This window comes from Promicromonospora citrea (assembly GCF_013004695.1).
Taxonomy (GTDB): domain Bacteria; phylum Actinomycetota; class Actinomycetes; order Actinomycetales; family Cellulomonadaceae; genus Promicromonospora; species Promicromonospora citrea.
The window spans coordinates 1-42,540 of sequence record NZ_JABEMG010000027.1 but is presented as its reverse complement, the minus strand read 5'-3'; the positions used below and the strand labels follow the sequence as shown (position 1 = coordinate 42,540).

Genomic DNA, 42,540 nt, shown 5'->3' with positions numbered 1-42,540 from the left:
AGCACCGCTGCGCGCTCGACGGCGCTCGCGACCACGGTGCCGCCCGCGCGGCGCCGCGCCGCCGCCGTCGCCAGGACGGCCGCGTGCAGCGACGCAGTGTGGCCGGGGGTGAACCGGACCTCCTCGGTCCGTGCGCCGAGCACCGCGGCGACGGCCTCGCGCGCGCCGTCGAGCAGGCGTGCGGCCCTGCGGCCCTCCGCGTGCAGGCGCCGGGGGTCGGCCCAGCCGTCGGCGAGCGCCTGCTCGAACGCCTGCCGGGCGAGCGGGTGCCACGGGGCGCGTCCGCCGTTGTCGAGGTGCACCCGCACGGGGGTGGCGGGGGTGGCGTCGCTCACACAGTCCTCCTGCTGCCGGTCGTCCCCCTGATCCTCGCACCCGCGCGAGGGGTGCTCGTCCGGCGCCGGGATGGCGCCCGAGGAGGATCGATCTGACACTCCCTGCGCTGGTGTGCTGAACAGGAGGGACGGGTGTCCCGGATGCGGAGAGCGTCACGTCCGCGGGGGAGTGTTCCGGGCATCATCACGCCTCAGGGCGCGCTAGGCTGCATGTCATCGAGGACGAAGGTTCTGCGTGGAGCTCGGGGGGAATCCGGTGCGACGCGCCGAACGAGACGTGAAAGGCCTCCCTTGCACTCGAAGTCGCCTACCCGCACCCGGCGGGCCATCCTGCGCGCGTCTGCTCTCGCCGTCGCCGTCGCAGTCGTGGCCACGGGCTGCGCCAGTGATTCCGTCCAGCGCGGATACCTGCCCGGCTACAGCGACGGGGAGGTGACAAACCAGACCGCGCGGATCACCGACCTGTGGGTCGGCTCGTGGATCGCCGCCCTCGCCGTGGGGCTCGTGACGTGGGGCCTGATGCTGTGGTGCATCGCCGCCTACCGCAAGCGCAAGGACGACCACCAGCTCCCGGTGCAGACGCGGTACCACCTGCCGCTCGAGCTCATGTACACGGCCGTCCCGCTGATCATGGTCCTCGTCCTGTTCTGGTACACCGACCGGGACATGACGGAGATCAACCGCGTGGACGGCACGGCGACCGAGCACATCCAGGTGATCGGCAAGCAGTGGAGCTGGGACTTCAACTACCTCGACGCCGGCGTCTACGACTTCGGCGAGCACGAGGCGGACCCGGGCAGCGTCACGGCGGAGGACGAGCTCGACGGCGCCGCGGGCACCTCGACGTCGTTCCCGACGCTGTACCTGCCGGTCAACGAGACGGTGGAGTTCACGCTCGACTCGCGTGACGTCATCCACTCGTTCTGGATCCCCGCGTTCCTGTACAAGCAGGACATGATCCCGCAGCGCACCAACACGTTCCAGGTGACGCCGACCCGCGAGGGCACGTACGCCGGCAAGTGCGCGGAGCTCTGCGGTGAGTTCCACTCGGGCATGCTCTTCAACGTCAAGGTGGTCTCGGCCGAGGAGTACGAGGCCCACATGGACGAGCTCAGGGCCAAGGGGCAGACCGGCGAGCTGGGCATGGACCTCGCTCGCGAGCCCGGCGTGATCAAGCCTTTGGACGAGGAACAGGAGGCTGGGCACTGATGGCCGCAGCGACCACCACCGAGCTGGTCCCGGGTCTGGCGCCCGGGCGACAGTCGCTCGGCCGGACCGTGGTCAAGTGGATCACCACCACTGACCACAAGACGATCGGGTACCTGTACCTGATCACGTCGTTCATCTTCTTCTGCATCGGCGGCCTCATGGCGCTGCTGATCCGCGCCGAGCTCTTCGAGCCGGGCATCCAGCTGGTGCAGAGCAAGGAGCAGTACAACCAGCTCTTCACGATGCACGGCACCGTGATGCTGCTGCTCTTCGCGACGCCGCTGTTCGCGGGCTTCGCGAACGTGATCATGCCGCTGCAGATCGGCGCGCCCGACGTCGCCTTCCCGCGCCTGAACATGTTCGCCTACTGGCTGTTCCTGTTCGGTGGTCTCATCACCACTGCGGGCTTCCTCACGCCGCAGGGCGCCGCGTCGTTCGGCTGGTTCGCGTACGCGCCGTTGTCGACGACGACCTACAGTCCAGGCCTCGGCGGGGACCTGTGGGTGTTCGGCCTCGCGCTGGCCGGTTTCGGAACCATCCTCGGTGCCGTCAACTTCATCACGACGATCATCACGATGCGCGCGCCGGGCATGACGATGTTCCGCATGCCGATCTTCACGTGGAACACGCTCATCACGAGCCTCCTCGTGCTGATGGCGTTCCCGCCGCTGGCCGCCGCGCTGTTCGCGCTGGGTGCCGACCGGCGCCTCGACGCGCAGATCTTCAACCCGGAGACGGGCGGCGCCATCCTCTGGCAGCACCTGTTCTGGTTCTTCGGCCACCCCGAGGTGTACATCATCGCGCTGCCGTTCTTCGGCATCGTCTCGGAGATCCTGCCGGTGTTCAGCCGCAAGCCGATCTTCGGCTACACGGGCCTGGTCTACGCGACCGTCGCCATCGCCGCCCTGTCGGTGACGGTGTGGGCGCACCACATGTACGTGACCGGCGCCGTCATGCTGCCGTTCTTCGCCTTCATGACGATGCTGATCGCCGTGCCGACCGGTGTGAAGTTCTTCAACTGGATCGGCACCATGTGGCGCGGCAAGCTCACCTTCGAGACGCCGATGCTCTGGTCCATCGGCTTCCTCGTGACCTTCCTCTTCGGTGGTCTGACGGGCATCATCCTGTCCAGCCCCGCCCTGGACTTCCAGCTGTCCGACTCGTACTTCGTGGTGGCGCACTTCCACTACGTGGTGTTCGGCACCGTGGTGTTCGCGATGTTCGCCGGCTTCTACTTCTGGTGGCCCAAGTTCACCGGCAAGATGCTGAGCGAGCGTCTGGGCAAGTGGCACTTCTGGCTGCTGTTCGTGGGCTTCCACACGACGTTCCTCATCCAGCACTGGCTGGGTGTCGAGGGCATGCCGCGCCGCTACGCGGACTACATGCCGCAGGAGGGCTTCACCTGGGAGAACCAGGTCTCGACGGTCGGTGCGTTCATCCTCGCGGCCTCGACGCTGCCGTTCCTCTGGAACGTCTATACGACCGCCCGCAAGGCGCCGAAGGTCACCGTGGACGACCCGTGGGGCTACGGCCGCTCGCTCGAGTGGGCCACGTCCTGCCCGCCGCCGCGGCACAACTTCGCGTCGCTGCCGCGCATCCGCTCCGAGTCGCCCGCGTTCGACCTGCACCACCCCGAGGTCGTCGCCATGGAGCGCCCGGACTACGACGGTGACCGGGGCGTGCTCGAGAACATCTACGGTGAGGCCGACCGCCGGGGCCAGGAGAAGCAGGCGCAGGAGCGCGCTGCGGGCGGTACCGGTCAGTCCGGCGAGAGCAGCACCACGATCATCGACGACCCGGACGAGGGGACCAGCAAGTGAAGATCGAGTACCGGCTGTTCCTCTGGGGTACCCCCCTCTTCGTCGCCGCGGGCATCGTCTACGGGTTCATGACGGACTGGTCGGAGCCGGTCGGCTTCCTCGGCATGCCGCTGGTCGGCGGGCTCGTGGCGATGATCGGTGCGTACCTGGCCCTCACGGCCCGCCGCATCGACGCCCGTCCGGAGGACGACCCGAACGGCAACATCGAGGACGCCGCGGGCGACCAGGGCGTGTACGCGCCCTGGAGCTGGTGGCCGCTCGCCATCGCCGGCTCCGCCGCCATCTGCTTCCTCGGCCTGGCCGTGGGCTGGTGGGTGTTCTACATCGGCTTCTGCGTGGCCGTCGTCGCGCTCGTCGGCTGGGTGTTCGAGTTCTCGCGAGGCATCCACTCGCACTGACGCCCGCGCCCCTGCGTCCGACACGCCCCGCCGCACACCTCGTGCGGCGGGGCGTGTCGCGTCTGGCCGGGTGCGGGCCGGGGAGTTCACCCGCTGTTTCACCCGATATGCGCCAACTGATTCCGTTTGTCTGTGATGGGATCGGATGTTCGCCGCACGGTTCCCGGGCGCAGGGTGTGCGCCGGCCGGCGACGGGCAGAAAGGTTCCCCAGTGCGTAACACCACGACCCTCGCCCTGGCGACGGCCGGCGTCCTCGCGATCGGGCTCGCCGGTTGCTCCACGGGAGGCGAGGGGGACGCCGCACCCGCCGCGGAGACGTCGGCCGCAGCCTCCCCGGCCCCGGTCGAGCTGACCCAGGCCTCGTTCGTGAGCGACCTGACCGCGGCGCAGAACGAGGCGCGGACGGTGCACCTGAGCATGACCCACTCCGGCCCGGCCGCCGAGGAGTCCGGCCTGACGGAGGAGGGCCTCGAGGCGGACATCGACATGACCGACCCCGAGAACCCCGCCATGGCCATGCAGATGGAGATGGACGGCGAGCTCGCCGACATCGTCTTCGCCGGCGGCGACCTCTACATGAACCTGGGCGAGGTGACCACGGGCAAGTACCTCAGCCTCGCGGAGGCCGCAGAGAGCGACAACCCGATGGCGGAGATGTTCGCCGGGATCGGCGACATGCTGGACGGCACCCTGCAGGACATGGATCCCGCGGCGCAGCTCGACGGTATGGAGGACGCCATCACGTCCTTCGAGAAGACCGGCACCGAGACCGTCGACGGCGTCGAGACGGACGTCTACACGATCCTCGTCGACCCGACCAAGGTCACCGGCCCGCAGGTCGAGGACCTGCCCCAGGACGTGCTGGAGCAGATGGGCGAGATGGAGGTCGTCTACAAGATCGACGGCGACAACCTGCCCCGGGCGGTCGAGATGACGATGAACATCGAGGGCAAGGAGCTGGTCACCAGCGGCTCCTTCACCGACTGGGGTCAGGTGACCGAGATCGCCGCGCCGTCCGGTGACGAGCTGATCACCTTCGACGAGATGGTCGCGTCGATGGGCTGACCCGCACCGGCTCCGGCCGGGCCGTACGGGCCCGGCCGGACCAGCGGTTCAGCGGCTCGCGGCGACCCAGCGGTCCAGCGTCGCCTGCGCGGCGCCCGAGTCCACCGCCTGCGCGGCGAGGTCGAACCCGGCGCGCAGGCGGTCGACCAGCGGGCCTGCGCCCGTGCCGGGCAGGGTGCCGTCCGCGACGAGGCCCGCCGCCGCGTTGAGCAGCACCGTCTCGCGCACGGGCCCCGGCTCGCCCGCCAGGAGGGCGCGGGCGACTCCCGCGTTGTACGCCGCGTCGTGCCCGCGCAGGTCCTCGACCTTGATGCGGGTCAGGCCCAGGTCCGTCGCCGGGTCGATCCGGTGCTCGGTCACCGCGCCGTCGGCCACCTCCCACACCGTCGCGCCCGCCGTGGCGGCGAGCTCGTCCAGGCCCTCGTCGCCGCGGAACACCAGCGCCGACTTGCCCCGCTCGGCGAACACGCCGGCCATGAGCGGCGCCATCCGCGCGTCCGCGCAGCCGACGGCCGCCGCGCGCGGCTGCGCCGGGTTGGTGAGGGGCCCGAGGAAGTTGAACGCCGTCGGGACGCCGAGCTCCCTGCGCGTCACGCCCGCGTGCCGCATGGAGGGGTGGAACACCGCGGCGAAGCAGAACGTGATGCCCGCCTCGAGGGCGATCTGCGCGACTCGCTCGGGGGTGTGGTCCAGCCGGATCCCGAGCTGCTCGAGCACGTCCGCGCTCCCCGACGACGACGAGGCCGCCCTGTTGCCGTGCTTCACCACGCGCAGGCCCGCCCCGGCGATGACGACGGACGCCATCGTGGAGATGTTGACGGTGTGCGCGCGGTCGCCGCCCGTGCCGACGATGTCGACCGACGCGCCGGGCACCTCGATGCGGGTCGCGTGCCGCACCATGGAGTCGGTCAGCCCGGCGAGCTCGTCGACGGTCTCGCCCTTGGCGCGGAGCGCGACGAGGAACCCGCCGAGCTGGACGGGGGAGATCTCGCCCGTCATCACGCGGTCCATCGCCCAGGCGGCCTCGGCGCGGCTCAGGTCGGAGCCGGTCATCAGCCCGGCCAGCAGGCCGGACCAGGTGGGTGCCTCGGGGTTCACGCGCGACCTGCTCCTGCCTGGCCGGTGGGCTGCGTGAGCAGGCGGGCGACGGCCGCCTGGACCTCGAACGGGTCCAGCGGGCGCGACACCACGCCGTCGGCGAGGGACCACGTGGCGAGCCACGCGTCCTGCGGGCGCCCGGTGAGCACGAGCACCGGCGGGCACTCGTAGATCTCGTTCTTGAGCTGGCGGCACAGCCCCATGCCGCCCGCCTTGTCGGCCTCGCCGTCGAGGACGAGCAGGTCCCACGTCTCGTCGTCCGCGCGCCGGACCACCTCGGTGGGGGTCGCCACCTCGGTCCACCGGATCTCGGGCGCGCCGGCGCCCAGGCGGGGGCCCACGGCGAGGCGCACCTGCTCGCGCACCGTGCGGTCGTCGCTGTACAGGAGGACGCGCGGGCTCGACGTCACCACATCGTCCGTCGCAGCGCTGGTCACATCCGTCGTCATGCCGGTCATGCGTCGATCGTGGCACAGACCCCGGCCGGACGGCAGTTCTGTCCAGCCCCTTTTCATGGCACTCTGTCGAAACCCGTCAGCAAGAGACGCCGCAGGTGGCACGTTGCATGGACTTTGTGAGATTCGACGCGAGCATCCGTGACGGTTCGGCGTTCGGGACCCTCGAACGTCGGCCATAATGGCTCTCGTGTCGACCGCAACGGCTGCAGCCACCCCCACGCACCAGCACGTGACAGTCAATCGTCCGAACCCGGTCTCGGTCGGGACGATCGTCTGGCTCGCGAGCGAGCTCATGTTCTTCGCAGCGCTCTTCGCGATGTACTTCACGGTCCGGCAGACGATGCCGGCCGAGGAGTGGGCACTCCAGGCGGACAAGCTGAACATCGGCTTCTCGACGGTCAACACGATCGTCCTGGTGCTCTCCTCGTTCACGTGCCAGTGGGCGGTCTTCAAGGCCGAGGAGTTCAAGCCGTCGCGGTCCGGCAGCCTCTTCCAGTTCTGGAAGTGGGGCATGCACGAGTGGCTGACGCTGACCTACCTCATGGGCGCGTTCTTCATCGGCGGCCAGATCTTCGAGTACACCGAGCTGGTCCACCAGGGTCTGACCATCTCGTCCAGCGCCTACGGCTCGGTCTTCTACATGACGACCGGCTTCCACGGCCTGCACGTCACGGGCGGCCTCATCGCCTTCCTGTTCGTGCTCGGCCGGTCGTTCGCCGCCAAGCGCTTCGGCCACCACGAGGCCACCACCACGATCGTCACGTCCTACTACTGGCACTTCGTCGACGTGGTGTGGATCGCGCTGTTCGGGGTGATCTACCTGCTGCACTGACCCTGCTGCACGTTCCTGCAGAAGCTCAACCACTCACCAGCGAGACGAGGATATTTTCGTGAAGGCACTCGCCGCCCGCAGGCACCACCGGCTGGCGCCGGTCGTGCTCCTGCTGCTGGCGCTGCTGACCACGGGCGGCGTCTACGCCGCCCTGGCTCCGAGCACGGCCAATGCCGAGACCGTCAGCACCGCGGACATCGAGACCGGTAAGAAGCTGTTCCAGGCCAACTGCGCGACGTGCCACGGCGCGAACGCCGAGGGCACCGACGGCGTGCCGTCCCTGGTGGGCGTCGGCGCCGCCTCCGTCGACTTCCAGGTGTCGACCGGCCGCATGCCGATGCAGATGAACGGCCCGCAGGCGCGTGCCAAGCCGCGCCAGTTCGACGACGCCGACACGGCGGCCCTCGCCGCGTACGTCGCGTCGCTCGGCGCCGGCCCGGCGATCCCGACCGACGACCAGGTCGACGCCGCGCAGGGTGACGCGGCCAACGGCATGGCCCTGTTCCGCACCAACTGCGCCATGTGCCACAACGCCGTCGGCGCGGGTGGCGCGCTGTCGGAGGGCAAGTTCGCCCCGGCGCTGTGGGACACGTCGGAGCGGAACATCTACCAGGCGATGCTCACCGGCCCGCAGTCGATGCCGGTGTTCAACGACGCGAACATCACGCCGGACGAGAAGCGCGACATCGTCGCGTTCCTCGTCGAGCAGCGCGAGGGTTCGGCGGGCGGCAACGCGCTCGGCTCCCTCGGCCCGGTGTCCGAGGGCCTGTGGGCCTTCGCAATCGGCCTCGGCCTGCTCATCGGCGCCGCAGTGTGGATCGGAGCGAAGTCCTCGTGAGCGAGAACCAGAACCCCCAGCCCGACGCCTCGCACGAGGTGACGGTCGCCCCGGAGGCAGGCAACGCCGTCGTGCCCGCCGACCGGTTCACCGACCCGGGCGTCCCCGAGCACAAGCCCCGCCTGACCGACACCGACCCCCGGGCCGCCAAGCGTGCCGAGCGGACGGTCACGCTCCTGTTCGTCCTGTCGATCCTCGGCACGGTCGGCTCGATCGTCGCCTACGTCCTCGTGCCGCCGGACGGCACGACGGGCGGTGTGCGCCTGTCGACGCTGCTGATCGGCCTCGGCCTCGCGGTGTCGCTGCTCGGCATCGGCGTCGCGGGCATCCACTGGGCCAAGACCCTCATGGGCGACCGGGAGTTCGTCCAGGAGCGGCACACGCTGGCCACGCAGGGCGAGGCCCGCGAGACCGCGATCCGCGACATGAACGAGGGCCTCGTCGACTCGGGCGTCGTCGGCCGCCGCGGCGTGCTCAAGGGCGCGTTCTTCGGCGCGCTCGCGCTCTTCCCGCTCGCCATCGCGGTGCCGCTCATCGGCTCCGTCGGCGGCGACTGGAACGTCTCCTCGTTCAAGCACACGATGTGGAAGCGCGGCACCCGCCTCGCGATCGACCCGTCGGGTCGTCCCATCAAGGCCTCCGACGTCACGGTCGGCTCGGTGTTCCACGTGATCCCCGAGACCACCGAGGAGTTCCGCGAGTCCCACGAGTGGGTCACGGAGAAGTCCAAGGCCGTCGTGCTGATGGTGCGCCTCAACCCGGAGGACCTGCGGACCGACCAGTCGCCCGAGGGCGAGACCTGGTCGCACGAGGGCATCGTCGCCTACTCCAAGATCTGCACGCACGTGGGGTGCCCCGTGGCCCTCTACGAGCAGCAGACCCACCACCTCCTGTGCCCGTGCCACCAGTCGACGTTCGACATCGCCGACAGCGCAAAGGTCGTCTTCGGCCCGGCGAACCGCCGGCTGCCGCAGCTGCCGATCACGGTCGACGACGAGGGCTACCTCGTGGCGCAGGACGACTTCGCCGAGCCCATCGGCCCGAGCTTCTGGGAGCGCCTGAAGTGAGCACCGCGACCCACGACACCCAGCGCGAGGCCCCGGCCAAGCCGACGACGACGGTCGGCAAGGCGGCGGACTACCTCGACCAGCGCACGTCCATCGGCGTGGCCGTCAAGGAGTTCGCGCGCAAGGTCTTCCCGGACCACTGGTCCTTCATGCTCGGCGAGATCGCCCTGTTCTCGTTCGTCGTGCTCATCATCTCGGGCTTCTTCCTGACGATGTTCTTCGAGCCGTCGATGGCGCTCACGCGCTACGAGGGCGAGCACCCGGCGAGCATGCACGGCGAGCTGATGTCGGTGGCGTTCGCCTCGACCCTCGACATGTCGTTCGAGGTGCGCGGCGGCCTGCTCATGCGGCAGATCCACCACTGGTCGGCGCTCATCTTCATGGCCTCGATCGTCGTGCACATGATGCGCGTGTTCTTCACCGGCGCGTTCCGCAAGCCGCGTGAGATCAACTGGATCGTCGGCCTGCTGCTCATGATCCTCGGCCTGGCTGCCGGCTTCACCGGCTACTCGCTGCCGGACGACGTGCTCTCGGGCAACGGCCTGCGCATCACCGACGGCGTGGTCAAGTCGATCCCGCTCCTCGGTTCGTTCCTGTCGTACCTGATCTTCGGTGGCGAGTTCCCGGGCCACCACATCGTGCCCCGCCTGTTCACGCTGCACATCTTCGTCGTGCCGGGCATCCTGCTGGCGCTCATCGCGCTGCACCTGTTCCTCATGGTGCTGCAGAAGCACACCCAGTACCCGGGCGGCGGCCGCACCGACACCAACGTCGTCGGCTACCCGGCGCTGCCGGTGTACGTCGCCAAGATGACCGGCAACTTCTTCCTGGTCTTCGGCGTGCTGGCGCTCATGGGCGCCACGATGGCGATCAACAACGTCTGGAACTACGGCCCGTACGACCCGTCGCCGGTCTCCGCCGGTGCCCAGCCGGACTGGTACATGCTGTTCCTCGAGGGTTCGCTGCGCCTCATGCCGGGGCAGGGCACCGAGTGGGTGATCTTCGGGTACACCTTGTCGTGGAACATCCTGATCCCGGCCGTGGTCGTGCCGGGCCTGCTGTTCACGTTCCTGTTCGTCTACCCGTTCATCGAGGCCAAGGTCACGAAGGACGACCGCGAGCACCACGTGCTGGACCGCCCGCGCAACCGGCCGGCCCGCACCGGTCTCGGCGTCGCGTTCCTGACGGCGTTCATCGTGCTGGCCCTGGCCGGCTCGAACGACCTCATCGCGACCCACTTCGGGCTCTCGATCAACGCGATCACGTGGGTGTTCCGCATCCTGCTGTTCGTCGGCCCGGTCTTCGCCTACTCGGTCACGCGCCGCATCTGCCTCGGGCTGCAGCGCAAGGACCGTGAGCTGGTGCTGCACGGGCACGAGTCGGGCCGCATCGTGCGGTTCGCGAACGGCGAGTACATCGAGGTGCACACCCCGCTCGACGAGCAGGAGCGGTGGCTGCGGGTCAACTACGACTCCCCGGCCCCGCTGGAGATCGCACCCAAGACCGACGCCCGCGGCGTGAAGCGCAAGGGCTACGCGTCCGACAAGCGGTGGCAGCGGCTGTCGCGGTTCTTCTACGAGGACCGTGTCGAGCCGGTGACCCCCGCGGAGGTCGCGGCCGCGCACTCGCACGGCGAGCACGACCAGCTGGGCGAGTCGGACGAGCGCCCGGCCGTCGAGGCGGGCGCAGGCACCACCTCGCGGGAGCACTGAGCGACCTGCGAGTCCAAGCGATGGCCTGTGTCTCCCGGTCCGCGTCTGCGGCCGGGGACACGGGCCATTGCCGTCCCGCCGGGCACCGCAGCGGCGCACGGCCAGGACGGCGGCATGACCCGCGTGCCGTCCGGCGCGCGGACCGATCCTGGAGGTACCTCAGCAATGGCTGTCTACACGCTCCCTGACCTGACCTACGACTACGCCGCCCTCGAGCCCCACATCTCGGGCAAGATCATGGAGCTGCACCACTCCAAGCACCACGCGACCTACGTCAAGGGCGCGAACACTGCCCTGGAGCAGCTCGAGGAGGCCCGCGAGACGGGCAACCTGGCGAACGTGAACAAGATCGAGAAGGACCTCGCGTTCAACCTCGGTGGTCACATCAACCACTCGATCTTCTGGACGAACATGGCGCCCGAGGCCGGCGGCGAGCCGACCGGCGACATCGCCGCTGCGATCGACGAGCACTTCGGCTCGTTCGAGAAGTTCAAGGCGCACTTCACCGCCGTCGCCGCCGGTGTGCAGGGCTCGGGCTGGGCCGTCCTGGCCTGGGACTCGGTCGGCCAGAAGCTGGTCGTCGTTCAGCTCTTCGACCAGCAGGGCAACATCCCGTTCGCGCTGACCCCCGTCCTCATGCTGGACTGCTGGGAGCACGCCTACTACATCGACTACCTGAACGTCCGCCCGGACTACATCAAGGCCTGGTGGAACCTGGTGGCGTGGGACAACGTCTCCGAGCGCCTCAACCGCGCGAAGACGCAGACCTCCGGTCTGGTCGTCCCCACGGCGTGACCCGCTGACCAGATCCGGCGCACGCCGGGGCACCCGCCCCGGCCGGTGCGCCGGATCTGGCGCGTCAGGGGTGGAAGCGGCTCGCTCCCGGGTGTGTACTGGAGGTGTCCGCGGCGAGGCTGCCGCGGGCGCCTGCGTGCGAGGGGTGACGACGTGGCACACCAGCAACACTCGAACCAGCAGCCGAGCGACGGGCCGACGACGAGGGTCGGCAAGGCGGCGGACTACCTCGACCAGCGCACGTCCATCGGCGTGGCCGTCAAGGAGTTCGCGCGCAAGGTCTTCCCGGACCACTGGTCCTTCATGCTCGGCGAGATCGCCCTGTTCTCGTTCGTCGTGCTCATCGCCTCGGGCTTCTTCCTGACGATGTTCTTCGAGCCGTCGATGGCGCTCGTGCGCTTCGAGGGCGAGCACCCCGCGTCGATGCAGGGGCAGCTCATGTCGGCCGCCTTCCGGTCGACGGTGGAGATGTCGTTCGAGGTGCGCGGCGGCCTGCTCATGCGGCAGATCCACCACTGGGCTGCTCTGATCTTCGTCGCGTCGATCATCCTGCACATGTTCCGGATCTTCTTCACCGGCGCGTTCCGCAAGCCGCGCGAGATCAACTGGCTGGTCGGCGCGATCATGCTGGTGCTGGCCCTCGCCGCGGGCTTCTCCGGCTACTCGCTGCCGGACGACGTGCTCTCGGGCAACGGCCTGCGCATCATCGACGGCGTCGTGAAGTCGATCCCGCTGATCGGCTCGTACCTGTCGTTCCTCGTGTTCGGCGGCGAGTTCCCGGGCGAGCACATCATCCCGCGCCTGTTCACCATCCACATCTTCGTGATCCCGGGGCTCCTGATCGCGCTCATCGCGCTGCACCTGTTCCTCATGGTGCTGCAGAAGCACACCCAGTACCCGGGCGGCGGCCGCACCGACCGGAACGTCGTGGGGTACCCGGCCCTGCCGGTCTACGTGGCGAAGATGACGGGCAACTTCTTCATCATCGCCGGGGTGCTCACGCTCATGGGCGCCACGATGGCGATCAACAACGTCTGGAACTACGGCCCGTACGACCCGTCGCCGGTCTCGGCGGGCACACAGCCCGACTGGTACATCCTGTTCGTCGACGGCGCGCTGCGCCTGACGCCCGGCCCCGGCTGGGAGTGGGTGATCGGCGGGTACACGCTGAGCATGAACCTGCTCATCCCGGCCGTCATCGTGCCGGGGATCCTGTTCACCGTGCTGTTCGCGTGGCCGTTCGTCGAGGCGCGCGTGACGGGTGACCGCGGCGAGCACCACGTGCTGGACCGGCCACGCAACCGGCCCGTGCGGACGGCGGCGGGCGTCGCGATCTTCACGGCCTTCCTGGTGTGCGCGCTCGCGGCGACGAACGACCTCATCGCGACGCACTTCTCGTTGTCGATCTTCGCGATCACGTGGGTGCTGCGCGTGCTGCTCTTCGTCGGCCCCCTCGTGGCCTTCTGGGTCACCAAACGCGTGTGCCTCGGTCTGCAGCGCAAGGACCGTGAGCTGGTGCTGCACGGGCACGAGTCGGGCCGCATCGTGCGGTTCGCGAACGGCGAGTACATCGAGGTGCACACCCCCCTCGACGAGCAGGAGCGGTGGCTCCGCGTGGGCTACGACTCGCCGGCGCCGCTGGAGATCGCCCCGGAGACGGACGCTCGCGGCGTGAAGCGCAAGGGCTACGTGGCCGAGAAGCGGTGGCAGAGGCTGTCGCGGTTCTTCTACGAGGACCGGGTCGAGCCGGTGACCCCCGCGGAGCTCGAGGCCGCGCACGCGCACCACGGCAGGCACACCGCGCCCGAGCGGCCGCCGGTCGAGGTGGGTGCCGAGCAGGACCGCGCCGTCACGGGTGGCCGAGGGTGATCGACGAGGCGGTTGACGGCTGACGTGACTACCTCGCCAGGTGACTACTTCGCCAGGTGACTACCTCGGCGGTGGGGTCAGTCGTCCAGGCCGAGGGCGAAGGCCTGCTCGAGGTCGGCCTTGGAGTAGGCGCGGAACGCGATGAGGGTCTCGGTGTTCTGCACGCCGGGCACCTTGTTCACGTTGTCGGAGACCACCCCGGCGAGCTGCTCGTGCTCGGGCACGCGCACGATCGCCACGAGGTCGGTCTTGCCGGTCACGGAGAACACCTCGCTCACTCCGTCGATGTTCGCGACCTCCTGCGCGACCTCGGGGATGCGGGACGTCTCGGCGTCGATGAGGACGATCGCGGTCAGCATGCCGTCATCGTATCCACCTGCGACTCGTGCGCGTGCCCCACGGCGTCCATCTCCGCCCGCACGCGGTCCGAAGCCCACGCGAGGTCGGCGTGGGCGCCCGCCGCGCGCACGGGGCACGCCCACGTGCCGTCCACGTGGACGAGCCGCACGCCGGGGGAGCCGAGCCACGCGAGCAGAAGGTCGGTCTCCTCCGGGTGCGCGGCCGGTGCCGGCGCGACAGGCGGATCGACGTGCTCCGCCGTCGTGCGCAGCGCCGCGACGAGGGGGAGGGGGTCGGCACCGGGCGCCGAGACGTCGGTCGCCGCGAGGCGGCCGTGCTTGACCACCACGATCTCCCAGCCGCCGGGCCTGCCCGGGGCGTCACCGATCCCGGACGGGCGTGCCGCCACGAGCTCGGCGCAGCGGGCGAGGGGGTCGAGGCGCTGGGCGCGGTGCGCGCCCGCGACGAACGCGCGCAGCCGCCGCGTCACCTCACCCGCCTCCTCGTACCGCTCCTGGTGGGCGAGCGCGGCGATCCGGTCCGACAGCGCGCGCACCACGGGGGCCGGGTCGCCCGTGAGGGCCTGGCGTGCGGCGTCGGCCACCGCGGCGTACGACGCGTCCGGCGCCTCGGTGGCGACGCACGGTGCCGAGCACCGGCCCATCCCGGCCAGCGCGCACGGGCTGCCCGCGACCCGGGAGACGAGCGGCAGACGCGCGGTGCACTGGCGCAGGTTCAGCGCGTCGTGCAGGGCGTGCACGGCCTCCTGCGCGGCACGCCGGGAGCCGAACGGGCCGATGTGCGCCGCGCCCTCCACCACGGCGCCCACGACGGACAGGCGAGGGTACGCCTCGTCCGTCAGCCGCACCCACGCGTGCCGCTCGGGGTACTTCGAGCGCCGGTTGTAGCGCGGCGCGTGCTCGGTGATGAGGCGCAGCTCGCGCACCTGCGCCTCGAGCGGCGTCGCGCACGCGACGGGCGTGACCCGCTCGGCGATGCGCACCATCTCCGTGATCCGCTTCCGCTTCTCGGCCGCGGTGAAGTACGAGCGCACGCGCTTGCGGATGTTGACCGACGTGCCGACGTACAGCACCTCGTCGCCCGGCCCGCGGAACAGGTAGACACCGGGGGCGTCCGGCAGGTCGTCCGCGAGGTGGCGCTTGCGGCGCACCTCCGGCGGCACGGGGTCGGCCGCGGTCGCCAGGTCCTCGAGGTGGGTGACGCCCATCGGCGCGAGGCGGTCGAACAGGCCGTGCAGCACGTCGACCGTGGCGCGCGCGTCGGACAGCGCACGGTGGTCGGGCGAGACCGTCGCGTGGAACAGGCGCGCCAGGCTGGACAGCTTGTGGTTCGGCGCCTCGTCCCGCGTGACGAGGCGCCGGGCGAGCGGCACGGTGTCCACCACCTGGAACCCCGGCCACGGGTAGTCCAGCCGGGCGCACATCGCCTTGAGGAAGCCGACGTCGAAGGGCGCGTTGTGCGCCACCAGGACGCTGCCGCGCGCGAACTCGAGGAAGCTGGGCAGCACGAGCGCGATGTCCGGCGCCGTGGCCACCATGGCGTTGGTGATGCCCGTCAGCCGGGCCACGAACGCGGGGACCGGCTGACCGGGGTTGACGAGCGACTGGAACTCGCCCAGCACCTCGCCGCCGCGCACCTTGACCGCACCGATCTCGGTGATGCCGCCCTCGGCCGCGCTGGTCCCCGTCGTCTCCAGGTCCACCACCACGAAGGTGACGTCCCGCAGCGGCGTGCCCAGCTCCTCGAAGGTGGCCTGGTAGGCGGACCGGTGGCCGGGCGGGTGCCCGGACCGGTCCGTGGACGGAGAGGCGGCGGTCGTGCTCACGGGGCAGAGGCTAGCCCGGGACACTGACACGCGTGTTCGAGCCGCGCCGCGGCCGGGCCGCCCGGGCCGGGACCGGTCAGGTCCAGCGCTCGCCCGTGAGCTGCTCGTAGATCTCGACGTAGCGGGCCCGGGTCTCCCGCACGACGTCGTCGGGGATCTCGGGGCCCGGGTACGTGCGGTCCCAGCCGGTCAGCGTCGCCGACCAGTCGCGCACGAACTGCTTGTCGTACGACCACTGCGCGCGGCCGGGCTCGTACTCGCTCGCCTTCCAGAACCGTGAGGAGTCGGGGGTGAGCACCTCGTCGGCCAGCGTGAGCACGCCGTCGGCGTCCGTGCCGAACTCGACCTTGGTGTCGGCGATGAGCACGCCGCGCTCGCGGGCGATCTCGGCGCCGCGCCCGTAGATCGCGAGCGTGAGGTCCTTCAGCCGGGCCGTGGTCTCCTCGCCGAGGTCGCGGGCGATCTCCTCGACGGAGATGTACTCGTCGTGCCCCTCCTCCGCCTTGGTCGACGGTGTGAAGACGGGCTCCGGCAGCCGGGAGGCCTCCACGAGGCCGGGCGGGAAGGCGACGCCCGAGACGGTGCCCGTCGCCCGGTAGCTCTCCAGGCCGCCACCCGTGAGGTAGCCGCGTGCGATGCACTCGACCGGGACGATGTCCAGGCGCTTGCAGCGGATCGCTCGGCCTGCCCACTCCGCGGGCACGTCCTCGCTGATCACGTGGTTGGGCACGAGGTCGGCGAACTGGCGGAACCACCACAGCGAGAGCTGCGTGAGGATCGCGCCCTTGTCCGGGACGGGTGTCGGCAGCACCACGTCGTACACCGACACGCGGTCGGAGGCCACCAGGATCACATCGTCGCCGTCCGCGTAGACCTCGCGAACCTTGCCCTTCCGGATCAGTTCCACGGGGGCAAGGCTAACCTCCGCGCGGCGTCCGGGGCCCGCCCGTCCGGCGCCCTGCTACGCGGCGGGCGGCGGCACGAGCGCCTCGCCCAGGCGCTCCGTGGTGAGGTACGGGTTGAGCAAGGGGTGGCGGCTGCCGACGGCGACGTCCCGCCAGAGCCGCTGGACGGGGCTGCCCGCCCGGAACCCGCTGGTCCCGTTGAGGTCCAGGACGAGCTCGAGGGCGGCGCGGCAGTCCCGGGCGGCGTCCGCGAGGGCCAGCCGCAGGCGGTGACCGCCGGCGCCGGCGAGGGCGTCCGCGTCGTCCGTTCCGGCCGCGGCGGAGTCCGTGCGGTCCGCGACGGCGAGCATGCTCGTCTCGGCACCGTGCACGAGGTGGCTCGCCTCGGCGAGCCAGTGCCGCGCCCCGGGCGACTCACCCATCCGCGTGTAGGCGGTCAGGTACGGCTTGCGGGCGGAGGCGAACATCTCGGTGGTCGCGTCGAGGGCGCCCTGCGCCGCGCCCACGACGGGCGCCAGGACGGCGACGACGTACAGCAGCTGGTCGGCGGGGCCGAACGGGGCCGCCCGGCCCGTGCGCCCGTCGGGCACGACGAGGTCCCGCGCGACCAGCGTGTGGCTGCCGGTGCCGCGCATCCCCGCGACGTCCCAGGTCCGCTCGACGGTCAGGGCGTCGACCGGGACGACGACGAAGGTCAGCGCGCCGTCGACGAGCACGCCGAGGGAGGCCCAGACGGCGTCCTCGCACCCGGAGACGTTCGGCCAGCTCCCCGTGACGCGCACGCCACCGGGCACCCGCTCGCCGCGTCCGCCCGGGAAACCGGACCCGCAGAACAGCGTGTCCGGGTCGGCGAACACCTCCGCCGCCGCGGCCTCGGGCAGAACGGTCGCGGCGATGTTCTTGGCGGTCAGGCACGTACCGGCCACCCAGGCCGACGTCGGGCACGCGCGCCCGACCTCGGTCAGCCGGCGGGCGACCGTCGTCGTGTCCGCGCCCGCGCCGCCGTGGGCGCGGGGCGTGCGCAGGGCGAGCGCGCCGAGGGCGCGCAGGGCGGTCAGGGTGTCGTGGGTCGGCCGCCCGGCCTGCTCCGTCGTGGCGGCCTGGTCCCGCAGCACGTCGAGCAGCTCGGCGCGCGTCGCTCGGTCGGTGGTGGTGGTCGAGCCGAGGGCGGGGTCGGCGGTGTCGTTGCTCACGGCACCAGCCCAGCAGCCCGCGGGCGCGCGGACCATGTGCGAGACGCCCCGGTCCATACGCGACCGTGCCCTCGCGCCGGCCGGGTGAGCAGGCGGGCGGGGTTAGCTGTTGCTGGCCAGGACATTGTTGACGGGAACCTCGTGGGCGGGTGCCGGCGGGCGGACGAGTCCCGTCATGTGGCGTGCGCCTGTGTCAGGCGACTAGCTCTTCCGGCTGGGCCAGGCGAGGGTATTGGAGCGGATGCGGCGGACGGTCGCATCCAGCCATGAGCGTTCGTGATTGAGCTGGTCGCGGTAGTAGTGGGTTTCAATCATGTGTAGTTCGGGGACGCTTCCAGCCTCGTCAAGCGCGCTTGCAAGGCGCTCTTCCTCCTGATGGATGCGGTTGACGCGACTTTGCAGTGCGGCTGCCGCTTCGGTCGGGGTGAGGATTCCGAGGTAGGCCAGTGCGGTCATGAATGCGGTGCGGTTGCCGAGAGCGCCATCTCGGAGCTCATGCTCGACTCGCTCGGCTAGAGCTTGTCGGCCTGCCGAGGTGAGCTGGAACGTCTGTCGATCTGTGTCTCTCGGCTCCGAGTGCAGCCAGCCGGCCTCTACGAGTGTGTTGAGCAGTGTGTAGACGGTCGAGTTGCGCACGCTGATGTAGGCATAGCGCGAGCGCAGCTCGCTGAACAGGGCGTAGGCGTGCCCGGGCTGCTCGGCGACCAGCCCCAGGATCGGCAGCACGAGCGGGTTGGCGAGCGCGTTGGTCGGCATGGGTCCATGCTAGCGAGCATGGCCGTATACGGCTACGATGATGATGCCCGTATACGACTACTTGGGAGCTCGTTATGCTATTTGGAATCTGGCCCGGTGTGATCGCGGCGGATCTGGTGGAGCTGACTCCGCTTGTGACGCCACCAGAGGATGTGGAGCGTACGCGCGCCGCCCTTGACCGGTTGCAGGGCGATGCGGAGCAGTTCTACATCCGCTGCTATCGGCACTATCGGGGATCTGGAGAGCCCGAGCCCGGCGTGGTCGCAGCCCCGGCCGATCCCGCGAACTACACCGGACGCGGACGGCTGATGGACCTCACTGCGTGCTATCGCGCCACCGAGCCGGCCCTTGCCGGCTACGCAGAGTTCGTGCGCCAGGCGGTTCGAGATGTTGCCGCATGGGGCGGCGGGAAAGTCCAGGTCGGCGAAGAACTCAATGTGCTGTACCCACAGGATGGCGGCTTCCCCGGCTGCTTCGAAGCGGTCGCGGCGGGAGTTGAGGCCGGACTCGAGGAACGCGACCAGCTGGGCGCGAATGTCGGAATCGGCGTGAACGGCGCGGGAGTCGCCGACCCAGCGTTCTGGACCACGATGGTCGACGCTCTGGGCCCGGACTCGACCGCGCGACTCGACTTCATCGGCCTCGACATGTTCCCCGACGTCTTCCGCCCCCTCCCGGAAGACAAAGTGGGCGCAGGAGCCCAGTTCCTCGTCCACACGCTGCGCCACGTCACCCGCGACGCCGGAATCTCCGAAGCAACGCCGATCCACGTGACCGAGACCGGCTGGCCCACCGGCCACACCCGCGACGAGGCAAAGCAGGCGCGCATCCTGCAAGCCGTCGCAGAGGCTGTGGCCGTGACCGGCGAGGTGAGCGTGTACGAGCTGTTCTCACTCCGCGACGGGATCAGCGACGGCAACTGGCAGAACGGATTCGGACTCCTCTACGACGACTACGCGCCCAAACCGTCGTACGACGCGGTTCGACGACTCATCGACGCGTCGTGACGAGCTTCTCCACGTCTGACGACAGAGGAGGGAAGGCCGCACCCTGACTGCGACGACCCACCGAAACGCCCCTCTCACCCCGGAAGGCCGCAAGCGACTCATCGAACGCTGCCGCACCCGTCCAATAGCGCACGTGGCCGCCGAGATGGGCATCTCTCGTGCGACTGCATCGAAGTGGGTGAACCGCTATCGGAAGTTCGGCGAACTCGGGCTGCTTGATCGCTCGTCTGCTCCGGTTCGGCAGCCGACCGCGACACTCGGCGAGACGGTGGCGCGGATCGAGTCGATGCGGCGCGAGCACAAGTGGTCGGCATCTCGCATCGCCTTCGAGCTCGGTGAGGGCGGAACCACGGTCAGCCGGCGCACGATCACCCGCTACCTGGCTCAGTTCGGGTTGAGCCGCCGGCGGTTCATCGACCCGAACGGCAAGGTGAACCGGGAGATCAAGACGATCACCGCCAAGCATCCCGGGCACATGATCCACCTGGACGTGAAGAAGGTCGGGCGCATCCCCGACGGCGGTGGCTGGCGCGCCCACGGCAAAGACAGCCACGAGGCCAGAGCCGCAACCCGTGCGAAGACACGCGGAGCGCGAGCCGGATACGCGTATCTGCATTCCGCGATCGACGGGCACACGCGCTTGGCATATACCGAGTCGCTCGACAACGAGAAAGGCCCCACCGCCGTCGCCTTCTTGAACCGCGCCCGCGATTGGTTCGCCAACCACGGGATTGTGAAGATCGAGCGGATCATCACCGACAACGGCTCCTGTTACCGCTCCAACGCCTTCGCCGCCGCCCTGAATGGTGCCGAACATCAGCGCACGAAGCCATATACGCCCAAGCACAACGGGAAGGTCGAGCGCTACAACCGCATCCTCGCCGAAGAGTTCCTCTACGCGAGAACCTGGACATCAGAGCAGCAACGCGAAAATGCGCTCGAGACCTGGAACCTGCACTACAACTACCACCGGCCCCACGGCGCGCACGACGGCAAACCGCCCGGATCCGCCACCCCGAAACGCGTCAACAACGTCCTGGCCTCATACAGTTAGCATCCGAGGTATGGACCTGGTCGGCGAGGTGATCCGTTCCGTCCGCGTGGGCAGGCCCGGGGCGCGGCTGGTGCGGCAGACCGGTCCCCGCGGCGTCCGGTTTCCCGCCTTCGAGGGCAGCGGGTTCCACATCGTCCTCGCGGGCACGTGCTGGCTCGTCAGCGAGCACGCCGGCCCGGTCGAGCTCCGCCCGGGCGACGTCGTGCTCGCGTCGGCGGGCGCGGCGCACGGGCTCTCGCCCGTCCCGGCACGGCTGGGCGACCTCCCGATGGTGGCGTTCGGCCCCCACCCGCCCGAGCAGGGGCCCGCCCGCTTCGAGTTCCTCTGCGGGTCGTACCACCTCGCGCACGGTGCGGCGCCGCACTACCTGCGGACGCTGCCCGCCCTCGTGGTCGTGTCGCCCGACCGCGAGCGCGCCCCGCGGCTGCGCGCCCTGGCCGACCTGCTGCGGGCGGAGGTGGCGGCGAGCCCCGCGGGGGACGACGCCACGGTGCCCGCCCTGCTCGACCTGGTGCTCGTGCACGTGCTGCGGCAGTGGCGCGAGGAGCACGAGCCGGGCGACGGCGCGCTGACCGACGACCCGGCGATCGCGACCGCGCTCCGCGAGATCCACGAGCGTCCCGCGGAACCGTGGACCGTGGAGCGGCTCAGCCGGGTGGCGGGCCTGCCGCGGACGTCGTTCGCCCGGCGGTTCACCGAGCTCGTCGGCCGGCCGCCGATGCGCTACCTGACGGAGTGGCGCCTGGACCGGGCGGCAGGGCTCCTGCGCGAGACGGACGCGCCGCTGGCGACGATCGCCCGCCAGGTCGGCTACGCGACGGAGTTCGCCTTCTCCGCGGCGTTCCGCCGGGCGCACGGTGTCCCGCCGGGCCGCTTCCGCCGCGTGCCGTCACCGGGGATGTCCGGGGACGACGCCCCCGGCCGGGCGGGCACCGTCCGCGCGGAGCGCGGCTGAGCCCGAGCGGCGACCTACGCGGCGGCCGCCAGGTCGAGCACCGCGTACCCATGCGCGGCGAGGCGGACGACGTCGGTCCCGCCGTCGTGCCGCTCGACGTCCAGGCCCTGCGCCAGCAGGGCCCGTGCCGCGGCGGCGCCGGCCAGCGGGAGCCGGACGTCCGCGCCGCCCGGGTTGAGCACGACGGCGAGCGTGCCGCCCCGCAGGTACGCGAAGGGGTAGCCGGTCGCGAGCACCTCGACGGGTGCGGCGACGTCGAGCCGCGGGTCCGCGTGCCGCAGGGCGATCAGGTCGCGCACGTGGTGCAGCAGCGAGGTCTCGTCGTCGAGCTGGTCGGCGACGGTCGGCCGGTCGGGGTCCGGGTCCTGCGGCAGGTACCGGGACTCGGCGGGGCTGCCGGGGCCCAGCCGGCCCGCCGGCACCGCGCCCCACTGCATGGGCGTGCGCGAGCCCGCCCGGTCGTAGGCGGGGCCGAGCCGCGAGCCCTCCGTCGTCGGCGTGCCCGGCACGTATCGCATGCCGATCTCGTCGCCGTAGTAGACCGACGGCATCGCGGGCCAGGTGAGCGTGAGCACGTGCGCCACGCGCGCCTGCCGGGCGTCCCGCGGCCCGGCGACGAGCCGCGTGAAGTCGTGGTTCGACGTCGGCAGGCCGACCACGCCGCCGCGTCCGGCTGCCGCGATGGCGTCGGCCGCGGCCTGCCAGGCGTGCACGAACGTCCGGGCGTCACCGCGGGCCTCGGCCGCCGCCCACGCGGGCACCTCGCCCCAGGCCGGGTCCATGACGCCGGAGCCGTTGTTCCACAGCGAGCGCAGCGGCAGCCCGTTGTCGTCGCCACCGAACTGGAGGAAGAAGTCGGCGTGGAAGCCCGCAGGGACCGAGACCCGCGGGTCGCCCCACTCGCTGACGATGACGCGGCCCGGCCACTCGCGGTCCAGCCAGGCCCGCATCTCGCCCCACAGCCTGCTCGTCTCGACGTGGCCCGGGTCGTCCTTGACGAGCGACGACGCCATGTCGACCCGGAACCCGGCCACGCCCAGGCCGAACCAGTGCGCCATGATCTCGCGCAGCGCGGCGCGGTTGGCCCGCGGCCCGGGGGCGTCGACCGGCTGCCGCCAGGGCTCGGCCGGGTCGAGCCGCGCGTAGCCGTAGTTCAGCGCGGGCTGCACGGGGAAGAAGTTGGGCCGGTAGTACCCGCCCCGGGCCCCGGGCCCGGGCTGGAAGCCCTCGACCGGCACGTCGCTCCAGACGAACCGGTGGTCCTCGGGGTCGTCGGCCGACGCGCGGAACCACGGGTGCTGGTCGGACGTGTGCCCGGCGACGAGGTCGAGCAGCACGGCGATGCCGCGCCGCCCGGCCTCCTCCGTCAGCCGCGCCATGTCCTCGTTCGTGCCGTAGCGCGGGGCCACGGTGAGGAAGTCGGCGACGTCGTACCCGGCGTCGGCGAACGGGGACACGAAGCAGGGGCTGAGCCAGATCGCGTCCACCCCGAGCCACGCCAGGTAGTCGAGGCGCTGCGTGATGCCCGGGAGGTCGCCGATCCCGTCGCCGTCGGCGTCCGCGTACGACTGCGGGTAGATCTGGTAGAGCACGGTGCGTCCCAGGCGGGAGGCGAGGCCGACGGTCAACGGACTGCTCCTTCGTCAGGTACGGACGACGTGGCGGACGCTCGGGTCACCATGGTGACCCGAGCGTGCGCCACGTGCGGGGTGGGGCTCAGTCGCGGCCTACCGCGAACTCCTCCAGGCGCATCAGCGGGCGCACCTCGCGCTCCAGGGCGCCGCGCGAGACGTAGCGGCGGACCGCGTCCCCGGCCAGCTCGTTGCCCAGCGCGGCCATGATCATGCCCTGGTCCAGCGCCAGGTACCGCTGCGACACCTGCCCGCTGCGCACCGCGACGGCGTCGTAGAAGCCGCCCGGGCCGTAGGCGTCGAAGTCGGCGGCGATGTTCCGCAGGTTCGCCATCGCGTCGTCGTGCGCGTAGCGCAGGGCGAGGAACGAGGCGTGCGGCGTCACGACGCCGTCGCCGTACCGCGTGGGCGCGGGCGACCCCTCGCGGCAGCCCTCGTACGGCTGGTCGACGGTCGTGCGCTCCTGGTCGGAGGTGTACCCCGGCCCGTCGAGGCCGAGCTGGTCGACGCCGTACTCGCGGTACCCGCCCGCCGGGTCGTTCGACGGCGAGAAGCCCCAGTACCCGTAGCCCGCCTCGTGCAGTCCGTGCTCGATCTGCCCGCGCACGTACAGCGGGTGGTTGCGGCCCCAGGACCGTGGCCCCCACCGCTCCTCCGGGACGAACAGCGGCACCATGAGCGCCTCGAACATGCTGCCGCCCCACGTCGGCACCACGCGCGTGCCCCGGTAGGGCAGCGCGCCCTCGAAGACCGGCACGCCCAGGTACTCGGCCCAGTGGCCCGTGGGGCGCGTCTCGGTCCAGTCCCAGTCGCAGGAGTCCGGGAACGTGCGGTACGTGCCGAAGTAGTGCTCCGGCGGGATCTGGCCCGCCGCGATGCCCAGGTAGGACGCGATGCGGGGCTCGGTGTTGAACGCGCCGTAGTGGTGGCCCGTGTACCAGACGTCGGTGCCCATGCCGCAGTAGTCGCCCGGCACCGGCGCCGTCTCCTGCGGGTCGGTGTCCCAGAACCCGCCGCGGATCTGGTTCTGCGCCGGGTCGTAGTAGCAGCCGAAGTTCATCGCGGAGCGCACCGCGTCCGCCTCGTCGGCGAGCGACGGCTCGGCGCGGCTCGTCAGCAGCAGGCCCGTGGCCAGCCAGCCGTTGTCCACGCTCGACACGAACGGCTCGACCGGGTCCCCGCCGGGCAGCTCGAGCAGCTTGTCGCCCGTCGCCGGGTCGTACCAGTTGTAGAACATGCCGCTCGGCTCGTGCCGCTCCAGGCCCGCGACGCTGTCCAGCGTCGTCGCCAGGCGCTCGCGGGCCTCACGCCGGTCGATGAGGCCGACGTCGCGCGCCACGACCGTGCTCCACAGGTACGCGCCGATGTTCGTCGGAGAGGTGTACCCGCCGCGGCTGCCCGGGTCGAGGTCACCGCCGATGTTGTCGTCCGGCAGGCCGGTCTCCTCGACCACCAGGGCGTCGAACGAGCGCCACGTGTCCGCGGCCCAGGTGCGCAGCTGCCTGCGGTCGTCCGGGGTCGACGGCGCCGCCGCGGCGCTCGCGGGCGCCGCCGCGAGCGCAAGGGCCGCGACGGCGGCCGCCACCCCGGTCAGGGTTCTCGTCCGTGCTCGGGGGCGTCGTGCGGGCCGGTCTCGCATGGTGGTCTCCTCTACGTCGTCGTAGCCGGGGCGTGCGGGTGGGGTCGTGCCGCTCAGGCGGGCAGCTCGCCCGTCCGGGCGACCTTGCCGAGCCAGGCGAGGCTGGGCTTGGGGGTGCGCTCGAAGGTGGTGCGGTCGACGGCGACCAGCCCGAAGGTCGGCGCGAAGCCGCTCATCCACTCGTAGTTGTCGAGCAGGGACCAGTGCAGGTACCCGTCGACGCGGCACCCGGCGGCGATCGCGCGGGCCATGCCCTCCAGCGCGCCGCGGGTGTAGTCGATGCGGCGGGCGTCGTCGGCGGTGGCGATGCCGTTCTCGGTGACGATCATCGGCACGCCGCCGGTCACGCGGCGGGTGTGCTCGAGCGCCTCGCCGAGCGCCTGCGGGTAGTACTCCCACCCGGTGAGGGTCCGCTCGACGTCGTCGGGGAAGGGGACGGGCTCGCCGTCGGTGCCGATGATCGTGCGCAGGTAGCTCTGGACGCCGACGAAGTCGTCGCCGCGGGCGACCTCGAGGAAGAAGTCCTCGCGGGGGTAGGCGTAGGCGTCGCGGGCTTCCTCGGCGCCCGGGGCAGCCTGGAACACCTGGTTGGCGACGGTCCAGCCCGCCTGCACGTGCCCGAGCCCGTGCAGGATCTCGACGGCGCGGCGGTGCGCGGTCGCCTGGAGCTCGGAGGCGGCCTCGTCGGGGGCGGCGAGGCCGGCGGCGTCGAGGTTGGTGCGGCGGCTGGCGCCGAGCATCATCGAGGTGATGTTGGGCTCGTTGATGGTGACGACGTGCCGCACGTCGTCGAGGATCGCGGTGACGGTCTCGACGTACCGGGCGTAGGTGTCGATCGCGTCGGGCGCGAACCAGCCGCCCTGCTCGGCGAACCAGCGCGGGAGCGTGAAGTGCAGCAGCGTGACGACGGGGGTGACGCCCGCCTCGAGGCACGCGTCGATCATGCGCCGGTAGTGCGCGAGCTGGGCACGGGAGACCTCGCCCTGCGCGGGCTCGATGCGTGCCCACTCGACGGAGAACCGGTAGGCGTTGAGGCCGGCGTCCGCCAGGAGGCGGATGTCCTCGGGGTAGCGGTGGTAGCTGTCGACGGCGTCGCCGGAGCTCTCCGCGCACAGCGTCCCGGCGACGTGCTCCTTGGCCCACCAGTCGCTGTTGACGTTGCCGCCCTCGATCTGGTGCGCGGCGGTCGACGCGCCCCAGAGGAAGCCGGGGGCCGTGGGCAGCGTGGTCGGCGCGGTGGTCTGTTCGGTCACGGAAGAGCTCCTGAAGAGGGTGCGGGAGAGGGTGCGGGAGGCTACTTGAGCCCGGTGGTCGCGATGCCCTGCACGATGTGCCGCTGGAGGGCGAGGAAGACGACGAGGATCGGCAGCACGATGACGGTGGCACCGGCCACGAGCAGGCCGTACTGCACGGTGTTCTGGCCGGTCGAGTAGAGCGCGAGGGCCACGGGCAGGGTGTACCGGTCGGCGGACTGCACGGCGACCAGGGGCCAGAGGAAGTTGTTCCACGACCCGAGGAAGGTGAGGATGCCGAGCGTCGCGAGCGCGGGCTTGGCCTGCGGCAGCACGATGCGGAAGAAGGTGCGGAACTCGCCGGCGCCGTCGACGCGCGCGGCGTCGAGCAGCTCGTCCGGCACGTCGAGCATGAACTGCCGCATGAGGAACACGCCGAACGGTGCCGCGAGGAAGGGCAGGATCAGGGCGGCGTAGGTGTTGATCAGGTCGAGGTTCGCCACGAGGACGAACAGCGGCACGAAGGTGACCATGCCCGGCACCATCAGCGTGCCCATGACGAGCGCGAACAGGGTGCGCTTGCCGGGGAAGTCGAGCTTGGCGAGCGCGTAGCCGACCATCGCGCTGAACAGCACCGAGCCGACGGTGACGATCAGCGCGACGACCACGGAGTTGAGGAAGTACCGCGGGAAGCTGAGCTGCGCGAACAGCTCGGTGTAGTTGGACCACGTGGGGTCGGCGGGCAGCAGCGTGGGCGGGAACTGCCGGATCTCGCCCTCCGGCTTGACCGAGGACACCACCATCCACACGAGCGGGCCGATCGAGGCGGCGAGCCCGAGCAGGAGCGCGACGTTGAGCAGGATCGCGCGCGGGGTCCTGCGCCGGGTGTCCGGCCGCACCCGGGTTGTCGCGGGAGCCGTCGTCAGGGGAGCCGTCGTCGTCGAGGCCATCACTTTTCCGTCCGCAGGAGGCGGAACTGCAGGTAGGACAGGATCACGATGGCGACGAACAGCACGTAGCTCATCGCGGCGGACAGGCCGTAGTTCCCGAAGCCGAACTGGTTGAAGATCTCGTACGCCACGGAGTTGGTGGCGCCCAGCGGCCCGCCCTGGGTCATGACGAACGGCTCCTCGAAGAACTGCAGGTAGCCGATGCCGGTGATGACGGCGCAGAACAGGATCGTCGGCCGCAGCAGCGGCACGGTCACCGACCAGAACTGCCGCACGGGCCCGGCGCCGTCGATCGACGACGCCTCGTACACGTCGCGCGGGATGCCCTGCAGGCCGGCTAGCAGGATGACCATCGAGTACCCGACGTTGCGCCACGTGGCCATGACGATGAGGGCGGGCATGGCCCAGGTCTCGTCGGTGAGCCAGCGCGGCCCGTCGACCCCGACCGCGCCGAGCGCGGAGTTGACGAGGCCGAAGTCGGGCTGCAGCAGGAACCGCCACACGACCGCCACCGCGACGATCGACGTGACCACGGGGGCGTAGAAGCCCACGCGGAACACCGACCGGAACCACACCAGGCCCGAGTTCAGCAGCACCGCGAGCAGCAGCGCGAGCGCGAGGGTGAGCGGCATCGCCACCCCCACGAAGTAGAGCGTGTTGCCCGCGGCCTGCTGGAACTTGGGGTCGGCCAGCGCCTCGGCGAAGTTCGCGAACCCCACGAAGTTCACGGCCCACGGCGTCCTGAGGTCCGCGCCACGCATGTCGGTGAACGCCATGTACAGCGAGGACGCGACGGGGACCAGCAGGAACACCGCGAACAGCAGCGTGAACGGCAGCGCGAAGCCCCAGGCGGCGAGGCCCGTGCGGCGGCGGCGTGCGGAGACGGTCACGGTCAGTCCAGACCCGTCCCGATCGAGGTGGCGGCGTCCTGGATCCGGGTGGCCGCGTCCTGCGGGCTGAGGTCGCCCGCGATGACCTGCTCGATGACGAGGTCGATCTCGTGCTCGATCTCGGCCCAGGTCGGGATGGCCGGCGTGGAGCGCGCGGTGCTCAGCACGTCCTCGTAGACGGCGACGGTCTCGTCGTCGGCCAGGGCCGGGTCCTCCCAGGCGGCCTGGGCGGCGGGGAGGTCGTGGGAGATCTCGAACCAGTCGACCTGGGTGGCCGGGTCGGTGGCGAACTGCACGAACTTCCAGGCGGCGTCGGGGTTGGCGGCGTCGGCGAGGACGGCCAGGTTGGAACCGCCGATGAAGGACGCGGTGGTCTCGTCGGACGGCAGCGGCACGACGTCGAACTTCCCGGCGAAGTCGTCGCCCGCTGTGGTGAGCAGGTTGCTGCGCTCCCACGGGCCGGAGACGAACGAGCCGAGCCTGCCGTCGACGAAGTTCTGGACCTTCTCCTCCTCGACCAGCACGGGCGGCGCGAGGCCGTCCCGCATGAAGGAGGAGTAGTACTCCAGCGCCTTGACCTGCGCCTCGTTGTCGAGCGTGAACTCGCCGTCCTCGTTCATGATCTCGCCGCCCGCCTGCCAGTAGAACGGCAGGTACATGAGGGCGGTGGAGTTGCCGCGCGTCTGCAGCGCGATGCCCTCGTCGGCCCCGGCGTCCTGCAGGCCCGCGGCGAACTCGGTGAGGTCGTCCCACGTCTGCGGCGCCTCGACGCCCGCCTTCTCGGCGAGGTCCGTGCGGTAGTAGAGCACGCGCGACTCGACGTACCAGGGCACGCCGTAGGAGGTGCCGTCGACGACGGTGGTGTCCCAGGCGCCCGGGAAGAACGCGTCGGGGTCGATGCCCTCCGGGGTCGGTGCCAGGCCGTCGAGCCCGACGAACCCGCTCATGAGGGTCGTGCCCACCTGCATGACGTCGGGCACCTCGCCGGTCGCGATGGCGGTGTTGATCTTCTCGGTGGACGACTCCCACGGGACGGGCGTGACGTTCACCGTCACGTCGGGGTTGTCGGCCTCGAACTGCTCGGCGAGCTCGGGCAGCAGCTCACCCTCCGTGCCCATCGCCCAGACCTCGACGGTGCCGGTCGCGGGACCGTCGGTGAGGGCGGTGGAGGTGTCGGCCGTGCCGCTGCCGCCCTCGTCGCTGCGGCCGCACCCGGTCAGGGCGAGGGCCAGCGTGAGGGTCGACGCCGTCGCCGCTGCGACGAGGCGAGGTGTCCTGTTCACGATCACTCCTTTGTTGATCCGCGAGGCCGGCTCGCAGGTTCCGAAATTTCGACAGTCAATCTCGGAAAGACCCCGGGAGGTTAGGCGCGGTCCGGGGTGATGTCAACGGCGCACGGCCGCAGGTCTCCGCCGTCGCCCCGGGCAATTGCGGGCCGAGCGGGCCCGTCGGCTACGATCCGGATTTCGGAAACGAGCACCTGACTGATCGCCGAGACGCCGGAGGACCCATGGCAGCCGAACCGACCCGCACCCCGCTCGCCGTCGTGGCGGCCGAGGCGGGCGTCTCGGTGCCCACGGTCTCCAAGGTGCTCAACATGCGCCCGGACGTCTCCGGCCGGACCCGTGCGCGCGTCACCGAGGTGCTCGAGCGGCACGGGTACGCGCTGCGGCCGCCGTCGGCCCGGCCGACCGGCATGATCGACGTGCGCATCGTCGACTTCGAGGGCACGTGGTCCGAGGCGGTGGTGCGCGGCGCGGTCGCGGGCGCGCGGCGGCTCGGCCTCGACGTGGTCCTGGCCGTCGAGCCGGACCCCGACGACTGCAGCGCCTGGGTGCGGCACGCGCTCGAGCGCGGCACCGACGGACTGGTCAGCATCGTCGCGGTGCCCGACGCCGAGGCCCGCCGCGCGCTGGAGGACACCGGCACGCCGCTCGTCGTCGTCGACCCGCGGCAGCCCCCGCCCGCCGGCATGCTGAGCGTGGGCGCCACCAACTTCCAGGGGGGCCTCGAGGCGACGGCGCACCTGCTCGCGCTCGGCCACACCCGCATCGCCACGATCACGGGCGCGCTCGAGCAGGACAACGCGATCGCGCGCCTCGCGGGCTACCGCGCCGCGATGATCCGCGCCGGCCTGACCACGGACGACGAGCTCGTGCACGTGGGCAGCTACGGCGTGACGTCGGGCTACGAGGGCGCGCGGCGGCTCCTGGCGCTGGACGACCCGCCCACCGCGATCTTCGCCAGCAGCGACGACACGGCGCTCGGCGCGCTGCGGGCGCTGCGCGAGGCGGGGCTCTCCGTGCCTCGCGACGTGTCGCTGGTCGGGTTCGACGACCTGCCCGTCGCGCCGTGGATCGACCCGGCGCTCACCACGGTGCGGCAGCCGCTCGCCGAGATGGGCGCGACCGCCGTCGACCTCGTGCACCGCGCGCGCACCGCGAGCGGCCACACGCTGCGCACCGAGCTCGCGACGAGCCTGGTGCTCCGCGACTCGACGGCCCCGCCGCCGGCCTGAGCTCCCGGGTCGGTCGGGGAGGGGTCAGCGGCCGGGGCGGCGGGGCTTGGTGACCTCCGGCAGGGGGAGGCCGCCTGGCCCCTCCTCGGCGGTGGGCAGCGGAGGCTCCCCGCGGCTCGCGCGCTCCTTGGCGCTGGCGGCGTAGGCGTCGACGTACTCCTGGCCGGACAGGGAGAGGATCGCGTACTCGATCTCGTCGGCGACCGCGCGCAGCACGAACTTGTCGGTCTCCATGCCCTTGTACCGGCTGAAGTCGAGCGGCTCGCCGATCACGGCGCCCAGCGGCATGAACCGGGGCACCGCGCGGCCGACCGGCTGGGCGACGTCGGTGTCGACCATGGCGACGGGGATCACCGGGGCGCCCGACTCCAGCGCCATGCGCGCCACGCCGGTCTTGGCCTTGTAGAGGCGGCCGTCGGGGCTGCGGGTGCCCTCGGGGTAGATGCCGAACAACCCGCCCTCGCGCAGCACGCGCAGGCCGGTGCGCAGCGCGGCCTCGCTCGCCGCGCCGCCCGAGCGGTCCACGGGGATGACGCCGATGCCCCGCATGAACCAGGCGACGAACCGCCCCTTGACGCCGGTGCCCGTGAAGTAGTCGGACTTGCCGAGGAAGGTCATGCGGCGCCGGACGAGGAGCGGCAGGATGAACGAGTCGATGACCGCGAGGTGGTTGCTCGCCATGATCGCCGGGCCGGTGCGGGGCACGTTCCGGGCGCCGACGACCCACGGCTGGTAGGCGAGCCGGAGCCACGGGCCCACCAGCAGGTACTTCATCACCCAGTAGAACAAGATTCCTCCTCATCACCCGCCCCCGCGGGCCCCCGGACGACAATAGAGTGTGCGCATGGCCGCATCGAACACCGACGACCGCGACGACGACGTACCCGGCGACGCCCCTCGGGAGCTGGGCGACGACGACGTGGCCTCGCGCTGGGCTGACATCGTCGCCACGCTCGGCGACATCGGCGGGTCCGCCGGCGACTCGGCCGCCGGCCCGGACAGGACCGCCGCATCCTCTCAGACGTCGGGCCGGGACGGGGACTCGTCCGCGAGCCCGGGCAGCGATGCCGACACCGCGGCGGACCCGGACGACTCCGCGAGCGACCGTCCCGGCGGCCGACGGGTCGGGGGCTGGTCGGACGGCGGGTGGTCGGGCGGTGACTGGACCGCCGCCCCCGCGGACGCCGGGGACGACACGGCGGCCGAGGTGCGCCGGCCGACCGGCCCGCGCGACTGGCCGCTGACGCCGGAGGCCGAGGCGCTCGAGGAGGCGGAGTCGCACTTCACCCCGCCGGAGCCGCCGCCGCTGCTCTCCCGCGACCCGCTGCTCACCATGGCGTGGAGCTTCGTGGTGGGCGTGCCCGTGCTGGCCGTGATCGGCATGATCCTCTCGGCGGCGGTGCCGGCCCTGGACATCCCTCCGCTGCTGGGCCAGATCGGGCTGGGCCTGTTCGTCGCGGGCCTCGGCGTCCTGATCTGGCGCATGCCGCACCAGCGGGACCCGGACGACGACGGCCCGGGCGCCGTCGTCTGACGGGCCCGGGCCGGGTCGGGTCGCAGGTCTGGTCGCAGGTCTGGTCGCAGGGACGGGCGGCGGGCGCTCAGCGACGCGCGAGGTCCGCCGCGCCCACGATGCCCGCCTCGTTGCCGTGCTCGGCGAGCTCGATCGCGGCGACGGGGCGGTGGCCCATCGCGGAGAGCTGCGCCTCGAAGCCGCGGCGCACCGGGCCGAGCAGCAGGTCGCCCGCCGCGCCGACGCCGCCGCCGATCACGATGAGCTCGGGGTCGAGCAGCGCGGCGACCGACGCCGAGCCCTCGCCGATCCAGCGGCCGAGGGTCGCGAGCAGCTCGATCGACAGCTCGTCGCCCTCCTGGGCCGCCTGCGTGACCATCTTCCCGCGGATCTCCGCGGGGTCGCCGCCCGCGAGCTCGAGCAGGCGGGCGGCCCGCTCGGCGCGCGCGACGGCGGCGTGCTGCGCCTCGCGCTCGAGCGCGCTGCCCGAGGCGTACTGCTCCCAGCAGCCCTCGTGCCCGCAGCCGCAGTAGTGGCCCTCGGGCACGACGCGCATGTGGCCGACCTCCGCGGCCATGCCCCACTTGCCGCGCACCAGGTCGCGCTCGGAGATGACGGCGCCGCCCAGGCCCGTGCCGACGGTGAGCATGAGCATGTCGGTGGCCTCGCGGCCCGCGCCGAACCGGAACTCGGCCCAGCCCGCCGCGTTGGCGTCGTTCTCGACGACGATCGGTACGTCGGCGTCCACGAGCGCCCCGACCTTCGCGGCCAGCGGGTACTCGCGCCAGGCGATGTTGGGGGCGAAGTTGACCGACGTGCGGTCCGGGCTGACGAACCCGGCGGCGGCGAGCCCGATCGCGCCGACCTCGTGCTCCTTGACGAGCTCGTTGCAGGCGTCGGCGATCGCCTCGTCGATGCTCGCCACGTCGTCGGCGTCGGTGTCCCGGCGCACCTGGGCGAGGATCTCACCCTCCTCGTCGACGACTCCCACAGCGATCTTCGTGCCGCCGATGTCGACCCCGATGGCGTGCATGCGTCCTCACGTTCTCTCGTTGCACGACGGCCTCACGGGCCGTCGGGAAGGGGGCTGCACCAACCAGGTGCGCACACCCAGGGTAGCGACCGTCGAAGGTGCACCACGCGGCGTCCGTTTCCCGGTATCTTTGCAGGCACGGTCAGTACTGCCACTGGAGTCAGAATGGACGAGATCACCAGCCCGATCCTCATCGAGCTGCCCCCCACCTCCAACGTCAACGACGTGCTCGCCGAGCGGGTCGGCAAGGGTGCCGACAAGCCGATGATGGAGGTCCCCGCCGGAACGGACGAGCCCTGGCGGGTCGTCACGGCCGGCGAGTTCGACGCCCAGGTGGTCGCTGTCGCGAAGGGCCTGGTCGCCCGCGGCATCGAGCCCGGCGACAAGGTCGGCATCATGTCCCGCACCCGCTACGAGTGGGCCGTGCTGGACTTCGCCGCCTGGGCCGCCGGTGCGGTCCCGGTGCCCATCTACGAGACGTCCTCGGCCGAGCAGGTCGAGTGGATCGTGTCCGACGCCGAGGTGAAGATCGTCTTCGCCGAGAGCGCGGCCAACGCCGCCACGGTCGAGGAGGTCCGTGGTTCTGTGCCGTTGCTCACGGACGTGCTCGTCATCGACGACGGCGGGCTCGACACCGTGGCGGCGGAGGGCTCGGACGTGTCCGACGAGGAGATCGCCCGGCGACGGAGCCTGGCCGACCTCGACGACATCGCGACGATCATCTACACCTCGGGCACCACGGGCCGCCCCAAGGGCGCCGAGCTCACCCACCGCAACTTCGCCTCGCTCGCGGTCAACGCCGTCGAGGCCGTGCCGGAGGTGTTCGGCAAGCCCGGCGGGCGCACCCTGCTGTTCATCCCGATGGCGCACGTGTTCGCGCGGTTCATCCACGTGCTGGGCGTCGCGGGCGGCATCGTCACGGGCCACTGGGGCGACACGACGACGCTGGTCGACGCGCTCGGCCAGTTCAAGCCGACCTTCATCCTCGCGGTGCCGCGCGTGTTCGAGAAGGTCTACAACACCGCGGAGCAGACGGCGGCCGCCGGCGGCAAGGCGAAGATCTTCCACTGGGCGACGGCGACCGGCATCGCGTGGTCGCGTGCCCTGGACACGCCGTCGGGCCCCGGGCTCGGGCTGCGCCTGCAGCACGCCGTCGCGAGCGCGCTCGTGTTCTCCAAGCTGCGCGCCCGGCTGGGCGGCCGCGCGGAGTTCGCGGTCTCGGGCGGCGGCCCGCTCGGCGAGCGGCTGGGCCACTTCTACCGCGGCCTGGGCCTCAAGGTTCTCGAGGGCTACGGCCTCACCGAGTCGACGGCGCCGACCTGCGTGAACCGCCCGTCGGCGACCAAGATCGGCTCCGTCGGCCTGCAGCTGCCGGGCTGCGGCGTCAAGATCGCCGAGGACAAGGAGATCCTGCTCAGGGGTCACCACATCTTCCGCGGCTACCACAAGAACGAGGCGGCGACGCAGGAGGCGTTCACCGAGGACGGCTGGTTCCGCACCGGTGACCTCGGCCTGCTCGACGACGACGGCTTCCTCACCATCACCGGCCGCAAGAAGGAGATCATCGTCACCGCGGGCGGCAAGAACGTGGCACCGTCCACGCTGGAGGACCGCATCCGGGCGCACGCCCTGGTCAGCCAGTGCGTGGTGGTCGGGGACAACAAGCCGTTCATCGGGGCGCTGGTCACCCTCGACGCCGAGGGCCTGCCCGGCTGGCTCAAGATGCACGGCAAGCCGCCGCTCACGGTGGACGAGGCGCGCAAGGACCCCGACGTGCTCGCCGCGCTCGACCAGGCCGTGCAGCGTGCCAACAAGGCGGTCTCCAAGGCCGAGTCGATCCGCAAGTACACGGTGCTGCCGGGCGACCTGACCATCGAGAACGGGTACCTCACGCCGAAGCAGAGCGTGAAGCGGGCGGTGTTCCTCAAGGACTTCGACGCCGACGTCGAGCGGCTGTACGCCGACAAGAACAAGGAGAGCCTGCACCTGCTCGCCTGACCAGCGGACGAAGCCCCCTGCGCCACCGGCGCAGGGGGCTTCGCCGTGCGCCCCCGCCTACCGGCCGTGCGTCACGAGCGTGATCCACGTGTCGGGCGGCAGGTCGGGGCGGCCCGGCACCGGGCGGTGCTCCTCGGTCCAGTCCTCGCCCGTGGCCTCGGTGGCCACCTGCCGCCAGAACCGGACCGCGGGCCGGTTGGCGTCCTGGAAGGCGATCTCCCAGCGCCCGGGGAAGGCGGCCAGCACGTGCGCGGCCAGCCGTCGCCCGACGCCGCCGCGACGCGCCCCGCGCACGACGAAGAACGAGCTGAGCACGCGGGTGTCCTGGTCCGTCCCGCGGACCAGGGCGAAGCCCACCGGCGCGGGCGTGCCGTCGCCCTCGAGGTGGGCGACGACGCCGTGCCACCCCGGCTCGGTGAACGCCGCGTCCAGGCGCTCGCGGCGGAACTGGCCGGTCGCGTCGGGCAGGGCGCCGGTGACGTCGGACATGTCGTGGCGGAACAGCAGCCAGAGGCGTTCGAGCAGCGGGCGGTCGGCGGGCGTCGTGGGGCGCAGGACGAGTCGTGCGGGGGCGTGCGGTGTGTGCGTGGTCATGAAAAAAGCCTCCGGACGCTGTGCGTCGGGAGGCTCGGTCCCCATTCTCTCACGCCCGCCCACCGTGCCGCGGTCCGCGTGCTCAGTCACCGGACGTGACGGGCGGTGTCCCCGGCCCTCAGTAGGATGACGACGAGGGGTGCCGCGCGGGCCGGAGGCCGGTCGGGGCACCCGCGAAAGTTCCCTGATGAGAGGTGCTCCTCAAGATGGCTGTTCGTCGTGTGGCCCTGCTGACCGCCGGCGGCTTCGCGCCCTGCCTGTCGTCCTCGGTCGGCGGTCTGATCGAGCGTTACACCGAGCTCGACCCGGAGATCGAGATCATCGCCTACCTGCACGGCTACCACGGCCTGCTGACCGGCAACAAGATCGAGATCGACGACGAGGCCCGCAAGCAGGCGCACGTGCTGCACCGGTTCGGCGGCTCGCCGATCGGCAACTCGCGCGTCAAGCTGACCAACGTCAAGGACGCCGTGAAGCGCGGCCTCGTCCAGGAGGGTCAGGACCCGCTGCACGTCGCCGCCGAGCAGCTCAAGGCCGACGGCGTGGACGTGCTGCACACCATCGGCGGGGACGACACCAACACCACGGCCGCCGACCTCGCCGCCTACCTGCACGAGAACGGCTACGAGCTGACCGTCGTCGGCCTGCCCAAGACCATCGACAACGACGTGGTGCCCATCAAGCAGTCGCTCGGTGCCTGGACCGCCGCCGAGGAGGGCGCGAAGTTCGCGGCCAACGTCATCGGCGAGAACCGCGTCGGGCCGCGCATGCTCATCGTGCACGAGGTCATGGGCCGCCACTGCGGCTGGCTCACGGCCGCCACCGCCAAGGCGTACCGCGGCTGGCTCGACGAGCAGGAGTGGGCGCCGTCGCTCGGCCTGTCCCGCGAGCGCTGGGACGTGCACGCGGTGTTCCTGCCCGAGCTCGAGATCGACATCGAGGGCGAGGCCAAGCGCCTGCGCGAGATCATGGACACGCAGGGCAACGTCAACATCTTCCTGTCCGAGGGTGCGGGCATGCACGAGATCGTGGCCCAGCTCGAGGCGGCGGGCGAGACCGTCGAGCGCGACCCGTTCGGCCACGTCAAGCTCGACACCATCAACCCGGGCCAGTGGTTCGCCAAGCAGTTCGCCGAGAAGCTCGGCGCCGAGAAGGTCATGGTCCAGAAGTCGGGCTACTTCTCGCGCGCGGCCGCGGCCAACAGCGAGGACCTGCGCCTCATCAAGTCCATGACGGACTACGCGGTCGAGTGCGCCCTGCGTGGCGAGTCCGGCGTCATCGGCCACGACGAGGAGGACGGCGACCGCCTCAAGGCCATCGCGTTCCCGCGCATCGCCGGCGGCAAGGCCTTCGACGTCTCGCAGGAGTGGTTCGGGCAGATCCTGTCCGACATCGGCCAGCCGCTGAAGCCGGCCGCGCCCGCGGAGCACTGAGCGGTGCGGGCACCACGGGGCGCGACCCGAAGGACGGGCCGATGAGCGTCGTCACCGGTCCGGCGGAGCGGTCCGCCGGACCGGCCGGGCTGGACCACTTCCGGACCCTGGAGGCGCGCCAGCAGCCGACCTGGCCGGACCCGGCGGCGCTCGCCGCCGCGACCGGGCGGCTGGCACAGGCCGCACCCATCGTGGTGCCCGCACAGGCCGACACCCTGACCGAGCGGCTCGCCGCCGCCGGCCGGGGTGAGGCGTTCCTGCTGCAGGGCGGGGACTGCGCGGAGACGTTCGCCGAGGCGAACGCCGACCGCATCCGCAACAAGATCCGCACCATCCTGCAGATGGCGGTGGTGCTGACCCACGGAGCGAGCACGCCCGTGGTGAAGATGGGCCGCATGGCCGGCCAGTACGCCAAGCCGCGCTCGAGCGACACCGAGACGCGCGACGGCGTGACCCTGCCGGCCTACCGCGGCGACATGATCAACGGCTTCGCCTTCACCGAGCAGGACCGCACGCCCGACCCGGAGCGCCTCGAGCAGGCCTACCGGATCTCGTCGGCCACGGCGAACGTCGTGCGGGCCTTCACGCAGGGCGGGTTCGCCGACCTGCGCCAGGTGCACGAGTGGAACCGCGGCTTCATGCGCAACCCGGCCTACGCGCGCTACGAGAAGACGGCGGACGAGATCGACCGCGCGATCCGCTTCATGCACGCGTGCGGCGCCGACTTCGACGCGCTCCGCTCGGTCGAGTTCTTCCTGAGCCACGAGGCGCTCGTGCTCGACTACGAGCGCGCCATGACCCGCACGGACCAGCGCACCGGCAAGGCGTACGACACCAGCGCCCACTTCCTGTGGATCGGCGAGCGCACGCGCCAGCTCGACGGCGCGCACGTCGACTTCATGTCCCGCATCGCCAACCCGATCGGCGTCAAGCTGGGCCCGGGCACGACGCCGCAGGACGCCCTCGCGCTCACCGAGCGGCTCAACCCGGACAACCTGCCCGGCCGGCTCACGTTCGTCACGCGGATGGGCGCCGGCACGGTCCGCGACGTGCTGCCCGCGATCGTCGAGGCCGTGACGTGGTCGGGGGCGAACGTCACGTGGGTGACCGACCCGATGCACGGCAACACGATCACCTCGGCGAGCGGGTACAAGACCCGCCGCCTGACGGACGTGCTCGACGAGGTCGCGGGCTTCTTCGAGGTGCACAAGCGGCTCGGCACGGTGCCGGGCGGCCTGCACATGGAGCTGACGGGCGACGACGTCACCGAGGTGCTCGGCGGGAGCGAGGAGATCTCCGACGAGGGTCTCGCGCTGCGGTACGAGACCCTCGTGGACCCGCGCCTCAACCACCAGCAGTCGCTCGAGCTGGCGTTCCAGGTCGCGGAGATGCTGCGGGCCTGAGCCGGCACGGTCAGCGCGGCCCGGTCACAGCATCGTCTGGGCGACCCGGCGCACGGCGGCGCGCTTGCCGTGGATGAGGGCGTCGACGGGCTGCTCGCCGAGCTCGTCGTTCGGCGTGAAGAGCCACTCGAGGATCTCCTCGTCGGTGAACCCGGCGTCGGCCAGGAGCATCACCGTGCCGCGCAGGGTGGGGATGGGCCCGGGGCGCCCGTCGACCTCCGGGAGCACGAACCGTGCGGGTACCTGGAAGGTCTTGCGCTCGCCGCGCTTGATGCCGACGACGTACCGGTCGCGGACCAGGCCCCGGCACTTGCCGACCTCGACGTCGAGGGTCTCGGCGAGGTCGGGCAGGGTCAGCCATTCGCCCACGAGGGCGTCGAGATCTGTCACGGGTGCAGCCTAGGCGACGCGGCCGTGACCCGGCGCCCGGCAACGATCCGGCAACGGCACGGTGTCCGGTACGGGCGTTTCGCCCCCCGCGAGGGAGGTCACCCGTACACTCCACCCCGTGGCTCAGGTGACGGCGGACTCGCTCATCGGCCGCCTGGTCGACGGGCGGTACCGGATCGTGGCGCGCGTGGCTCGCGGCGGCATGGCCACCGTGTACCGCGCGCACGACACACGGCTGGACCGCGAGATCGCGCTGAAGGTCATGCACCCGCACCTCGCCGAAGGTGACCAGGCGGCCAGCTTCCTGCAGCGGTTCGAGCGCGAGGCCCGTTCGGCGGCCGGCCTCCAGCACCACGGCGTCGTCGCTGTCTACGACCAGGGCACCGACGGCGACATGCGGTACCTGACGATGGAGTACGTGCCGGGCACCAACCTGCGGCACCTCATCCGCGAGGGCGAGCTCACGCTGCGCCGGTCGTTCGCGATCCTCGACACCGTGCTGTCGGCGCTGGCCGCCGCGCACGCCAAGGACGTCGTGCACCGCGACATCAAGCCCGAGAACGTCCTGCTCGAGGCGGGCACCGGCCGGCCGAAGGTCGCCGACTTCGGTCTGGCTCGGGCCGTCTCGGAGGTGTCGAACACGACCACCGGCACGGTCCTCGGCACCGTGGCCTACCTGGCGCCCGAGACGATCTCGACCGGCCACGTGGACGCCCGCGCCGACGTGTACGCGGTGGGAGTGCTCGCGTTCGAGATGTTCACCGGCCGCCTGCCGCACGAGGGGGAGGGTGCGATCCAGGTCGCCTTCGCGCACGTCAACAACGACGTCCCGCCCGTGAGCGCGTTCGCCGGGCACCTCGGCCGCCCCCTCGACCACCTCGTGCGCACGCTCACCTCGCGCGACCCCGACCAGCGCCCGCCGGACGCCGCGCACGCCCTCGAGCTGCTGCGCACCACGTTCCGGCGGATCCCGAACGAGGTGCTGGACATCCCCGCCAAGGCGGCGCCCCCGCCGTCGCCCACGGCGGTCCGGGCGGCGCACACCGCCGCGCGCACCGCCGTCGTCGAGCGGCCGCAGGCAGGGCGGTGGGCGGCGCAGCAGCCGCCCCGTCCGCCCGTGCAGACCGCGTCACCCGCGCCGCCGACCGCGCCCCGACGGCGGTGGCGCGGCAACCTCGCGCTCGTGCTGGGCCTGGTCGTCGTGCTGCTCGCCGCATGGTGGTACACCGAGCACGGGCCCGGCGCCTTCACGGTGGTGCCCGACGGCGTCGTCGGCGTCGCTGTGGAGCAGGCGCAGGACACCCTGGCGGAGGCGGGGCTCACGGCGTCGACCAGGCAGCGGTACGACTCCGACGTGCCCGAGGGCCAGGTGATCTCGGTACGGCCCGACGAGGGCAGCCGCACGGAGCGCGACGCCCCCGTCGAGCTCGTCGTCTCGCTGGGTCAGGAGCTCGCCGACGTGCCCGACGGCCTGGTCGGCATGTCCGAGGAGGACGCCGTCGCGGCACTGCGGGCCGCGGGCCTGACGGACGTCGACGTCTCGCGCGAGTACACGGACGACGGCCCGGCCGGTGAGGTCATCTGGGCCTCGGTGCGCGACGGCGACCGGGTGCCCACGGACGAGCGTGTGCGGCTCACCGTCTCCGAGGGGCCACCGCCCGTCACGGTGCCGGAGGTCGCGGGGGCGGCCGCCGACGACGCCGTCGCCGCCCTGGAGGCCGAGGGGCTGCGGGTCGAGCGCGAGGAGGTGTTCGACGACGAGGCGGCGCCGGGGACCGTGATCCGCACCGAGCCCGGGGCGGGCGAGGGCGTGGCGCAGGACGGCACCGTCACGGTGGTCGTGAGCCGGGGCCCGGAGGGCACGGTGCCGGACGTCGTCGACCTGTCGCTCGAGGAGGCGACCGAGGTGCTCGAGGAGGCCGGGTACGTGGTCGTGCCGCGCGGGTTCGGCGAGATCTTCGGCAAGGGCGTCGTCGAGACGGACCCGGCGGCGGGGGAGCAGCTCGCGCCCGGCGGCGAGGTCGTGGTCTGGACGTTCTGACGGACCGCTCCTGCTCAGGCGGCTCTGCTCAGGCGGTCCAGCTCAGGCCGCCCGGTCGACGGCGGCGTGCGCCAGGTCGGTGAGCACGCCGCGCCCCGGGTCGCCGAGCTCCGCGAGGTCGAGCAGCGCGTGCGCGCGCACGGCGAGGTCGACGATGAGGTGCTCGACCGCGTCGAGCGCGCCCGACGACACGATCACCTCGCGCACCCGCTCGACGTCCTCGTCCGTGAGGTGCGCGTCGCCGAGGGCCTCGGTCAGGACCGTCGCCTGCGGACCGTGCGGGTCCGGCAGCAGCGCGAGCGTGCGGGCCACGATCACGGTGCGCTTGCCCTCGCGCAGGTCGTCGCCCGCGGGCTTGCCGGTCACGGCAGGGTCGCCGAACACGCCGAGCACGTCGTCCCGGAGCTGGAACGCCTCGCCGAGCGGCAGGCCCGCCGCCTCGATCGTCGCGGCGGCCTCGGTGCCGCGGCCCGCGAGCAGCGCACCCAGCGCGAGGGGCGCCGCGGCCGAGTAGCTCGCGGTCTTGGCGCGCAGCACGCGCCGGGCGCGCTCCTCGTCGGACGCCGGGTCCTCGCCCCACGGCTGGGCCTGGACGAGCACGTCGAGGTACTGGCCCACGACCACCTCGCTCTGCATGGTGTCGAACCGCGCGCGCACCGGCTCCGTGATCGTCGCGGGCAGCGGCTCGAGCGCCGCCGACAGCTCGCGCTGCGCGGCGAGCAGCACGAGGTCGCCCAGCAGGATCGCCGCGGCGTCGCCGAACCGGTCGGCGTCACCGGACCAGCCCGCCCCCACGTGCTGTGCCGCGAACGCGCGGTGGGCCGTCGGCCGGCCGCGCCGGGTGTCGGAGTTGTCCATCACGTCGTCGTGCAGCAGGGCCGCCGCCTGGAAGAGCTCGAGCGCGGCACCGACGCGCACGGCCGCGGTGCGCGCGGGGTCGGCCGGGTCGCCCGACCCGCCGTGCGCCCGGAACGACCAGTAGCAGAACGCCGCGCGCAGCCGCTTGCCGCCCAGCAGCAGGCCCGCAGCCTCGTCGACCATCGCCTGGGCGCTGGGGCTGATGGCGCTCACCTCCGCGCCGAGCAGGGCGAGGTGGGCGGTCACCGCGGCGTCGACGTCGGCACGGAGGTTCTCGACGTCGAGCAGGGCTGCGGGGTTCAGGGCGCCGGGACGGGCAGGCAGGGCGGACACGCCCCCAGCCTACGGGGCCTTGACCGTGCCGCTGATCGTGGCGAGCCTGCGCTCGCCGTCGTCGAGCACACCGACCACGAGCGACTCCTGGACCTCACCGGCCTTGGAGCTCGTGGTCCGCAGGAAGGCCGTCTGCGCGGTCAGGCCGCCGGCGTCGGGCGCCTCGATCTCCTCGAACCCCTGGCCGACGAGGATCGTGCGCGCCTGTTCCATGACCTTCTCGGTCGGGAGCTGGGACGCCAGGTTGAGGGTCACCTGGGTCAGCGCGGGGGCCTTGCCGCCGTCCTTGCCCTTCGGCTCGTCCTCCTGCTCGCCCTTCTGCTCGCCGCCGCCCGCCGGGCGAGCCGACGACGCGAGCAGGGTGGCGCCCTCCGGCACCGGGAAGAGGTCCGGCGGGAACCCGTCGGCGTACCGTGCCACGGCCGACGACGGGTCGAACGTCGGCAGGTCGGCGGGCCCGCCCGAGGCCGCGGCGGCCGGTCGTGCGCTGCCCTCGGTGGTCGGTGCCGACCCGTCCTGGCCGCCCCCGGTG

At 71.7% G+C, this 42,540-nt stretch carries 38 protein-coding genes and 1 pseudogene; 19 read left to right on the top strand and 20 right to left on the bottom strand.

Features of this window, described 5'->3' with window-relative positions:
• The coding region (locus tag HLB15_RS07875) for an aminotransferase class V-fold PLP-dependent enzyme (RefSeq protein WP_171104750.1) at nt 1–335 on the bottom strand (335 nt) is incomplete at its 3' end.
• A gap of 291 nt (nt 336–626) precedes the next feature.
• On the opposite strand from HLB15_RS07875, the gene ctaC reads away from it, so the two are divergent.
• From ctaC to HLB15_RS07855, 4 genes are all read left to right on the top strand, one after another.
• On the top strand, nt 627–1,544 hold the full coding sequence (gene ctaC / locus HLB15_RS07870; protein WP_171104749.1) for an aa3-type cytochrome oxidase subunit II: 918 nt from the start codon (nt 627–629) through the stop codon (nt 1,542–1,544).
• Entirely contained in the window at nt 1,544–3,364 is a 1,821-nt protein-coding gene (gene ctaD / locus HLB15_RS07865; RefSeq protein ID WP_171104748.1) for an aa3-type cytochrome oxidase subunit I, read from the top strand. The genes ctaC and ctaD overlap by 1 nt, the downstream gene beginning before the upstream one ends.
• Nucleotides 3,361–3,762, top strand: a complete 402-nt coding sequence (locus HLB15_RS07860) for a cytochrome c oxidase subunit 4 (RefSeq protein WP_171104747.1) — start codon at nt 3,361–3,363, stop codon at nt 3,760–3,762. Before ctaD ends, HLB15_RS07860 begins: the two co-directional genes overlap by 4 nt.
• Before the next feature lie 211 nt (nt 3,763–3,973).
• A complete protein-coding gene (locus HLB15_RS07855) occupies nt 3,974–4,828 on the top strand; it encodes an SCO4651 family lipoprotein (RefSeq protein ID WP_171104746.1) in 855 nt (284 codons plus the stop codon).
• Nucleotides 4,829–4,876: 48 nt separating this feature from the next.
• Here the strand turns inward: HLB15_RS07855 and trpD are convergent, their stop codons facing one another.
• Together trpD and HLB15_RS07845 are read right to left on the bottom strand one after the other, a co-directional pair.
• Nucleotides 4,877–5,926 carry an anthranilate phosphoribosyltransferase gene (gene trpD / locus HLB15_RS07850; RefSeq protein WP_171104745.1) on the bottom strand — a complete coding sequence of 350 codons (1,050 nt, stop codon included), beginning with the start codon at nt 5,924–5,926 and terminating at the stop codon, nt 4,877–4,879.
• Nucleotides 5,923–6,384 carry a response regulator gene (locus HLB15_RS07845; protein ID WP_171104744.1) on the bottom strand — a complete coding sequence of 154 codons (462 nt, stop codon included), beginning with the start codon at nt 6,382–6,384 and terminating at the stop codon, nt 5,923–5,925. Before HLB15_RS07845 ends, trpD begins: the two co-directional genes overlap by 4 nt.
• A 178-nt stretch (nt 6,385–6,562) precedes the next feature.
• Here HLB15_RS07845 and ctaE point away from each other — a divergent pair, with 178 nt between their 5' ends.
• The 6 genes from ctaE (at nt 6,563) to qcrB (HLB15_RS07815) (ending at nt 13,497) form a co-directional block, all read left to right on the top strand.
• Complete coding sequence (ctaE, locus tag HLB15_RS07840; protein WP_171104743.1) at nt 6,563–7,216, top strand: aa3-type cytochrome oxidase subunit III; 654 nt, start codon at nt 6,563–6,565, stop codon at nt 7,214–7,216.
• 58 nt (nt 7,217–7,274) lie between these two features.
• On the top strand, nt 7,275–8,054 hold the full coding sequence (gene qcrC / locus HLB15_RS07835; RefSeq protein WP_171104742.1) for a cytochrome bc1 complex diheme cytochrome c subunit: 780 nt from the start codon (nt 7,275–7,277) through the stop codon (nt 8,052–8,054).
• On the top strand, nt 8,051–9,121 hold the full coding sequence (gene qcrA / locus HLB15_RS07830; RefSeq protein WP_171104741.1) for a cytochrome bc1 complex Rieske iron-sulfur subunit: 1,071 nt from the start codon (nt 8,051–8,053) through the stop codon (nt 9,119–9,121). Before qcrC ends, qcrA begins: the two co-directional genes overlap by 4 nt.
• On the top strand, nt 9,118–10,833 hold the full coding sequence (gene qcrB, locus HLB15_RS07825) for a cytochrome bc1 complex cytochrome b subunit (RefSeq protein WP_171104740.1): 1,716 nt from the start codon (nt 9,118–9,120) through the stop codon (nt 10,831–10,833). Before qcrA ends, qcrB (HLB15_RS07825) begins: the two co-directional genes overlap by 4 nt.
• A 165-nt stretch (nt 10,834–10,998) precedes the next feature.
• Nucleotides 10,999–11,628, top strand: coding sequence for a superoxide dismutase (locus tag HLB15_RS07820; protein WP_171104739.1), 630 nt, complete (start codon nt 10,999–11,001; stop codon nt 11,626–11,628).
• A gap of 153 nt (nt 11,629–11,781) precedes the next feature.
• Complete coding sequence (qcrB, locus tag HLB15_RS07815; RefSeq protein WP_171104738.1) at nt 11,782–13,497, top strand: cytochrome bc1 complex cytochrome b subunit; 1,716 nt, start codon at nt 11,782–11,784, stop codon at nt 13,495–13,497.
• Nucleotides 13,498–13,574: 77 nt separating this feature from the next.
• On the opposite strand, the gene HLB15_RS07810 is transcribed toward qcrB (HLB15_RS07815), so the two are convergent.
• The 5 genes and pseudogenes from HLB15_RS07810 to HLB15_RS07790 all read right to left on the bottom strand — a co-directional run bounded on the left by HLB15_RS07810 (nt 13,575) and on the right by HLB15_RS07790 (nt 18,536).
• The gene (locus HLB15_RS07810; protein ID WP_171104737.1) at nt 13,575–13,856 is read right to left on the bottom strand and encodes an Lrp/AsnC family transcriptional regulator; all 282 of its coding nucleotides are present in this window, start codon (nt 13,854–13,856) and stop codon (nt 13,575–13,577) included.
• Complete coding sequence (locus tag HLB15_RS07805; protein ID WP_373291120.1) at nt 13,850–15,682, bottom strand: DEDD exonuclease domain-containing protein; 1,833 nt, start codon at nt 15,680–15,682, stop codon at nt 13,850–13,852. Before HLB15_RS07805 ends, HLB15_RS07810 begins: the two co-directional genes overlap by 7 nt.
• A 76-nt stretch (nt 15,683–15,758) precedes the next feature.
• A pseudogene (locus tag HLB15_RS07800) lies at nt 15,759–16,595 on the bottom strand (phosphoribosylaminoimidazolesuccinocarboxamide synthase); the annotation flags it as partial.
• Nucleotides 16,596–16,643: 48 nt separating this feature from the next.
• On the bottom strand, nt 16,644–17,780 hold the full coding sequence (locus tag HLB15_RS07795) for an acyl-CoA dehydrogenase family protein (protein WP_212759620.1): 1,137 nt from the start codon (nt 17,778–17,780) through the stop codon (nt 16,644–16,646).
• Nucleotides 17,781–17,981: 201 nt separating this feature from the next.
• Nucleotides 17,982–18,536 (bottom strand): PadR family transcriptional regulator, encoded by a 555-nt coding sequence (locus HLB15_RS07790; RefSeq protein ID WP_171104735.1) that lies wholly within the window; start codon nt 18,534–18,536, stop codon nt 17,982–17,984.
• Between the two features lie 74 nt (nt 18,537–18,610).
• Between HLB15_RS07790 and HLB15_RS07785 the strand changes: the two genes are divergently transcribed.
• Genes HLB15_RS07785 through HLB15_RS07775 form a run of 3 tightly spaced genes read left to right on the top strand, consistent with a single transcriptional unit; the run spans nt 18,611 to nt 21,552 of the window.
• Nucleotides 18,611–19,543, top strand: a complete 933-nt coding sequence (locus HLB15_RS07785) for a glycoside hydrolase family protein (RefSeq protein WP_171104734.1) — start codon at nt 18,611–18,613, stop codon at nt 19,541–19,543.
• Between the two features lie 43 nt (nt 19,544–19,586).
• Complete coding sequence (locus HLB15_RS07780; RefSeq protein WP_171104754.1) at nt 19,587–20,597, top strand: IS481 family transposase; 1,011 nt, start codon at nt 19,587–19,589, stop codon at nt 20,595–20,597.
• Nucleotides 20,598–20,607: 10 nt separating this feature from the next.
• Nucleotides 20,608–21,552 (top strand): helix-turn-helix transcriptional regulator, encoded by a 945-nt coding sequence (locus HLB15_RS07775; protein ID WP_171104733.1) that lies wholly within the window; start codon nt 20,608–20,610, stop codon nt 21,550–21,552.
• Between the two features lie 14 nt (nt 21,553–21,566).
• Here HLB15_RS07775 and HLB15_RS07770 read toward each other — a convergent pair whose 3' ends face one another.
• From HLB15_RS07770 to HLB15_RS07745, 6 genes are all read right to left on the bottom strand, one after another.
• Nucleotides 21,567–23,180: an alpha-amylase family glycosyl hydrolase gene (locus tag HLB15_RS07770; RefSeq protein WP_171104732.1), complete on the bottom strand. Its 1,614-nt coding sequence runs from the start codon at nt 23,178–23,180 to the stop codon at nt 21,567–21,569.
• Nucleotides 23,181–23,268: 88 nt separating this feature from the next.
• On the bottom strand, nt 23,269–24,822 hold the full coding sequence (locus HLB15_RS07765; protein WP_171104731.1) for a glucoamylase family protein: 1,554 nt from the start codon (nt 24,820–24,822) through the stop codon (nt 23,269–23,271).
• A gap of 53 nt (nt 24,823–24,875) precedes the next feature.
• Nucleotides 24,876–26,075, bottom strand: a complete 1,200-nt coding sequence (locus HLB15_RS07760) for a glycoside hydrolase family 1 protein (RefSeq protein ID WP_229785647.1) — start codon at nt 26,073–26,075, stop codon at nt 24,876–24,878.
• Between the two features lie 41 nt (nt 26,076–26,116).
• Nucleotides 26,117–27,004 carry a carbohydrate ABC transporter permease gene (locus tag HLB15_RS07755; protein WP_212759619.1) on the bottom strand — a complete coding sequence of 296 codons (888 nt, stop codon included), beginning with the start codon at nt 27,002–27,004 and terminating at the stop codon, nt 26,117–26,119.
• Nucleotides 27,004–27,894: a carbohydrate ABC transporter permease gene (locus HLB15_RS07750; RefSeq protein WP_171104730.1), complete on the bottom strand. Its 891-nt coding sequence runs from the start codon at nt 27,892–27,894 to the stop codon at nt 27,004–27,006. Before HLB15_RS07750 ends, HLB15_RS07755 begins: the two co-directional genes overlap by 1 nt.
• 2 nt (nt 27,895–27,896) lie before the next feature.
• The gene (locus HLB15_RS07745) at nt 27,897–29,177 is read right to left on the bottom strand and encodes an extracellular solute-binding protein (protein WP_229785648.1); all 1,281 of its coding nucleotides are present in this window, start codon (nt 29,175–29,177) and stop codon (nt 27,897–27,899) included.
• A 227-nt stretch (nt 29,178–29,404) separates the two neighbouring features.
• Between HLB15_RS07745 and HLB15_RS07740 the strand changes: the two genes are divergently transcribed.
• The gene (locus HLB15_RS07740) at nt 29,405–30,412 is read left to right on the top strand and encodes a LacI family DNA-binding transcriptional regulator (protein ID WP_171104728.1); all 1,008 of its coding nucleotides are present in this window, start codon (nt 29,405–29,407) and stop codon (nt 30,410–30,412) included.
• A 24-nt stretch (nt 30,413–30,436) separates the two neighbouring features.
• Here the strand turns inward: HLB15_RS07740 and HLB15_RS07735 are convergent, their stop codons facing one another.
• Complete coding sequence (locus HLB15_RS07735; RefSeq protein ID WP_171104727.1) at nt 30,437–31,201, bottom strand: lysophospholipid acyltransferase family protein; 765 nt, start codon at nt 31,199–31,201, stop codon at nt 30,437–30,439.
• A 55-nt stretch (nt 31,202–31,256) separates the two neighbouring features.
• On the opposite strand from HLB15_RS07735, the gene HLB15_RS07730 reads away from it, so the two are divergent.
• A complete protein-coding gene (locus HLB15_RS07730; RefSeq protein WP_171104726.1) occupies nt 31,257–31,946 on the top strand; it encodes a hypothetical protein in 690 nt (229 codons plus the stop codon).
• 67 nt (nt 31,947–32,013) lie between these two features.
• On the opposite strand, the gene HLB15_RS07725 is transcribed toward HLB15_RS07730, so the two are convergent.
• Complete coding sequence (locus tag HLB15_RS07725; RefSeq protein ID WP_171104725.1) at nt 32,014–32,958, bottom strand: ROK family glucokinase; 945 nt, start codon at nt 32,956–32,958, stop codon at nt 32,014–32,016.
• A gap of 165 nt (nt 32,959–33,123) precedes the next feature.
• Here HLB15_RS07725 and HLB15_RS07720 point away from each other — a divergent pair, with 165 nt between their 5' ends.
• Nucleotides 33,124–34,956 carry an AMP-dependent synthetase/ligase gene (locus tag HLB15_RS07720; RefSeq protein WP_171104724.1) on the top strand — a complete coding sequence of 611 codons (1,833 nt, stop codon included), beginning with the start codon at nt 33,124–33,126 and terminating at the stop codon, nt 34,954–34,956.
• Nucleotides 34,957–35,013: 57 nt separating this feature from the next.
• Here the strand turns inward: HLB15_RS07720 and HLB15_RS07715 are convergent, their stop codons facing one another.
• Nucleotides 35,014–35,550, bottom strand: a complete 537-nt coding sequence (locus HLB15_RS07715; RefSeq protein WP_171104723.1) for a GNAT family N-acetyltransferase — start codon at nt 35,548–35,550, stop codon at nt 35,014–35,016.
• 206 nt (nt 35,551–35,756) lie between these two features.
• Here HLB15_RS07715 and HLB15_RS07710 point away from each other — a divergent pair, with 206 nt between their 5' ends.
• Together HLB15_RS07710 and HLB15_RS07705 are read left to right on the top strand one after the other, a co-directional pair.
• The gene (locus HLB15_RS07710) at nt 35,757–36,983 is read left to right on the top strand and encodes a pyrophosphate--fructose-6-phosphate 1-phosphotransferase (RefSeq protein WP_171104722.1); all 1,227 of its coding nucleotides are present in this window, start codon (nt 35,757–35,759) and stop codon (nt 36,981–36,983) included.
• Between the two features lie 41 nt (nt 36,984–37,024).
• Nucleotides 37,025–38,386, top strand: a complete 1,362-nt coding sequence (locus HLB15_RS07705) for a class II 3-deoxy-7-phosphoheptulonate synthase (RefSeq protein WP_171104721.1) — start codon at nt 37,025–37,027, stop codon at nt 38,384–38,386.
• Nucleotides 38,387–38,410: 24 nt separating this feature from the next.
• Here HLB15_RS07705 and HLB15_RS07700 read toward each other — a convergent pair whose 3' ends face one another.
• Nucleotides 38,411–38,776: an Rv2175c family DNA-binding protein gene (locus tag HLB15_RS07700; protein ID WP_229785649.1), complete on the bottom strand. Its 366-nt coding sequence runs from the start codon at nt 38,774–38,776 to the stop codon at nt 38,411–38,413.
• A 118-nt stretch (nt 38,777–38,894) separates the two neighbouring features.
• Between HLB15_RS07700 and pknB the strand changes: the two genes are divergently transcribed.
• Nucleotides 38,895–40,817 (top strand): Stk1 family PASTA domain-containing Ser/Thr kinase, encoded by a 1,923-nt coding sequence (gene pknB, locus HLB15_RS07695; protein ID WP_171104720.1) that lies wholly within the window; start codon nt 38,895–38,897, stop codon nt 40,815–40,817.
• A 42-nt stretch (nt 40,818–40,859) separates the two neighbouring features.
• On the opposite strand, the gene HLB15_RS07690 is transcribed toward pknB, so the two are convergent.
• Both HLB15_RS07690 and HLB15_RS07685 read right to left on the bottom strand, forming a co-directional pair.
• Nucleotides 40,860–42,008, bottom strand: coding sequence for a polyprenyl synthetase family protein (locus tag HLB15_RS07690; protein WP_171104719.1), 1,149 nt, complete (start codon nt 42,006–42,008; stop codon nt 40,860–40,862).
• Nucleotides 42,009–42,017: 9 nt separating this feature from the next.
• Nucleotides 42,018–42,540: hypothetical protein (locus HLB15_RS07685; RefSeq protein WP_171104718.1), on the bottom strand; the 523-nt coding region annotated here is incomplete at its 5' end.

What these genes read in the sequence shown, in the direction of transcription:
- HLB15_RS07755 (WP_212759619.1), bottom strand. Translation starts at nt 27,004, where the DNA reads ATGGCCTCGACGACGACGGCTCCCCTGACGACGGCTCCCGCGACAACC.
- HLB15_RS07715 (WP_171104723.1), bottom strand. Translation starts at nt 35,550, where the DNA reads ATGACCACGCACACACCGCACGCCCCCGCACGACTCGTCCTGCGCCCC.
- ctaD (WP_171104748.1), top strand. Translation starts at nt 1,544, where the DNA reads ATGGCCGCAGCGACCACCACCGAGCTGGTCCCGGGTCTGGCGCCCGGG.
- HLB15_RS07705 (WP_171104721.1), top strand. Translation starts at nt 37,025, where the DNA reads ATGAGCGTCGTCACCGGTCCGGCGGAGCGGTCCGCCGGACCGGCCGGG.
- HLB15_RS07725 (WP_171104725.1), bottom strand. Translation starts at nt 32,958, where the DNA reads ATGCACGCCATCGGGGTCGACATCGGCGGCACGAAGATCGCTGTGGGA.
- HLB15_RS07740 (WP_171104728.1), top strand. Translation starts at nt 29,405, where the DNA reads ATGGCAGCCGAACCGACCCGCACCCCGCTCGCCGTCGTGGCGGCCGAG.
- HLB15_RS07765 (WP_171104731.1), bottom strand. Translation starts at nt 24,822, where the DNA reads ATGCGAGACCGGCCCGCACGACGCCCCCGAGCACGGACGAGAACCCTG.
- HLB15_RS07720 (WP_171104724.1), top strand. Translation starts at nt 33,124, where the DNA reads ATGGACGAGATCACCAGCCCGATCCTCATCGAGCTGCCCCCCACCTCC.
- ctaE (WP_171104743.1), top strand. Translation starts at nt 6,563, where the DNA reads ATGGCTCTCGTGTCGACCGCAACGGCTGCAGCCACCCCCACGCACCAG.
- HLB15_RS07845 (WP_171104744.1), bottom strand. Translation starts at nt 6,384, where the DNA reads ATGACCGGCATGACGACGGATGTGACCAGCGCTGCGACGGACGATGTG.
- HLB15_RS07710 (WP_171104722.1), top strand. Translation starts at nt 35,757, where the DNA reads ATGGCTGTTCGTCGTGTGGCCCTGCTGACCGCCGGCGGCTTCGCGCCC.
- HLB15_RS07820 (WP_171104739.1), top strand. Translation starts at nt 10,999, where the DNA reads ATGGCTGTCTACACGCTCCCTGACCTGACCTACGACTACGCCGCCCTC.
- HLB15_RS07810 (WP_171104737.1), bottom strand. Translation starts at nt 13,856, where the DNA reads ATGCTGACCGCGATCGTCCTCATCGACGCCGAGACGTCCCGCATCCCC.
- HLB15_RS07775 (WP_171104733.1), top strand. Translation starts at nt 20,608, where the DNA reads ATGGACCTGGTCGGCGAGGTGATCCGTTCCGTCCGCGTGGGCAGGCCC.
- HLB15_RS07730 (WP_171104726.1), top strand. Translation starts at nt 31,257, where the DNA reads ATGGCCGCATCGAACACCGACGACCGCGACGACGACGTACCCGGCGAC.
- HLB15_RS07790 (WP_171104735.1), bottom strand. Translation starts at nt 18,536, where the DNA reads ATGCCGACCAACGCGCTCGCCAACCCGCTCGTGCTGCCGATCCTGGGG.
- HLB15_RS07785 (WP_171104734.1), top strand. Translation starts at nt 18,611, where the DNA reads ATGCTATTTGGAATCTGGCCCGGTGTGATCGCGGCGGATCTGGTGGAG.